Here is a 54,621-nt window from a genome sequence, read left to right as displayed (position 1 = left end):
CTTCAGATGCGCCGCGACGGGCGCTTCGTCATAGCCCTCGACCGCCAGGCCTTCGCGCGCCACCAGCGTCTCGCCGAAACGGATCGACAGTTTGTCGCGCTCGGCCGGTTCGCCTGCCTTGCCGACCGCCATGACGACGCGACCCCAATTGGCGTCCTCGCCCGCGATCGCCGTCTTCACCAGCGGCGAGTTGGCGATCGACATGGCGATGCGATGGGCCGAGCGATCGCTCTCCGCGCCCTCGACCCGGATTTCGATCAGTTTGGTCGCGCCCTCGCCGTCGCGCACGACGAGCAGGGCCAGTTGGTGGCACAGATCGGCCAGCGCGGCGCGGAAGGCATCCGCTCCGTCGCTATCGTCATCGACCAGGGGCGCGTTGCCCGCCTTGCCCGTCGCGAAGGCCAGCACCGTGTCGCTGGTCGAGGTATCGCCATCGACCGTGATGCACGAAAAGCTGCGGCCATTGGCGGCGGTCAGCGCGCGTTGCAGGAATTCGGGTGAAACGGCGGCGTCGGTGAAGATGAAGCCCAGCATCGTCGCCATGTCCGGCGCGATCATCCCCGACCCCTTGATGATCCCGGCCAGCGTCACCGTGCGGCCATCGACCATGGCGGTCGTCGTCGCGCCCTTGGCGAAGGTGTCGGTAGTCATGATCGTCGCGGCGGCGTCTTCCCATCCGCAAGGGGCGGCCGAGAAGGCCGCGTCCAGCCCGGCCTCGGCCTTGTCGATCGGGAGCGGCACGCCGATCACCCCGGTCGAGGCGACGAACACATCCGAAGGCTGGCAACCGATCGTGGCGGCGGCACGGGCGGCGATGGCCTCCACGGCGGCGCGGCCGCGATGCCCGGTAAAGGCGTTGCTGTTCCCGGCATTGACCACAAGCGCGCGCGCATTCCCCAAGACCAGCGCCTTGCGGCACCATTCGACCTCGGGGCTGGGGCATTTGCTGGTGGTCAGTACGCCCGCCACGCTGGTCCCCTCGGGCAGGGTCACGAAGGTCAGGTCGCAGCGATCCCAGTTCTTGTACCGCGCCCGCGCGACACGCAACGTCACGCCGTCGATGGCGGGCAGGGCGGGGAAGGGCGTGGCGAGAGGCGAAGTGGCGGTGCTCATGCGACCCGCTTTGCCGCTTGCGCGCGGCCGCCGCAATGGGTGATACGATCGCGGGGCCAATCGGGGGAGAGTTGGGGGCATGCGCAGTCGGTCGGCATGGGGCATGGCGATCATGCTGTGCGCGCTGCTGGAGAGCGGAGCCTTTGCACAGAAGGGGAATAGGGCGGGCGATGACACATCCGCCTTCCTGCCCCGCGGCAATATCGCCGCGCTGTTCGGGCCGGACACATACCCGCCCGAAGCGATGCGCGCCGGCGAGCAGGGACGCGTGGTCGCGAAACTGTCCGTGGACGCGACCGGCACGGTCACGAATTGTACGATCATCGAGTCCGTCTCGCCGTCGCTCGACGCGGCGACCTGTCGCGCGGTCCAGACCGGCAAGCCGATATTCAGACAGGTACGCGACCGGCGGGGCAAGGCGGTCGCCTTCCAATACACGCTGCCCGTTCGATGGAACTTGCCGGACCGCGAGCCGATGGTCGCTTCGGCCACCCGGTTCGACATCACCGTCGAAGGCGATGGGACGGTCAGCCGCTGCGAGGCCGCGATCCTCCCCTCGGGGACGATGCCGGCGGAGGGTCGGACGCAGACGTGCGCGGCGGCCGCACAGGGCATGAGTGTCGGGGTCGCGCAGAGAAATGGCGGAACCCCGCAGCGCTTTCGCGTGCTGATGCTGAAGGACACCAGCTTCGGCGATATGCCCCCGCTGACGGGAGCATGGCCGCAGGACATGCAGAAGCTCCATTTCTGGCAAACCGATTTCGATGTGGACCCGGCGGGCTATGCGGTGAACTGCACGATCCTTCAGCAGGTGGGTTTTGTGGACGTCGATGTCGCTCCCACGCCTTGTCGCCTGCGCCGTCGGTTCGATGTCGGCACCTCCGCGTCGCCCAAGGGGCATGAAATGGAGCGGATCGGATATCAGATTCTTCCGCCGTCCAAATAAAGGCTGGGATCGATTTCCCATCGGACCCGCCGATCCGTTTGCAACGGATGGACGCGCCGCGCGTATCTGCCTAAGACAAGTCTCGCATGAACCTGCTTCTGCTCCTCTCCGCCCTTTTGTCCGCGCTGACCGGCGTGGGCGCGAGCGCGCGTGGGCAGGAGGCGCGGAGCGTCGTCGCGGAATGCAGCATCGTCGCGGCGGCACAGCAGGCGGCCGTCGCGCGCGCCGCGACACGTCCGGTTCCCTCGCTGGCCACGCTGGTCGACAGCGCGGGGCTTTTGCCGCTGTACCGTGCGGTCACGCCGATGCCGATCATCGCGCCCTATACCGGCCGTCGGCGCGAATAGCGGACTGGCCCGGTGTCGGCGGTGGCCGGCGCCCTTCACGATCATCTTCGTCGCGCGCGCCGCTCCCAGGATGCGGCTGCGCCTTCCAACACCGTTTCAGTCAGGAAATCGCTTATGTTCGGCGGCCTCGCCAAGTCCCTGTTCGGCTCGTCCAACGACCGCTACATCAAGTCGCTTCGCCCCACGATCGCCAAGATCGCGGCATTCGAGCCCGAAATGGAGGCGATGACCGACGAGCAGCTTGCCGCGCAGACGGTCAAGTTCCGCGAACAGCTCGATCAGGGCGCGACGCTCGACAGCCTGCTGCCCGAAGCCTTCGCCACGGTGCGCGAAGCCGCGAAGCGGGTACTCGGCCAGCGTCACTATGACGTGCAGATGATCGGCGGCATCGTGCTGCACCGGGGCGAGATCGCCGAGATGCGCACCGGCGAGGGTAAGACGCTGGTCGCGACGCTCGCCACCTATCTGAACGCGCTGCCGGGCAAGGGCGTCCACGTCGTCACCGTCAACGACTATCTGGCCAGCCGTGACGCGGCGACCATGGGCCGCATCTATGGCTTTCTCGGGATGACCACCGGCACCATCATCCCGAACCTGGACGACGGACAGCGTCGCGCGGCCTATGAGGCCGACATCACCTATGGCACGAACAACGAGTTCGGCTTCGACTATCTGCGCGACAATATGAAGTATGAGCGTACGTCGATGGTGCAGCGCCCCTTCAACTACGCCATCGTCGACGAGGTCGACTCGATCCTGATCGACGAGGCGCGCACGCCGCTGATCATCTCGGGCCCGACCGACGACAAGTCGGAACTGTATATCAGCGTCGACGCGATCGTGAAGCAGCTCACCGCCGACGATTACGAGAAGGACGAGAAGCAGAAGTCGATCATCCTGACCGAGGACGGCACCGAGCGCGCCGAGCGCCTGCTGGAGGCCGCCGGACTGCTCCAGGGCGAAAATCTCTATGATTTCGAGAATACCCAGGTCGTCCATCACCTGAACCAGGCGCTGCGCGCGAACATGATGTTCAAGCGCGACACCGATTACATCGTCAAGGATGGCAAGGTCGTCATCATCGACGAGTTCACCGGCCGCATGATGGACGGGCGTCGCTGGTCGGAAGGGCTCCACCAGGCGGTCGAGGCGAAGGAGGGCGTCAATATCGAGCCCGAAAACCAGACCATGGCCTCGATCACCTTCCAGAATTATTTCCGCATGTACCCGAAGATTTCGGGCATGACCGGCACCGCCGCCACCGAAGCGGGCGAATTCTACGACATCTACAAGATCAACGTCGTCACCATCCCGACCAACCTGCCGATCGCGCGCGTCGACGAGGAGGACGAGTTCTACAAGAACACGCAGGACAAGTTCCTGGCGATCGCGAAGAAGATCCGCGACCACGCCGCCAAGGGCCAGCCGGTGCTGGTCGGCACCGTCTCGATCGAGAAGTCGGAACTGCTCAGCGAATTCCTGACCCAGGAAGGCGTGCCCCACAAGGTCCTGAACGCGCGCTATCACGAGATGGAAGCGCATATCGTGGCGCAGGCGGGCCGCCTGGGTGCCGTCACCATCGCCACCAATATGGCCGGCCGCGGAACCGATATTCAGCTGGGCGGCAACCTGGAATTCCGCATGCTCGACGAGCATCCCGAGCTGGTCGAGGGCACGCCGGAATATGAGGAAGCGGCGACCCGCATCCGCGGCGAGATCATCGCCGAAAAGCAGAAGGTGCTGGAGGCGGGCGGCCTGTTCGTGCTGGGCACCGAACGCCACGAAAGCCGCCGTATCGACAACCAGCTTCGCGGCCGTTCGGGGCGTCAGGGCGATCCGGGCCTGTCGCGCTTCTACCTCAGCCTCGACGACGATCTGCTCCGCATCTTCGGGCCGGACACGCTGTTCGCCAAGATGATGCGCAGCAATATCGAGGATGGCGAGGCGATCGGCAGCAAGTGGCTGACCAAGGCGATCGAAACCGCGCAGAAGAAGGTCGAGGCGCGAAACTACGACATCCGCAAGCAGGTCGTCGAATATGATGACGTGATGAACGACCAGCGCAAGGTCATCTACGAACAGCGCGCCGACATCATGGATGCGGAGACGGTGGGCGAGATGATCACCGACATGCGGGTCGAGACGGTCAACGCGATCGTGGGCAGCGCCTGCCCGCCCAACAGCTATCCCGAGCAATGGGATGTCGCGGGCATGAAGCAGCAGCTCAAGGATCTGCTCAACCTGGAGCCGCCGCTCGACGCGTGGCTGGCCGAGGAAGCGATCGACCCCGAAATCGTGCTGGAGCGCGTGACCGCCGAGGCCGACGCGATGGTCGAGGCCAAGGCCAAGGAACTGGAGCCCGAAACCTGGGCCAGTGTCGAAAAGTCGATCCTGCTCCAGAATCTCGACCATCACTGGAAGGAGCATCTGGCGACGCTCGACGCGCTGCGCCAGGTCGTTCATCTGCGCGCCTATGCACAGAAGACGCCGATCAACGAATATAAGCACGAGGCGTTTTCGCTGTTCCAGCGGATGCTCGACAATATCCGCGAGGATGTGACGCGCACCATCGCCTATGCCCAGTTCCAGATTCAGGCCCCGCCGGAACTCCCCGAACTGCCCGATTTCATCACCTCGCACTTCGATCCGTTCACCGGCGAGGACAATAGCAACGACTGGGATGCCGCCGCGCGTGGGCTGCTCCAGCCGCAAATGCCGCCGATGCAAATTCCGATGCCCGAAGGTGCGGACCTGGGCAGCGATCCGGCGCAATGGGAGGGGCGGGTCAACCGCAACGCGCCGTGTCCGTGCGGTTCGGGGCTGAAGTACAAGCATTGCCACGGGGCAGTGACGGTCTGATCCGTCGCCCCTGCGGTTCTGGCAAAAGGCGGTGGGCTTCGGCCCGCCGCCTTTTTTATGGCGCTGCGTTCGTTCGTCTGCCTTTGCCGGGATGGCGATCGGGGCACGTCGGACAGCGCGCGTTCAGCAACTCGGCGTCATCCTGCTTGGGCAGGGAGAAAGAGGGATGAGACACCAAGCGATTCTGGCCGCCGCGATCGTTGCGCTTCCGGCCGCTGCGTCTGCCCAGTTCACGCAGGTCGGGCCGCCCGCCGACATCGCCACCATGCCGAACCAGCCCAGTGTCCAGGCGGACCGCGCCGCCATTCGCCGATCGATCCGCGAGGGGCAGCGGAGCGGCGATATCTCCCGCGCCGAAGCGCGCTCCTTCCGGCGTGACGATGCGGCGATCGGATCGCTGGCGGACCGCTTTGCCGCTGATGGTCTGTCGCTCTTTGAAAAGGCCGAACTGCAAAGCCGGACCGAGGCGTTGCGCGGCATGGTCAATGCGCGCCGCGTGAGGGGCGACAAGCCCTGAGACGAAAAAGGGGCGGCCATCGCGCGATGGCCGCCCTCAAATTCGTCGGATGATGGTATCGCGAATTACTTCGGCATGACCACCGTCGGCCCGATCGTGCTGACGATCGCGCGCGCGTCGAAGGCGCGCAGATTGTCGCGCGGGATCGGACCCTTGCGCATCACCACCTCGGCGGTCGCTTCGTAGCGGTCGATGGTGTTGATATCCATGTTGTTGCCGAAGAACGGATCGCCCCAGAATGGATCCCAGCTACGCCAGCCAAAGCCGCGGCCATAATAGCGCCACGACGGGCCCCACCAGCCACCGCCCCAGCCACCGAAGCCGGGACCGAACGCGCCGGGGGTCGAATAGGTGCGCGAGCGCAGCTGCGTATCGCGATCGGCCATCACGAAATAGTCATAGCCATTGGCGAGCGTCAGCTCGGCCGCACGGAACAACAGATAGCGTTCGACCGTGTCGCGCGACGTCACGGTATTCCCCGCAAAGCTGACGATGAAGCGGCCCGGTTCGAGCTGCTGATCGGAATAGCCGGTGCGATAGAAGCCCGATCCCGTGGCGGGGCGGTAGGTGGTTTCGGTCGCGCATCCCGCGACCATCAGGGTGCTGGCGCCGAGCAGCGCGAGCGCGATCTTCCGACCGAATTGCATGGACACTTCTTCCTTTCCTTGCCGCCCGACCGGGCCGGACGGCAACAGCCCTGTAGCTGTTGCCCGTTTAGCCTATCTCGTCAAAACGGTCGATGAACGGTTTGGCTCCCGCGATGAATAGTGCGTCACATACCGGCCATATGGATTGCAATTTGCCGTTGATGCGCAGCGCGGCGGTGCTCGAACAAATAGATGCCCTGCCAGGTCCCTAGCGCCAGCCGTCCGCCGATCAGCGGGATCGACAGGTGAACGCCGGTCAGAATGGCACGCAGGTGCGCGGGCATGTCGTCGGGCCCTTCATCGTCATGGGCATAAGCGCGCGTATCTTCGGGCGCGAGTCGGGCGAAATAGGCAAGGATATCGGTCTTCACCTCGGGCGCGGCATTTTCCTGGATGATCAGCGAGGCCGAGGTGTGGCGGCAGAACAGGGTCAGCAGCCCCTCGTCCATGCCCTGTTCCGCTACCCAGCGCGTCACGGGGCGGGTGATCTCGGTCAGCCCCTGGCCATGGGTGTCGAACGAAAGAAGGGTGGTCGCCTGTCGCATGACCGATCAATGCCTCAGCCGCCGGATCGATGCCACCCGTCTCGCCGGAATTGAACACGAACTCCGCACATGCGTTGAGCGACATTGAGGAACAAGGAGAAACTCCCATGAAAGCCCCGCTGCTCGCCGCTCTCGCGGTCATGACCGTCGCCGCGCCGATCGCCGCCACCCCGGCGGTCGCCCAGGATCGCGATTATCGCTGGCATGGCGATCGCAACGATTGGGAACCGTCGCGAGATTACCGCCGCGGAAACCATCGTGAGCGTCGTCTGAACCGCGACGACCAGGTTTTCCGTGGCCGCGACGGCCGGACTTATTGCAAGCGCAATGACGGCACCACCGGGTTGGTGGTCGGTGCGGTCGGCGGCGGCGTGCTGGGCAATGTGATCGGCGGTGGTACGCTGGGCACGCTGCTGGGCGCGGGCGGCGGCGCGCTGCTCGGGCGTTCGATCGATCGTGGCAAGGTCCGCTGCCGGTAACGGCGCGACCCGGACGGGGCGGTGGTCGGATGGCCGCCGCCCTTTCCTGATGGAGGTCCGCGATCCAGAGGATGGCCAAGCCTGTCCGTCCTGCGCATGATGCGTCGGGGAGGGACTTGATGGCTTTCAATCTGAAATGCACGACGGCGCTGGCCGCTATTTTGCTCGCGGCCGGATGCAATCGCGCCAAGGCGGACGACAATTGGACCGCCGACAATGACACCGCGATCTGCACCGACGCGCAGGGCACGCGCCTGCCCGATGATCGCTGTCGCCAGAACAGGGTCGGCGGGGGCGCGGGTGCCTTCTGGTATTTTCTGGGACGCGGGCGCACCATTCCCTATTATGGCGAGAGGGCGACAGGTGGCACCTTCCGGCCCGCGCCCGGTATCCGCTATGCCGTTGCGCCCGCGGGCAGTGCGATGACCCGCTCGGCAGCGGTCAGCCGGGGCGGCTTCGGATCGTCGGCCCGCATCTTCGGCAGCGCGCACGCATGATCCGGCAGAGCCTGTCGCCCCGGCCCGACTGGCGCCACAAGGTCGAGGCGCTCGGCCTGATCTGGCACGACGGACCCGAACGGCCCTATTGGGACGAAAGCGCCTGCTACCGCTTCACGCGCGGCCAGATCGATCGGATCGAGGCCGCGACTGCGGAGCTTTACCGGCTGTTCCTGGCGGCGGGCGAGGCGGTGGTCAGCGAACCCCGCCTGCTGGCGCGATTCGGCATCCCGCCGGTCTTTCACGATCCCATTCGCGAAGCCTGGGAGGCCGAGCCGCCCGCGCTCAATTTCGGGCGGTTCGACCTGGGGTTCGACGGGCGGGACGCGCCCAGGCTGTTCGAGTTCAATTGCGACACGCCGACTGCGTTGCTGGAGGCCGCGGTCGTGCAATGGGCGTGGAAGGAAGAGTGTTTTCCCGCGCTCGACCAGTTCAACAGCCTGCATGAGGCGCTGGTTGCGCGCTGGAGCGAACTGGCCCCCGATCTGCCCGCGACGCTGCATGTCGCGCATGTCGCCGATCAGGCGGGCGAGGATGCGATCACCGCCGCCTATCTGCGCGATACCGCCGAGGGTGCCGGGATCGCCACCGTGCCCATCCTGATGGATGCCATCGGGTGGCACCATGACGATCACTGCTTCGTCGATGAAGGCGATATGCGGATCGAGGCGCTGTTCAAGCTCTACCCTTGGGAGTGGCTGGTCCACGAGGAATTCGCCCCGCATCTGCTCGACAATCTCGAACGCGGCGATCTCGTCTGGATCGAGCCGATCTGGAAGATGCTCTGGTCGAACAAGGCGATCCTGCCGGTGCTATGGGATCTGTTTCCCGGTCACCCCAATCTGCTGCCCGCCAGCTTCACCGTTCCGGCGGGCGATGCGGTCGCCAAGCCGCTCTTGTCGCGAGAGGGGGCGAATGTCTCGATTCGCCGGGCGGGCGCGATCATTGCGGAGACGGCGGGGGAGTATGGTGAGGAGGGCTATGTCTATCAGTCGCTCTACCGCCTGCCCGAGATGGCGCCGGGATGCTTTCCGGTGCTGGGAAGCTGGGTGGTCGACGGCGCGCCGGTGGGGATGGGAATCCGCGAGGATGGGTTGATCACCTCGAACACCGCGCGGTTCGTTCCGCATGTGATCGACGGCTGATCCGTCCTGGTTGGCGCTGTCTGGGAAGAGACAGCGCCGGTGGCTCCCTGAGTAGGATTCGAACCTACGGCCGCTCGATTAACAGTCGAGAGCTCTACCGCTGAGCTATCAGGGAATGTACCGGCGCTGTGGAGGGGCTCTATATAGGGCTCGAAAAAAGCCGCAACCCCTTTTCTGACGGTTTTTCGATGCTTCATCCGCCAAAGCTGTGGATAATTCGTCCGGTCAGGCGACGAACTGCTCCATGGTGATGCGATCGTCCAGCGCATGTTCGGGGTCGAACATCAGGGTCAGTTCGCGCGAGCGGTCCATGCAGATGTCGACCTGCGCCACGTCGCGCACCTCGCGCTGGTCGGCGACGGCCGAGACGGGGCGCTTGCCCGGATCGAGCACGCGGATCGAGATGCGCGCCTTGTCGGGCAGGATCGCGCCGCGCCAGCGTCGGGGGCGGAAGGGGCTTATCGGGGTGAGCGCGATCAGGGCCGATCCCAGCGGCAGGATCGGCCCCTGCGCCGAGAAATTATAGGCCGTCGACCCGGCGGGCGTCGCGGCGAGGATCCCGTCACAGGCCAGTTCGGGCAGGACGATGCGTCCATTGACCATCACCTCCAGCTTCGCGGTCTGGCGGGTTTCGCGCAGCAGCGAAACCTCGTTGATCGCGGGCAGAGTGTGGACCCTTCCGTCGATCCCGGTCGCGGTCATCGTCAGCGGGGTGACGCGGAAGGGCTTGGCGCGGGACAGCCGGTCCTCCAGCCCATAGCTGCGCCATTCGTTCATCAGGAAGCCGACGGTGCCCAGGTTCATCCCGAACACCGGCACCGCGCCGCGTCGCCGCTCCAGCATGCGGTGCAGGGTCTGGAGCATGAAGCCGTCCCCCCCCAGTGCGATGACATAATCGGCTTCGTCGAAATCGACCCAATCGGCGCTCTGGGCCAGATCGGCGGCGGCGGCCTGTGCGGGCGCGGTGGGCGAGGCGACCAGCGCCCGCCGGACGGGAATCGTCATCCGCCGGTCACGCTCATATGCCGCGCCACCGCCGGAGCCGCGCCCGTTTCGATCCGGAAATCATGCCGGGCGGGCTTGGCCGCGAGCCCGGCGTCGATCGCCGCGTCCAGCCCTGCGATACCGCCGTCGCGCAGGGCGGCCTTCAAATCCACCTGATCCTCATGCCCCAGACACATATACAGCTTGCCTTCGGTCGTCAGCCTTACGCGGTTGCAACCGTCGCAAAAATTCGCGGTCAGGGGCGAGATCAGGCCGAGCCGCGTGGTCGTGCCCTCGACCTGCCAATAGCGGGCGGGGCCCCCCGTCCGATGCCCGGCGCGCGCAAGGGAGAAGCGCGTGGACAGATCGTCGAATATCTGGGTGAGCGGGAGGAAACGGTCGACCCGATCCTCATCGATCGCGCCCAGGGGCATGGTTTCGATCAGCGACAGGTCCAGCCCCTCGGCGACGCACCATGCGAGCATCGCGGCGATCTCGTCCTCGTTCAGCCCCTTGAGCGCGACCATGTTGATCTTGATCGCCAGCCCGGCGTCGCGCGCGGTCAATATGCCGCGGATCACCTGGTCCACGTCGCCATGACGTGTGATGTAGCGGAACCGGTCGGGATCGCGGCTGTCTAGGCTGACATTGATGCGGCGCACACCTGCGTCGACCAGCGCTTCGGCATGTTCGGCCAGGCGGGTGCCATTGGTGGTCATGGTGAGTTCGTCGAGCCCTTGCCCGACATGGCCGCCCAGCCGCCGGACCAGATCGGCGACATCGCGCCGCACCAGCGGCTCGCCACCCGACAGGCGGATGCGGGTGACGCCGCGCGCGATGAAGCGTTCGGCGATGATCGCAATCTCGTCGAGGCTCAGCAGCTTGGCGCGCGGCAGGAAGGTCATCTGCTCGGCCATGCAATAGCGGCATCGCAGGTCGCACCGATCGGTCACCGAGATCCGCAAATAACGGATTGTGCGGCCGTGCTGATCGATCAGCGAGCCGGTGGTCGAGGCAGAGGCACAAGCCATTGTCATTGAGGTAGCCCCATGCCGGGACGGCGACAAGATGGATAGACGTTGGTGATCCAGATCCGTGTCGATAGAATGCTCGAATGACGCAGGAAGAGTTCGGATTTAATGCCCACCGTGGAGGAACGGCGGTCTTCACGGTTTCGTTCCACGCTCCTGCTTCCCATGACGCGGCATCCGCGCTGGACCATGGTTCGCCCCCACCGCGACTGGACGAGGCCGTGATCCGGGCGGGCTGGGCGATCTGGTCGATGGCGCCGGGCGAGGGCGATCCGCCAGCCGGGGATACGCTGGTCGCTTCCTTCCTGGCCAGCGAGGCGCGGGTCGCGCTGATCGACGCGTCGGGACCGGGCGATGACGGGCTTCGCGCGGTACAGGCGCTGGGCGCGGTGATCGCGGCGACCGGCTCGGCCATGCTGGTCGCGGTGCCCGATACGATGGCCGAGACGCTGAACGCCTTCGTTTCGGCGGGGGCCACCCATATCCTGCCGCCGGGGGTGGACGATCCGATGATCCATGCCACCGTCAGGCTCGCCGAGCGTCATGCGCGGCGGACGCTCGACGTACGGCGGCGGCGCAGCCATGCGGGCGGCGAGGTGGGCGAGGTCCATCGCTGGATCGCCGATGTGATCGGCCGGGATCACGGATGCATCGCGATCATCGTGTCGCTGTCGCGGCTGGACCTGATCAACGCGGCGCATGGCCGCCCGGCGGGCAACATGCTGCTGCGCGCGGTCGAGGCGCGGATGCAGACGGTGGCGGCCCAGGCGTTCGGCGATGACGCGATCGTGGCGCGGTCGGGCGGTTCGGAGTTCGTGATGGCGGGGCGGGCCGGGCCGGGCCGGGCGCGCGGCATCGCCGAGGCGCTGGAGGCGCTGCTGGCCCTGCCGTTCCAGGCGGGGGCGGTGCCGATCCGGTTGGGCGTCCGCCTGGGGCTGGCGGAGCATCGGCCGGGCGAGGATCCCGGCTCGTTGCTGGCGCGCGCGGCCGAAGCGCTGGGACAGGCGCGGGCGAGCGACGGTGCGATGCTGCGCTTTGCCCATCCCGGCAATGTCGCACCGCTCGATGTGCTGGGCGCGGACCTGCATCATGCGATCGAGCGCGGCGAGATCGACGTGGTCTTCCAGCCGCAGGTCGCGATCAGGACGGGGCGGATCACCGGGGTCGAGGCGCTGGCGCGCTGGCGGCATCCGACGCTGGGGGCGCTGGGTGCCGACCCGCTGTTCGCCGCCGCCGAGCGCGCCGATCTTGGGCTGGCATTGTCGGACCATATCCAGCAGATCGCGTTGCACCGGGCGGCGAAATGGCCGGCCTCGCTGTCCCATCTTCGCCTGTCGGTCAACATCACCGCGGCCGATGTCGGGCGCGCGGGGTTCGCCCGGATCTTCCTTGATCGGGTGGCCGCGAGCGGTTTCCCGATCGAGCGGCTGACCGCAGAGATCACCGAAACGGGCCTGATCAGCGAACTGGACCGCGCCGCGACCGTGCTCGACAGCTTGCGCGGCGCGGGCGTGCGGGTGGCGATCGACGATTTCGGTACCGGCTATTCCAGCCTCGCCTATCTCACCAGCCTGCCCATCGACTATATCAAGCTCGACCGCGCGCTCGTGGCCGAGGTCGACGGATCGAAGCGGGACCGGATCGTGGTGCGCGGCATCATCCGCATCGCCAACCAGCTCGGCATGGGCATCGTCGCGGAGGGCGTGGAAACGCGCGAGCAGGCGCAACTGCTGGGGCGGCTGGGCTGCGAAACCTATCAGGGATTCCTGCGCGCCGCGCCTCTCGACGAGGCTGCGCTGCTCGCCATGGTAGAAGAGGAGATGGCATGCGCCGATTGATGACGCTGGCGACGATCGCGCTGGCCCCCATTGCCGTTCACGCGGCCGCGCCCGCCGCCGATCCGGCCGAGGCGGGCATCCGCGCAGCGATGCTGGCCAGCGCGGCCGGATGGAACGCGAATGATCTCGACCGCTTCATGGCCATCTATGCGCCCGATGCCGTCTTCGTCGGGCGCAAGGGGCTGATCCGGGGCAAGGCGGCGATCGCCGACAATTACCGGGCGAGCTTTGCCGGAAGCACGAACAGCCGGGGAACGCTCCGTTTCGAGTTTCTCGACCTCAAGCGGATCGGCGAGCGTCGCATCCTGTTCGCACGCTGGATATTGTCGGGCGGCGCGAAGGAGGAAAGCGGGATGACGAGCCTCGTCTTCGAGCGCCGCGCCGATGGGTGGAAGATCGTCTCCGACCACAGCAGTTGAGGGGCGGGGAACCGTCCCTCTCCCATCCGGCGGAGCGGAGTGGCGGACGGGCCGTCAGCCCGCCGCCTTCGCCAGCCCCTTCGACAGTTGCAGCGCGCCGTGCAGCCGCGCCTTGGCATCGGGCCAGGCGCGGTTGAGCACCAGCTTGCCGTCGGGGCGCAGCTTGGCCAATTCGCCCAGCCGCTCGACATAGGCGAACAGCCCGTCGACATTGGCCGGACGATTGTCGTGGAACGCGACCAGCACGCCGCGCGGCCCAACATCCATCTTGGCGATGCAGGCCTTTTTGGCGTTCAGCTTGATCTTGATGACCTGGATGAGGTTGTCGGTCGCCTCGGGCAGGGGGCCGAAGCGGTCGATCATCTCGGCGGCGAACTCCTCCACTTCCCTGTTCTTTTCCAGATCGTTGAGGCGGCGATACAGCCCCATGCGCAGGTCGAGATCGGGGACGTAATCATCCGGGATCAGGATCGGCGCATCGACGGTGATCTGCGGTGAGAAGTCACGCTTTTTCTCGAACGCGCCGCCCGCCTTGGCCTCCAGGATCGCCTCTTCCAGCATCGACTGGTAAAGTTCGTAGCCGACCTCCTTGATATGCCCCGACTGTTCGTCGCCGAGCAGGTTGCCAGCACCTCGAATGTCGAGGTCGTGGCTGGCTAGCTGGAACCCCGCGCCCAGCGAATCCAGGTCGGACAGCACCTTCAGCCTTTTCTCCGCCGCCTCGGTCATCATCCGTTCGGGCGGGGTGACCATATAGGCATAGGCGCGCGTCTTCGACCGGCCGACCCGCCCGCGCAACTGATAGAGCTGGGCCAAGCCGAAACGGTCGGCGCGGTTGACGATCATCGTATTGGCGGAGGGAATGTCGATGCCGCTCTCGATGATGGTGGTCGACACCAGCACCTCGAACTTGCGGTCGTAGAAGGCGGACATGCGCTCCTCGACCTCGGTGGGCGACATCTGGCCGTGCGCGACGACATAGCGGACCTCGGGCACCTCCTTGCGCAGATACTCCTCGATATCGGGCAAATCGGCGACGCGCGGGGTGACGAGGAAGCTCTGCCCGCCGCGATAATGTTCGCGCAGCAGCGCCTCGCGCAGCACCACCGGGTCCCAGGGCATGACATAGGTGCGCACCGCCAGCCGATCGACCGGCGGGGTCTGGATCACGGACAGTTCGCGCAAGCCCGACATCGCCATTTGCAGCGTGCGCGGGATCGGCGTGGCGGTCAGCGTCAGCATATGGACATCGGCCTTCAGCGCCTTCAGCCGTTCCTTGTGGGTGACGCCGAACCGCTGTTCCTCATCGACGATGACGAGGCCGAGCCGCTTGAACTCGACATTCTTCGCCAGCAGCGCATGGGTGCCGACGACGATGTCGATGTCGCCCGACGCCGCGCCGTCCTTGACCTTCTTCGCCTCGGTCGCGGTGACGAGGCGGGAGAGGCGGCCGATCTTGATCGGAAAGCCCTCGAACCGCTGGACGAAGTTGTTGTAATGCTGGCGGGCAAGCAGCGTGGTCGGGCAGACCACCGCCACCTGCATCCCCGCCATCGCCGCGACGAAGGCGGCGCGCAGCGCCACTTCGGTCTTGCCGAAGCCGACATCGCCGACGACCAGCCGGTCCATCGGCTTGCCTGCGGTCAGGTCGCCCAGCACATCGTCGATGGCGCGATCCTGATCGTCGGTTTCCTCATAGGGGAAGCGGTCGACGAACGCCGGATAGCCCGCGCTGTCGGGCTCGGCCACTTCGCCGGGGCGCAGCGCGCGTTCGGCGGCGGTGGCGATCAGCTCACCCGCGATCTCGCGGATGCGCTCCTTCATCTTCGACTTGCGCCGCTGCCACGCCTCACCGCCCAGGCGGTCGAGCGTCGCGCCATCCTCGCCCGAGCCGTAGCGGGTCAGGACTTCGAGATTCTCGACCGGCACATAGAGCTTGTCGCCGCCCGCATAGGAGAGCGCGACGCAGTCATGCGGGCTCTTGCCCACGGGAATCGAGGTCAGCCCCTCATAGCGACCGATGCCATGGTCCGAGTGCACCACCAGGTCGCCCGGCGAAAGCGTCGCCAGTTCGGCCAGGAAGGCATCGGCCGACTTGCGTCGCTTCTGCCGCCGGACCAGCCGGTCGCCCAGCATGTCCTGCTCGGTCAGCACCGCGATGCCCGGCGCGGTGAAGCCATGGTCGAGCGGCAGGACGACGAGTGCGACGCCGAAGCTTTTCGACGTATCGGCGATGCCTAGCGCTTCCTGCCAGGTTTCGGCGGCCTTGGCGCCCTTCAGGCCATGGTCCTTGAGCAGGCTGCCGAGCCGTTCGCGCGCGCCGTTGGAATAGCTGGCGAGGACGGGCTTGCGGCCTTCCTTGCGCAAGGCCTCGACGTGATCGACCACCGCCTCATAGATATTGGCGTGCGCCGCGCGTTCGGGGGCGAAGTCGCGTGCACCGTCCACCTCGAAATCGAGGACGGCCGCGCTTTCCGGTTCGTGAAAGGGCGAGACGAGATGCGCGGTCGAGGCCTCCAGCCCGGCTTCCCATTCTTTCGGGGCCAGATAGAGCGATTTGGCGGGCAGCGGCCGGAAGCTGCCGGGCTGGGCGGCTTCGGCGCGCTTGCGGTTTTCGTAATAGTCGGCGATCGCGTCGAACCGGCCGCTCGCCGCCGCCGCGACGCCGCTGTCGCGCACTACCACGGCCCCGTCGCCCAGATGGTCGAACAGCGTCGACAGCTTCTCCTCGAACAGCGGCAGCCAATGTTCCATGCCCGCCATGCGCCGCCCCTCCGACACCGCCTGATAGAGCGGGTCGCCGGTCGCGGTCGCGCCGAAGGTCTCGCGATAGCGGGTGCGGAAGCGCTTGATCGATTCCTCGTCGAGCAGCGCTTCGGAGGCAGGAAGCAGGGTAAAGCCTTCGATCCGCCCCGTCGTCCGCTGGTCGGCGGGGTCGAAGGTGCGGACGCTTTCGATCTCGTCGCCGAAAAAGTCGAGGCGGAGTGCCTGTTCCTCGCCGCTGGGGAACAGGTCGACCAAGCCGCCGCGCACCGCGAATTCGCCTTGGTCGTGCACCGTCTCGGTACGGACATAGCCGTTCGCCTGGAGCAGCGTCGACAGCTTCTCCAGCCCGATCCGCTCGCCGGGGGCCAGACGCGCGACCAGTTGCCGGATGCGGAACGGCGTCAGCACCCGCTGGGTCGCGGCATTGGCGGTGGTCAGGACCAATTGCGGCGTCTTCGGCTTGGCCTGCAATCGGTGCAGCCCTGCGATCCGTTCCGCCATGACGCGCAAGGTCGGCGAGGCGCGGTCATAGGGCAGGCAGTCCCAGGCCGGGATCTGCATCACCTCCAGCTCCGGCGCGAAATAGGTCGCGGTGGAAGCGAGTTCGCGCATCTGTGCTTCGTCGGCGCAGATGAACACCGCGCGCGTCGTCGCGGCGCGCGACAGGTCGGCGAGCAGCACCGGCAGGAACCCCGCCGGAACACCCGACAGGGTCAGCGGGCTCTTGGCGGACAGGATCGTCTTGATATCGGGCATGGGGTTCCGAAACTGGGAGATATAGGCGGTTGAACGTCCGCGCAGGGATAAGTTACCGGGCGATCGGCACGAAATTCAGCGCGCGCATCCGCTGCATCACCGGGCCATCCCATTGCGGGGGGCAGGGCTGGGTTCCGATCGCCCAGGCCATGATGTCGACATCCTGTTCTTCCAGCAGCGCCTCGAACCAGTCGAGTTCCTCCAGGGACAGGGTCTCGTGATGTGCGTCGAAAAAGCCGCCGATCATCAGGTCGGCTTCCTTGGTGCCGCGATGCCATGCGCGGAAGCGGAGACGCTTGATACGGGTTTCGTGGTCCATGGGGCTCCGATCGGACGAGATATGGCCCACATGCTCTGGCGGCGCGCGGGCGGAAGGCTATACAGACCCATCTAGTCATGCGTCCCGATATCCTCAATCCGCTGTTCGCCGAGGTCACGTCGCTGAAAGGCGTCGGACCCGGCCTCGCCAAGCCGCTCGAACGCCTGCGCATTGCGCGGGTGGTCGATGTCGCCTTTCACCTGCCGACCGGGCATATCGATCGCTTCCCGCGCGACGAACTGATGGTGTCGGACGCGGGGCGGGTTATTTCCATCCCGCTGACCGTGAAGGAGCACCGCGTGTCGTCCTCCCCTCGCGGGCCGACACGGGTGCGGGCCGAGGACGCAGCGGGCAACAGCGTCGCGCTGGTCTATTTCGGCGGCAATTCGGGCTGGGTGAAGAAGCTGCTGCCGATCGGGGAAACCAAGGTCGTGTCCGGCCGCCTCGACCTGTACGGACAGGATCTGCAGATCGTCCATCCCGATCTGGGCGACAGTAACGAGGACTTTCGCGAGCGCGAGGCCATCTATCCGTTGTCGGAAGGGATCACCTCGCGGCGGTTGGGGGCGCTGGCGGTGCAGGCGGTGGAGCGCGCGCCGGAACTGCCCGAATGGATCGAGCCGGGGTTGAAGGCGCAGCGCGGCTGGCCCGACTGGAAGGACGCGCTTGCTCGGGTCCATGCCGATCCGGCGGACGCCAAGGCGCGCGAGCGGCTGGGCTATGACGAGGTGTTCGCCAACCAGCTCGCCATGACGCTGGTCCGTGCCGATACCCGCAAGCGGCGCGGGCGGGCGCTGAACGGCGACGGGCGTTTGAGAGACATGCTCAAGCTGCCCTATACGCTGACCGGGGCGCAGAGCCGGACGGTGCGCGAGATTGAGGGCGACCTGGCGCAGGACGCGCCGATGCTGCGATTGCTCCAGGGCGATGTCGGCGCGGGCAAGACTTTGGTCGCGGCGATGGCGATGCTGATCGCGGTCGAGGCAGGCGCGCAGGCGGCGATGCTGGCCCCGACCGAAATCCTCGCGCGCCAGCATTATGAGACGCTCCGCAAGACGCTGGCTGGGCTGCCGGTCGAGATCGCGGTGCTGACGGGCCGCGACAAGGGCAAGGCGCGGGAGGCCACGTTGATGGCGCTCGCGGCCGGCGAGATCGACATCCTCGTCGGCACCCACGCCATTTTTCAGGAAACCGTGACCTATCGCGACCTGGCTTTGGTGGTGGTGGACGAGCAGCACCGTTTCGGCGTGGCGCAGCGGATGATGCTGTCGGCCAAGGGCAAGGCGCCGCCGCATCTGCTGGCGATGACCGCGACCCCGATCCCGCGCACCCTGACGCTGGCCAATTATGGTGAGATGGACGTCAGCCGGTTGGACGAGATGCCCCCCGGTCGCCAGCCGATCGAGACGCGCGTGGTGTCCGAGGACCGGCTGGACGAGGTGGTCAATGCGCTGGGCCGCCATCTGTCCGATGGCGGGCAGGCCTATTGGGTCTGTCCGCTGGTCGAGGAGAGCGAAAAGTCCGATCTCGCCGCCGCCGAGATGCGCGCCGAAAGCCTTCGCGCGCGGTTCGGCGAGCGGGTCGGCCTCGTCCATGGCAAGATGAAGCCCGCCGAAAAGGATGCGGTGATGGAGGCCTTTTCGGGCGGCCGGCTGGGCGTGCTGGTCGCGACGACGGTGATCGAGGTGGGGGTGGACGTGCCCAACGCCACGCTGATCGTGATCGAACATGCCGACCGCTTCGGCCTCGCCCAGCTACATCAGTTGCGCGGGCGCGTCGGGCGGGGCGGGGGGCTGTCGCGGTGCCTGCTTCTGCGCGGCACGCATCTGTCGGAGACGTCGCGCGCGCGGTTGGCATTGATGCGCGAGACCAATGACGGCTTTCGCATAGCCGAGGAGGATTTGCGGTTGCGCGGGGCGGGCGAACTGCTCGGCACGCGGCAGTCGGGGGAGATGGCGTTCCGGCTCGCGACGCCGGAGAATATGGCCGACCTGATGCAATGCGCGCAGGATGATGCGCGGCTGCTGATCGACCGGGACGGGGGATTGGAGGCCCCTCGGGGCCAGGCGGCGCGGACAGCGCTCTATCTCTTCGAGCGGGATGCGGGCGTGGCGCTTTTGCGCTCGGGCTGAACGAAGCGTTCCGCCCGGCGTTGGGTCCGCCGATATGGCTGCCATCTTTCCGCTCATCCTCGTCCTGATCGCCGGTATCGGTCTGGCGATCCAGCCGCCGACCAACGCCGCACTGGCCAAGGCGTCGGGGTCGGTGGTGCTGGCGGCGCTGACCTCGTTCCTGATCGGAGCGGTGGTTCTCATGGTCGCCTGGGCGGCGATCGACCGGACTGGCCCGGCGACGCTGAAGGGCGCGCCCGGCTGGGCGTGGTTGGGCGGATTTTATGGCGCGGGGTTTGTTGCGGTCCTGGCCTATGCCGCGCCCCGGCTGGGCATTTCGGTGGCCTTGACGGCGGCGATCGCGAGCCAGTTGGTCGCGGCACTGATCGTCGACCATTTCGGGCTGTTCGGGGTGCGGGTGGAGCCGGTGACGATCGGCAAGGTCGTCGGCGTCGCGCTCGTCATCGCGGGGGCGGTGGTCGTGCGGCGCGGGTGACGGTGGGGCGGGCCCATCGACCGGGACGTACCCCGGCGCAGGCCGGGGTACAGCTTTGGGAAGTGGGGTTGGTTCCCCAACCCCCGTTCAGCCTGAGCGAACTCGAAGGCCTTACGCCCCGGTCAACAGCCCGTGGTTCTTCTTGCCCGACGAAACCTTCACCGGCTCGGCGCCGATCGCGATGACGGCATTCTCGTCCGCCACCTTCTCGCCATCGACGCGCGCGCCGCCGCCCGCGATCAGCCGCCGCGCCTCGCCCTTGGACTTGGCGAAGCCCAGCCCGATCAGCGCATCGACGATGGGGATCGATCCGCCCGTCACCGTAAAGCTCGGCAAAGCCGCACCCGCCGCGCCTTCCTCGAAGGTCCGGCGTGCGGTTTCGGCCGCTTCCTCCGCCGCCGCGCGGCCACGGCACATGGCGGTGGCTTCGTTGGCGAGGATCTTCTTGGCCTCGTTGATCTCCGCGCCTTCCAGCTTTTCGAGACGCGCGATCTCGTCCAGCGGCAGGTCGGTGAACAGCCGCAGGAAGCGGCCCACGTCCCGGTCGTCGGTGTTGCGCCAGAATTGCCAGTAATCGAAATGCGGCAACTGGTCCTCGTGCAGCCAGACCGCACCCGCCATGGTCTTGCCCATCTTGCCGCCGTCCGCGGTGGTGATCAGCGGGGTGGTCAGGCCGAACACCTCGGTCCCGTCCATGCGGCGGGCCAGTTCGATGCCGTTGACGATATTGCCCCACTGGTCCGACCCGCCCATCTGCAGGCGACAGCCATGACGCTGCGCCAGCTCGCGGAAGTCATAGGCCTGGAGGATCATGTAGTTGAATTCGAGGAAGCTGAGCGACTGTTCGCGGTCGAGCCGCAGCTTCACCGAGTCGAACGAGAGCATTCGGTTGACCGAGAAATGCTGCCCCACCTCGCGCAGGAAGGGGATATATTCCAGCTTGTCGAGCCAGTCGGCATTGTCGACCATCACCGCATCGCTGGGGCCGTCGCCGAAGGTCAGGAAGCGTTCGAAGATGCGCTTGATCGAGGCGACATTGGCCTGGATCCCGTCCTCCGCGAGCAGCTTGCGCGCCTCGTCCTTGAAGCTGGGGTCGCCGATCTTGCCGGTGCCGCCGCCCATCAGGACGATCGGCTTGTGGCCGGTCTGCTGCATGCGGCGCAGGAGCATGATCTGCACCAGGCTGCCGACATGCAGCGACGGCGCGGTGGGGTCGAAGCCGATATAGCCGGGCACCACCCCCGACGCCGCCAGCCGGTCTAGCGCGGCGGCATCGGTCATCTGGTGGACGTAACCCCGTTCATCCAGGGTGCGAAGCAGATCGGATGTGTATGCCATAACGACTGGCCGTTACACCGCCGATCCGCGTTCGTCACCCTCCGCCGCGCAATCCGGTCCGTTCCGATCAGCGGCAGACGGTGCGACCGTTGCGCTGGACATAGCGGCAGGGGCGATAGCCCGACCCGGGACCCGTGTAATTGGTATAGTCGCCCTGCGAGCGCGGATCGACATAACCGGGGGTGCGCCGCGCGCGGTCATATTCGCGGGCGATACGCGCCTCGCGCCGGGCACGCCAGTCGTCGCCCCGCCAGCCGCGATCGTCGCGCCATCCCCGACGCTCGCCCAACCGTTCGCCACGCCAATTGCCCTGATCGCCGCGACGCTGATCGCGCCAGTCTCGTCGATCGTCGCGACGATCGCGGTCGCGACGCGGGCCATCGTCCCGCCAGCCCTGCGCCTGCGCGCTGGTCACGGGAAGCGTGGTGGTGGCCGCCACACCGGCCACGGACAGGCCGATCACCGCGAAAATCCGAAGCATCCTCTTCATACGCCAACTCCCGGGGGCAACGGCCCCATGATCCTTGCCAACCTATGGCAGGCCGCGGCGTTCCGAATCCTGAACCGGCTGTTAGCAAATGTTCAGGAAGGCGGACGGGGGATCAGCGTGACGGCAACTGGCTGAGCGGGTCGACGGGGGTGCGGCCACGACGCAGTTCGAAATGCAGTTCGGGCCGGTCGGCAAAGCCGGTCTGGCCGGACAGCGCCAGCGTCTGGCCGCGCTTCACGCTCTGCCCGCGCTGCACCAGCAGCTTGGAGGCGTGGCCATAGACGCTGGTCCAGCTTCCGCCATGCTTGACGATGACGAGGCCGCCCAACGCCGCAATCCCGTCCCCGACATAGGCGACCACGCCGTCGGCCGTCGCCTTGATCGGCGTGCCGGTCGGCACCGCGATCTTGATGCCGTCATTGCGCTCCCCGCTGGAGCCAGCGCCGAAACGCTTCATGATGCGGCCTTCGACCGGCCAGGCAAAGCCGGAGTTCAGGCGTGGCGGCGCCGCGACGACGGCGGTCGGCGGCAGGACGCGGCGTGGCGTTGGGCTGGGCCTGGCGGGGGCCTGATTGGTGGCGAGCGCGGGTTCGCCGCCGGTCAGGATGTCATCGACGTCCAGGGTGAAGGCCGCCGCCCGCTCGGCCGCGGTGCTGGCGGGCGCACCCATCGGTGTACCGGGGATCAGGATGCGCTGGCCCGCCCGCAGGACAAAGGGCTCGGTCAGTCCATTGGCCTCGACGATGCGCGACCATGGCACACCATAAGCGCGCGCGATCGCGATGCCGCTTTCCCCGGAGCGGACCATATGGAAGCGCCCGGCGGGGATGATCAGGGTCTGCCCGGCGCGAATGACATAGGGCGGCGTCAGGTTGTTGGCGCGTGCGATCGCCTCGGACCCGGCACCACTGCGATCGGCGACGACGCTCAATGTGTCGCCCGGCCGGACGACATAGGTCGAACCCGCAATCTCGCGCGCATCGGGCGTGACGGGACGGATTTCCCAGGACGGACGCGGGGCGGGCAGCGACGATACCGGCGTGCGCCCCGCCGGGGCCTGTGGTGGCGTGTCGACGACAGGCCGGGGAAGGGGCGTGCGTGGTGTCGTTCGCGCTGCCGTTCTGGCTGGGGTGGTGGCACCCGGACCGACCGGGACCGATCGGCGGATCGGCGGGCGGGCGGTTGTCGACGGGGGCGTGCCCGTCATCGGTTGGGGATGGGGCGTCGCGATCGGTGTCGGCGATGTCGCCGGCACAGGATGCTCGACCGGAGCGGGGGACGCTGGAAACGGATCGGCGGGGCGGGTTGGTGGCTCCATGTTCGGAATACAGCCCGTCAGGAGGCATCCGATCCCGATGATCCCCACAGTCCGACGCACGTCAGAAACCCCCACGCCTAACCCCCACCAGAGCGTATTCAGCAATATGCGGCGTTAAGCATAGCAAGCGATCCCGCGTGCGTCAGGTCGAGATGCAGCGGCGTGACCGCGATGCAATCCTCGGCGATTGCGTCCAGATCGGTGTCGACACCCGGCTGGTGCGGCAGGCGGCCGAGCTTCAGCCAGTAATAGTCATAGCCCCGCGGATCGCTGCGCCGCTCGAAGGTCGCGCGGCCATAATCGCGCATGCCCTGGCGGGTCACGCGAATGCCCTTCACCGCCTCCGGTGCGACGGGCGGGAAGTTGACGTTCATCAGCGTGCGGGGCGCGAAATCCAGGTCGAGCAGCGGACGCAGGACGCGCGCGCCCCAGGCCTCGGCCGTGGCGAAGGACACGCCATCGCCCAGTCCCTGCGCCGCGTAACGCTGGCTGAGCGCGATCGAACGGATGCCCGCCATCGCGCCTTCCATCGCGGCGGAAACTGTCCCGGAATAGAACACGTCCTCACCCAGATTGGCGCCGCGATTGACGCCGGACAGGATCAGGTCGGGCTTGCGGTCCGCCATGACCTCGCCCAGCGCCATCAGCACCGAATCGGTCGGCGTGCCGGTCACCGCGAACCGCCGATCGCCGAATTGCCGCAGGCGCATCGGCCGGGTCAGGGTCAGCGAGCGGCTAGTGCCCGACTGGTCCTCGGCGGGCGCGACGATCCAGACATCGTCGGAGATCGTCGCCGCGATCCGTTCCAGCACGGCGAGGCCGGGCGCGTGATAGCCGTCGTCATTGGTAAGCAGGATGCGCATCAGCGCGGCTCCAGCACCGCCTGTCCGCCCAGATAGGGACGCAGCACGTCCGGCACCACGACCGAGCCATCGGCCTGCTGGTAATTCTCGATCACCGCGACGAGCGTCCGGCCGACCGCCAGCCCCGAACCGTTGAGCGTGTGGACGAAGCGCGTGCCCTTGCCCTCGGTCGGGCGGTACCGCGCCATCATCCGCCGTGCCTGGAAATCGGTACAGGTCGAGCAGGACGAAATCTCGCGATAACGCGCCTGTCCGGGCAGCCAGACTTCCAGGTCATAGGTGCGCGCCGCCGAGAAGCCCATGTCGCCGGTGCACAGCAGCATCCGGCGATAGGGCAGGCCGAGCGCTTCCAGCACGCCCTCGGCGGCGGCGGTCATGCGTTCATGTTCGGCGTCCGACTGGTCGGGGGTGGTGATCGACACCATCTCCACCTTGTCGAACTGGTGCTGTCGGATCAGGCCGCGCGTGTCGCGCCCCGCCGCGCCCGCTTCGGACCGGAAACAGGGGGTAAGAGCGGTGAAGCGCAGCGGCAGTTCCGCCTCGCTCAGGATCGCCTCGCGCACGATGTTGGTCAGCGAGACCTCGGCTGTCGGAATCAGCCAGCGGCCATCGGTGGTGCGGAACAGATCCTCGGCGAACTTCGGCAACTGACCGGTGCCGAACGCCGCCTCGTCACGGACCAGCAGGGGCGGCTGGACCAGCTCGAAGCCGTTCTCCTCCGTCATCTTGTCGAGCATGAACTGGCCGAGCGCACGCGACAGCCGCGCCATGGCGCCGCGCAGCAGCGTGAAGCGCGCGCCCGACAGCGCGACCCCGGTCTCGAAATCCATGCCCAGCGCGGGCGCAATCACGTCATGCTCTCGCGCGGTGAAGGCGAAGACCGTCGGCTCGCCCTTTTGATGGACAAGGGCATTGTCATTCTCGTCCGCGCCTTCCGGCACGTCGGCGGCAGGCAGGTTGGGAATGGCGGCCAGCGCGGTGTTCAGTTCGGCCTCGATCGCCCGCTCCTGTTCTTCCAGCTCGGGCAGACGCGCCTTGATCGCGGCGACCTCGTCCATCAACTGCTGCGCCCGCGCCTCGTCGCGTGCCGCCTTGGCCTGGCCGATTTGCTTGGACAGGTCGTTGCGGCGGGTCTGGGCGGCCTGTGCCTCGGCGATGATCGTGCGGCGGCGTTCGTCGACCGCGATCAGCGTGTCGGCCTGGGGGGAAGCGCCCCGCTTGGCAAGCGCGGCGTCGAAGGCGGCGGGGTCGTCCCGGATCAGGCGAATGTCGTGCATGGGGGCGAGGCTATGGCCTTCGCTCCGCCGTCACGCAACCCGTGGCGAAGCGCCCGCGTTACTCTGTTGCACAATCAAGGAGATACGCGATGCATGTCCCGCATAACAGCTTCGTGCTGGTCGTCGATGGCCGCAAGAGCCTGTTCTTCCGTAACGAAGGGGATGCCGAATATCCCAATCTGATGGTCGAACATGCGGTCGAGCACCCCAATCCCGCCGACCGCGACCAGAAGACCGACCGTGCCGGCTCCGCCTCGTCGACGCAGAGCGGTGCGGGGGCCCCCGCGATCGCGCAGGGCGGGTCGAACCAGGCGGGCGGCGGCGGCCAGGGGGCGCAGTTCGCGGCCTCGCGCGGGTCGATGGGGGAAACCGACCATCACCAGCAGGAGGAGGATCGCTTCGCCGCCGAGACCGCGGAGATGCTCAAGCGGCGGGCGCTGGCGAATGAATTCGAATCGCTGATCGTCGTCGCGCCGCCCAAGACGCTGGGTGAACTCCGTAAACATTACCACAAGGTGGTCGAGGACCGGCTGATCGGCGAGCTGGCGAAGGACCTGACCGGCCATCCCGTGCCGGAGATCGAGGCCGCGCTGCAGAAGGCGTGATGCCGCCCCCCGGCGGCGGATCAGACCTTGCTGGCGAGCCGCCGCCGGATCACCAGCGCCGCCGCCGCGCTGCCGAACAGCAGGACCATCGGTGGTGCGGGAACGGGCGTCGTCGGAGGCGTGTCGTTGCCCGACGAAGAGGCGCTGCTGGCAGAGGATGCGCTCGACGCCGAGGACGCGCTGGAGGAGGATGAACTGGCCGACGAGCCATTGGACGACCAGCCATTGCTGCTGGAACTGTAACCGCCCGTCGACGTGGAAGAGGCGCTCGATGAGCTGACATCGCCCGAAGACGAACTGGTCGAGGAGACATTGCCCGAGGAGGATGTGCTCGACACATTGCCGGAGGACGACGTGCTGCTGACGCCGCCCGTCGAGGTCGATGAGGAAGAACCACCCGATCCACCCGATGACGAGGTGCTCGAAACATTGCCCGACGACGATCCGCCGGAGCCGCCCGAGGCCGATGAGGTGGAGGTGGAGCCGCCGCTACTGGTCGAGGACACGACGATGCTTCCGCTCGACCCGCCGCTCCCCCCGAAACCGAAGCCGCCCCCGAAGCCACCGCCCCATCCCCCGAAGCCGCCGCCCCAGCCACCGATCACGGCGGGGATATAGCCGCCGCCGGTCGCCAGCGGCGGATCCGATTTGGGCAGGGGAATCGGTATCGGCGGATCCTGGGTCGTCACGGTGATGACGGTCGGGGGCGGGGTCGTCGTCGTCGTGCGGTGTGTTACGAGGGGGCGGACCAGCTTTGTGGGGCGTGCGCGATGGACGATGCGCTTCTTGACCTTGGTCTGCTTGATCAGGGCGGGGCGCTTGGGGCTTTCGACCATATGAACGGCGCCGCCGCCGATCACGGCTCCGCCAGCAGCACATGCCGCGAGCTTCGCCAAGGCCATTCGAACTGACATCCCAACTTCCTCAAACGGTTCGGCAAAACGGCCCTGCCGCCGCGCCGCCCAGACGGTTTTTGCATAGTTGTCTTATTATTCCATTGTCGAAAATGGCTTAACCTCAAAGACAATTGTTGGTGCCACCCGTTCAGTATTGGGATTCGGGTGCGCATCGACGTCAAGAATTTACCGCTCCGGGGGGCTTTGGGGCCTCATGCCCCGGGGAAAGCCCGTTGGCCTCGCGCCGCCGATCGAAGGGGCGCCGCCGATCCAAAGGGCCCAGGTTGCCATTTTCGACGATCGGGTAGGGACAATCCTTTGCAGCGCCCGATTTCGGGCATATCCCGTTCGCCTCGCAATATTATTATGAAAATCTCGATAACGACGAAATGCCGGTCGCTTGCGACAAGCGGTGGCACCGGATATAGGCGCTCTCGACCATTAGGGGGCGGCCCCGAGGACTTGGTGCCGAACGTCGGACCGACGGGCCCTTTGGGAGAGTGGTATGGCGACGGTGTTTAATCGCGTGACGGATTCCACCGGCCCGGATGAGGCCAACGATATCGACGAGAATTATCGTCCGAGCCCGGACGAGCCGTTCATGAACGTGAATCAGCAGGCCTATTTCCGGCGCAAGCTGATCGCGTGGAAGGAATCGATCCAGCGGGAGGCGCAGGGAACGCTCTCCCAACTCCAGATCGATTCGCTGAGAGAGCCCGATCTGACCGATCGCGCGTCGAGCGAGACGGACTGGTCGATCGAACTGCGAACCCGTGATCGGCAGCGCAAGCTGATCTCCAAGATCGATGCCGCGCTGCGCCGCATCGACGAAGGCGAATATGGCTATTGCGAAGTGACCGGCGAGCCGATCAGTCTGGGACGGCTGGAGGCGCGCCCCATCGCGACCATGACGGTGGAGGCGCAGGAACGGCACGAGCGCAACGAAAAGGTCTCGCGCGACGACTGAAGCCGCATGGCCGAGGCGGATCGTCGAACGATCGGCGGTCCGCCCGGTGCATCCTGTCGTTTTTCAAGGCTCCGCCCGCCGATGGGCCGAGCTGAATTTCCTTCCGTGTATTAAGTAAATCGAAATGAGCCGGGGCGTAACGCGTGATCGCTCTGGAACTTAGATTACCCACGGATGGCGATATGAGCGCGACGGATCGCGATCCCGGCCAGGAGCCGGAAATGTCGAATGACGAACTGGATGATAGCCAAAGGACGGGGCAGCGCGACAGCCTGCTGCTGATGGCGCCCATGACGCTGGCCGACGAAACCACGCCGCGCGATGTGCGCGTGCGCAACATCTCCGAGGGCGGATTGATGGCGGAACTGCCCGTCGTGGTCGAGATCGGCACGCCGGTTCGGATCGACCTGCGCGGCGTGGGCTTGGTCAGCGGGCGGATCGCCTGGTGCACCTCCGGGCGGGTGGGTGTCGCCTTCGATCGCGTTATCGATCCCAAAAAGGTGCGAAAGCCGGTTGGCGGGGGCACGTCGACGCCCGATTATGCCAAACCCCCGGTCACACCAAGAACGCGTCCGTTCAGCCACTGATCTTTTGGCACGGTCCGGTCCCGGACCGACCGATACTCCACCGGATCATCGTCTCCATTCCTCGCCGTGAGGGGGAGGAGCGCGAGCGTGTCAGGTGTGGGGGGCGATCGGGTCTGGAGCCCGGACGGGGGGCGCTGCGCGATCAAAAAGGCCGCGGCGGGCCGGATGACCCGCGCGGCCGACATGATCTGTGGGCTCCTCCTACAGGCCCTGAATCTCTTCCTTCAGCCTGAGCTTCTGTTTCTTGAGATCCGCCAGGATCAGCGCGTCGGGCACGGGACGCTGCGATTCGGCACTGATGCGCCGATCCAGCGAGGCATGCCGGGTCTCCAGGGCTGTTTGATGCGCCGTATGCATAGGGCTTCAACCTCCTGTCCGTTGTTTTGGGGTGATGAGTAAATCACCAAACGCGTCGGATGTCCCCATGCAATTTCTGTGGAATCGACCGACCGAGCGATTTGGCGCGACGACGTGCAGGTGCCTCTCGCCGCGACCGGGACGGCTTGCTAGAGGAATGTCCGGGTGCCGCGCATCACCGTGTCGGCGGATCGAAAATGAGGGCAGTATGGACGTCACGCTGGCACGCGCGCGGATCGACATGTTGCGCGTGGAGCATCGCGATCTGGACGATGCGATTTACGCCCTTTCGCAGGCACCGACCCCCGATCAGTTGCAGATCGCCCGCCTTAAGAAGCGCAAGTTGCGACTGCGTGACGAACTGGCGGAGCTCGAAGACCGGCTGATTCCCGACATTATCGCCTGATCCTGTCGCTTCCGACAGGCTCGTAACGGGACAGGTACCGCCATGAGCGGCCCTTGTCTGGATGATGAGAGACATGCGACCGATAAGGCCATGCTGTGCGCCACTTTCGACTCTCCGTTCCAATCGAAGCTGATCGACGGCCTCTATGCCGAGGCGATGGTGCTGGCGGAGACGGCGCGCGACTATTTCGACGGTATCGGCCGTGAAGAGCGCGAACAGCTCGACCCGGTGAGCCGCGTGGCCTTTTCGTGCGAGTCGCTGAAGGTCACGACCCGGCTGATGCACGTCATCGCCTGGGTCATGACGCAGCGCGCGGTGGAAGCCGGGGAGATGGACTGGTCGGATGCCCGCGATCCGATGCGGCGACTGGGGTGTTCCCCCGATTCGGACCCTGCGATGGTTGCCGCGCTGCCCGACCGGGCGCAGTTCCTGGCCCAGGCGAGCCTGGACCTGCATCGCCGGGTCGAGAGGCTGGATCAAATCTCCGATGCCGGTCGCTTGAGTGCCAGTCCGGTGCAAATGCTTCAGGCCCGGCTCGGCAGCGCCTTCTGACCGGCCGCCCGCTGCGGCTTCAGAGCGACAGGCGCGTGCGGGCCGCGGTATATTGGCGGGCCAGTATCGTGATGCGATCGGCAACGGGCAGGATCGCGTCGATCGCGCCAATGCCCTGGCCTGCGCCCCAAATGTCGCGCCAGGCCTTGGCCGCCTGGCCGCCGCCGAAATTCATATGCGCGGCGTCGCCCTCGGGCAGGTGATCGGGGTCGAGGCCCGCTGCGATGATAGAGGCGCGCAGATAATTGCCGTGTACGCCGGTGAACAGGCTGGAATAGACGATGTCGCCGGCCCGCCCCTCGACCACCGCCTGCTTATAGGCCTGGGCGGCATTCGCCTCGACCGTGGCGATGAAGGGCGAGCCCATATAGGCAAGGTCCGCGCCCATCGCCTGTACCGCCAGGATCGCATCGCCGGTCGCGATCGCTCCTGCCAGCGCGAGCGGTCCGTCGAACCATTGCCGGATTTCCTGCACCAGCGCGAAGGGGGATAGTCGCCCAGCATGGCCACCTGCCCCGGTCGCCACCGCGATCAGGCCGTCCGCGCCCTTGTCGATGGCCTTGCGGGCGAAGCGATCGTCGATCACGTCGTGCAGCGTGATGCCACCCCAGGCGTGTACACCGGCGTTCACGTCCTCCCGCGCGCCGAGCGAGGTGATGACGATCGGCACCTTCCATTTCGCGCACACCGCGAGGTCCGCCTCAAGCCGATCGTTGGAGCGGTGCACGATCTGGTTGACCGCGAAGGGTGCCGCCGGGCGATCGGGATGGGCGCGGTCATGTGCTGCCAATGCCTCGGTGATCCGATGCAGCCACTCGTCGAGCAGGCTCGCCGGCCGCGCATTCAACGCCGGGAAGGAGCCGACGATCCCCGCCTTGCACTGCGCGATTACCAGATCAGGGTTCGAGATGATGAACAGCGGCGACCCGATGGCGGGGAGGGTCAGGCGACTCAGGATGGGGGGCAGGTTCATGGCTTGACGATAACGTAAACGTCAAGCCTGTCCAGACCGTCGCCCCATTCTGGCGTGTAACGTTATGACATGCGCGTCAGTTGCTTTGATCGGACGAGGGCTTAGAGATTTGCCCATTCCTTTTGAAAGGCGTTGTTTCCCATGAAGTTTGCGTTTCCGGTCCTTCTGGGCCTGACCGTCTCCACCTCGGCACTGGCGGCGGGCCAGTTGCCGCAAACGGTGGCGCCGGTCCTGTATGACATCACGGTGCGGCCCGATGCCAAGGCGATGACCTTCTCCGGGCAAGAGACGGTGGACGTCGATGTGCGCCAGGCGACGGCGACCATTGTCCTCAACGCCGCCGAGTTGACGGTCACCGCCGCGACCTTCGATGGCAAGCCTGTGCCCTTCGCGCTGGACAAGGCCGCGCAGACGCTTACCCTCACGCTGCCGCAATTGGCCTCGGTCGGTCGGCACAAGGTCGGCCTTGCCTGGACCGGCACGATCAATCGTTCCGCCAACGGCCTGTTCGCGATCGACTATACCAATGCCGACGGCACGCCCGACCGGATGCTGGCGACCCAGTTCGAAGCTCCCGATGCCCGCCGTTTCGCCCCGATGTGGGACGAACCCGCCTTCAAGGCCCGATTCCGCCTGACCGCCACCGCGCCCAAGGGGCAGCGCGCGATCAGCAACATGCCCGCCACCTCGATCACCAGCCAGGCCGATGGCAGCCAACTCTATCGTTTCGACGAGACCCCGGTGATGTCGAGCTATCTGCTCTATTTCGGCTCGGGGAATCTGGACCGCAAGACGGTGGAGGCGAGCGGCGTCCAGATCGGCGTCGTCAGTCGCAAGGGGGTTGTCGATCAGGGCGACTATTCGCTGGGCGCGGCGACCAAGCTGCTGTCCTATTACAATGATTATTTTGGCACGCCCTATCCGCTGCCCAAGATGGACATGATCGCCGGGCCGGGCTCCAGCCAGTTTTTCGGCGCGATGGAGAATTGGGGCGCGATCTTCTATTTCGAGAATGAACTGCTCTTCGATCCGCAGGTCATGTCGGAGAGCAACCGCCAACGCATCCACACGGTCGTCGCGCACGAGATGGCGCATCAGTGGTTCGGCGATCTCGTCACTCCGCGCTGGTGGGACGACCTCTGGCTGAACGAGGGTTTCGCCTCGTGGATGGAGGGCAAGGCGTCGAATGACCTGAACCCGAGCTGGAAGGCCGCCGCGGCCAGCATCGCGGGCGAGCGCGAGTCCGCCATGGGCATCGACGCGACCGCCGCGACCCATCCGATCATCCGCAAGGTCGATACGGTCGACCAGATCGGCGAGGCGTTCGACAGCATCACCTATCTCAAGGGGCAGGCGGTGATCGGGATGCTCGAATCGACGCTGGGCGCGGACACGTTCCGCAAGGGCATCCGCGCCTATATGGCCAAGTACAAATACCAGAACACCGTCACCGAACAGCTTTGGGAAGAACTGTCCAGGGCGTCGGGCACCAATGTCGCGACGATCGCGCACGATTTCACGCTGCAGGGCGGCGTGCCGCTGATCACGCTGCAGGGTTCGCGCTGCGAAGGCGGCAAGACGGTCGCGATGCTGTCCCAGGGCCGGTTCGGGCTCGATGAAGCCTCGAAGGCGCCGCAGACCTGGCATGTGCCGATCCGCGTGGCCACCATCGGCGCCGGTGGGAGCGAGACGAGCGCGATCGTCACCGGCGCGACGCCCGCGCCGGTCAGTGTCGGCGGCTGCGGTACGCTGGTCCTGAACCGGGGCAAGGGTTCCTATACGCGGGTCATGTATGATGATGCGGGCCATGCCGCGATCGTGCGCGATTATGCCAGGCTGTCGCTGGAGGACCGGCTGGGGACGCTGGGCGATGATTATGCGCTGGCGGCGGGCGGTTATCAGGACCTGAGCCGCTGGTTCGACCTGATGGCGCAGGTCTCGCCCGAGGCCGATCCGCTGGAGTGGCAGACGGTGGCGGGCGAATTGTCGCGCCTCGACGGCCTGTACAAGGGCACGCCGCTCGAAAAGCCGCTGCGCGCCAAGGTCGCGGCGATCCTGTCGCCGGTGCTGGCCCGCATCGGGTTCGAGGCGAAGCCCGACGACAGTGCGCTCGTCAGCAATCTGCGCGAGACGCTGATCGGACGGCTGGGGGCCAGCGGTGACGCCATGGTGGCGGCGCGGGCGCAGGGTTATGTCGCGGCGCTCGCCAAGAATCCCGATGCCATTCCGGCCCCGATCCGCCAGCCGATCCTGGCGACCTATGCCACCCGCGCGACGCCGGCCGAGTGGGAGAAGCTGCTCGACCTCGCCAAGGCCGAGCGCAATCCGGTGGTGAAGAACCGCTATGTCTCGCTGCTGGGCTTTGCCGAGGACGAGGTTGCGGCGCGTCGGGCGCTGAACCTGCTCAAGGGCGACACCTTCACCCCGCCGCAGCGCGCCGCGCTGCTCCGCTCGGTGGCGGGCGCCCATCCCGACATGGCGTTCGACTGGGCGGCGGCGAACAAGCCGCTGGTCGACAGCTTCCTGGAGGAAAGCAACCGTTCGACCTTCATCGTCGGTCTGGGCGCGGGATCGAACGATCCGGCCATGCCCGGCAAGATCGAGCGCTGGGCCGCCGCCAACCTGCCCGAGGGCTCGCGCGGTGGGGCCAAGCGCTCCATCTCGCAGATCGCGGTCCGCAAGGCGGTTGGCGATCGCCTGAAGCCTGCCGTCGAGGCGTGGCTGGCTCGCTGACCAGGGTTCGGCTCTGCCCTGCCACCACCGGGCGTCGGCTTGGTGATGGCGGGGCAGGGCGAAGCGAACCCCTTGCCTTGCCATCCAAAACACGAAACGATGATGTTCCAGTCATTCATTTCGTGAGCCTTTCGTGATCCGCAACTGTCTTGCCCTTCTCCTTGCCGCCACCGCGCTGACCGCACCGCTTGCCGCACAGGAGGAGGGGGAGAAGAAACCACCGCACGACGCCGCCGCCAAGGCCGAGGCGGAAGCCTCCTGGGCGCGCGCGCCGCTGGAGGAAACCGAGGTGCGCCATCGCGACAGCGTGACGATCAATGGTCGGGCCTATCCCTATATCGCCTCGGCGGGCACGCTGACCGTCCGGGATATCGAGGGCAAGCCGACCGCCTCGATGTTCTACACCGCCTATACGCTGGACGGTACGAAGCCCGGCACCAGGCGGCCGGTGACGTTTCTTTACAATGGCGGGCCGGGGTCTCCTTCCTTCTGGCTGCGCATGGGCTCGTTCGCACCGATCCGCATCCGTACGACCAGCCCGGAATTCGTGCGGCCCGCGCCCTATGATGTCGGCCCCAACCCGGACTCGCTGCTCGACAAGACCGACCTCGTCTTCATCGACGCGATGGGATCGGGCTATTCGCGGCCGCTCGGCGATATGAAGCCCGCGCAATTTTACGGTGTGGACGAGGATGTCGATGTCTTCGCCAAGGCGATCCAGCGTTACGTCACCAAATATGGCCGCTGGATGAGCCCGAAGTTCCTGCTCGGCGAAAGCTATGGCACGCTGCGCTCGGGCGCGCTGGCCTATCAGTTGCAGGAGCGGGGCATGGCGCTGAACGGGGTCGTGCTGCTCAGTTCGATCATGAATTACGGCTATCGCCAGCCGGGGCTGGACCAGGTCTATCTGAATTACCTGCCCAGCTATGCCGCGACCGCCTGGTATCACAATCGCCTGCCCGACCGACCCGCCGATGTCGCGACGGTGGTGGCGCAGGCGCGGGCCTTTGCGGTCGGGCCGTACATGTCGGCGCTGGCCAAGGGGCAGGGCATCTCGCCCCAGGAGCGCGACCAGATCGCCGAGCAGATGAGCCGTCTGATCGGCCTCTCGCCCGAGTTCATCAAGCGTGCGAACCTGCGCATCGACCTGCCGCGGTTCCAGAAGGAGCTGTTGCGCGGATCGGCGCGGACGGTGGGACGGTTCGATTCGCGCTATCTGGGCATCGACACCGACGCGGCGGGCGAGCGGCCGGAGACGGATGCTTCTTCGGACGCGATCTCAGGAGCTTACATCGCGTCCTTCCAGGACTATCTGCAATCGACGCTCGGCTACAAGACCGAGCTGCCCTATCGCCTGTCGGCGCGTGATGCGGCGGGCTGGACCTGGAACTGGAAGCACAGGGCACCCGACGGGTCGCAGAACAACCCCAACACCGCGATCGACCTCGCCGCCGCGATGCGGGCGAACCCGTATCTGAAGGTGCTGTCGATGAACGGCTATTACGACATGGCGACGCCGTTCTTCGGGACCGAGAACGACTTGGGCCACATGATGCTGGAGCCCGCGCAACAGGCGAATCTGCGGTTCGCTTATTATCCGGCGGGCCACATGACCTATCTGAACCCGGATGCGCTGCACAGCATGAAGGCAGATCTGTCGCGCTGGTATGACGAAGCGGTCAGCGACGCGAAGTCGGCCACGCCGCCGGTTCCACCTTCGGCGCAGGGGGCGGCCCGCTCCGACCGGCGGGGCAACTGACCGGATGAGCACCTGTCCCTGGGGCGATCATGGGCCTGATCGCTCCGGGGAACAGGGGGCCATGTCGAATTGGCATGGCGATCGGCGAAGCGGCTTTCGCGCTTCGATCCGGGTGATCGATATGTAACAGGGATACGGAAAATGGTGGACGCACTTGGGCTCGAACCAAGGACCCGCTGATTAAGAGTCAGCTGCTCTACCAACTGAGCTATGCGTCCAATGCCGGTCTGCGGCACGGCGGGGAGCGATGTCCCCGGCTGGTGGCGCGCTGTTAGCGGAGCGACTCCCACCTGCCAAGGGGGTTTTTGACATTTTTCTTGCGATGGGGACCGGCTCTCCCGATCCCCATCGACGCGACGATCAATAGCCGACGGTGAAGCGGCGGCGGATATGGCGGGGCTGTTCAATCTCGTCGACCAGCGCGACGGCGAAATCCTCATAGGAGATGCTGCTGCCCTTATCGTTGGACAGCAGCGTGTCGGTGCCCAGTCGGAACACGCCCGTCCGCTCGCCGGGCCCGAACATCGCCGAGGGGGAGAGGAAGGTCCATTCGAGGTCGTCCGCGGCGCGGAGCTGGTCGAGGAAAACGGCCCCCGCGCTCGCCTCCGTCCTGTACGCCTCCGGGAAGCTCGGCTGGTCGATCAGCCGCTGGCCGGGGGCGACCTCCAGGCTGCCCGCGCCGCCCACGACCAGATAGCGGGCGACGCCGGATGCACGGACCGTATCGATCAGCTTCTGCGCATCGGTCGAGTGGAACATCAGCGCGCTGACGACCGCGTCATGGCCTTTCAGCGTCGCGGCGAGGGCGGTGGGGTCGCTCGTGTCTCCCGCCACCGCCTCTACCCCCGGCAGGGCGGCGACCCGGTCGGGTTGGCGAGCGATCGCTGTCACCTGATGCCCACGGTCCGACAATTCCTTCAGAATGCGCGAGCCCGCGTTTCCCGATGCCCCGATCAGCGCGATATTCATGATGACGTCCTTTCGTCTTGACCCGTCGGTCCACTTTATAGACCAGCGAGTTATGCAGAGCGCCGCCGACCCACAAGACGTCATTTCAAAGGGACAAGGTCACGCCGACGTGACCGCTCCGCCACCCCTGCTGACGGGAGGGAGCGGGTGCCCGATCCGCGACGTGCTCGATCGGATCGGCGACCAGTGGAGCCTGTTGATCCTTGCCGCGCTCGAGCCGGAGACGTTGCGGTTCAACATGCTGCTCCGCCGGATCGGGGACGTGTCCAAACAGATGCTGTCGCGCACGCTGCGGCGGCTGGAGGAGGATGGCTTTGTCGAGCGCACCGTCCATGCCGAGGTGCCGCCGCGCGTCGAATACCGACTGACCCCATTGGGACGTTCATTCCTGGAGCCGATGCGCGGGCTGATCCGCTGGGCCGATACGCACAAGCCGGCGGTGGATGCGGCGCGGGCGGCGTACCGGGCACGCAGCTGAGGATATCGCGCCCCTATCCTGGGATGGAGAGGGGCGGCCGATGGTGGAAGGGGCTCGCCGCCGACGAGGCCCTTCCGTCCCCATATCAGGCGATATGGACCGCCTTGGTGATCATGTGGTTCGCAATGCCCTCGGGGCCGTCCTCCGAGCCATAGCCGCTTTCCTTGACCCCGCCGAACGGCGCGTCGCCCCAGCTCAGGCGCACCGTGTTGATCGCGACCATCCCGGCCTCGATCTCGTCACCCAACTGGTTCTGGCGGCGGCCGTTTTCGGTGAAGCAATAGGCGCCCAGGCCGAAGGGCAGGCGATTCGCCTCGGCGATCGCATCCTCGGTGGTGGCGAAGGGGCGGATCAGCGCGATCGGGCCGAACGGTTCCTCGTTCATCGCCTTGGCGTCGAGCGAGACGTCGGCCAGCACGGTGGGCGAGAAGAAGAAGCCGTTCCCGCTGCCCCTGGCCTCGCCGCCGGTCAGCATCCGCGCACCCGAGCGCACCGCATCCTCAATCATCGCGCCGATCGCCTCGGGGCGGCGCGGATTGGCCATCGGCCCCATCTGCGTGTCCGACGACAGGCCGTCACCGATCTTCAACGCGGCGGCGCGCTCGGCAAAGCCCTTGGCGAAACGCTCGTAAATCCCCTCCTGCACGTGGAAACGGGTGGGCGCGACGCAGACCTGGCCCGCATTGCGGAACTTGTGGGTGACCAGGATGTCGAGCGTCTTGTCGAGATCGCAATCGTCGAACACCAGCACCGGGCCGTGACCGCCCAGTTCCATGGTGGATTTCATGACGGTATCGGCGGCGAGCTTGAGCAGGTGCTTGCCGACCGGCACCGAGCCGGTGAAGCTGAGCTTGCGGGTGACGGGCGAGGCCAGCAGGTGGCGCGACACCGTGTCCGGCACGCCGAAGACCAGTTGCGCCACGTCGCCGGGCAGCCCGGCGTCCTGGAAGCAGCGCAGGATGGCGATCGCGCTGGCCGGGGTTTCCTCGCTGGGCTTCAGGATGACCGAGCAACCCGCGGCGATGGCCGGCGACAGCTTGCGCACCGGGTTCATCACCGGGAAGTTCCAGGCGCAGAAGGCCGCGACGGGACCGACCGGCTGGTGCAGCACCAGCGAGCGGGTGCCGGTCGGGCGCGGCAGGACGCGGCCATAGATTCGGACCGCCTCGCCCGCGTGGAAGTCGAGCAGCGCGGCCGTGGCGGCGACTTCGCCGCGTGCCTCGACGATCGGCTTGCCTTCCTCGATCGTGGCGAGCCGGGCCAGCTCCTCGGCGCGCTCGCGGACCAGGGCGGCGGTGCGCTGGAGCACGGCGGCGCGCTCCTGCGGCGACGTCTTGCGCCACGTCTCGAAGCCGCGCGCGGCAGCCTCCAGCGCGCGATCCATGTCGGCGGTGGTGGCGAGCGGCAGGTCGCCCAGCGCCGCGCCAGTCGCCGGGTTCAGCACGGTCTGGGTCTCGCGGCCCTCCGCGCCCAGCCACTCGCCGGCGATGTACAAGCCGTTCGTCACGTCAAAATGCGGGGCGGTCATGCGCGTCCTTTTCGGTATAATGAGGATGATGCGGGCGGGAGATCGGCCTTGTCGGCGGTCGATGCAAGGCCGGGTGGCGTCGGATCGGGCCTCTGTCGGGACCGAGGGAGCAAAAGCGGGGCTTTGTGCGTCCCAAGCATTCCGGCATTTCCTATCGGGGGGATCGAGATAGGTTACGCGCCGAAACGAAAGGGACAGGTCCATATGCGAGCACCATTTTCGGCAGTCTTTGCCGCGTTGATGATCGGGGCGATCGGCCTGTCCGGCTGCTCGGGCGGCGGCAGCGGCGGCAAGGGCTCGGTCGAGCTGCTGAACGTCAGCTATGATCCGACGCGCGAGCTCTACAAGGACGTGAACGCCGCCTTCGCCAAGCAGTGGAAGGACAAGACCGGCCAGACCGTCTCGTTTCGGATGAGCCATGGCGGATCGGGCAAGCAGTCGCGTTCGGTGATCGACGGGCTCTCGGCCGATGTGGTGACGCTGGCGCTCGCCTATGACATCGACGCCATTGCCGAGCGGGCCAAGCTGCTGCCCGCCAATTGGCAGACCCGTCTGCCGGACAATAGCGCGCCTTACACCTCGACCATCGTGTTCCTGGTCCGCAAGGGCAATCCCAAGGGCATTCGCGACTGGGCCGATCTGGTGAAGCCGGGCGTGCAGGTCATCACGCCCAGCCCCAAGACGAGCGGCGGTGCGCGGTGGAATTTCCTGGCCGCCTGGGCCTATGGCAGGAAGGCGGGCGGGTCGGAGGCGGCCGCGCAGAAATATGTCGCCAATCTCTATTCCCATGTTCCCGTGCTGGATTCGGGCGCGCGCGGCGCGACGACGACCTTTGTCGAGCGTGGCCTGGGCGATGTGCTGATCGCCTGGGAGAATGAGGCGCTGTTGTCCGAGAAGGAACTGGGCGCGGGCAAGTTCGACATCGTCGTGCCCTCCATCTCGGTCCTGGCCGAGCCGCCGGTTGCGGTGGTCGACGCCAATGCCAAGGCGCACGGCACCGAGCAGGTCGCGACCGAATATCTCAAATTCCTCTACACGCCCGAGGGGCAGGAGATCGCCGCGCGCAACTTCTATCGGCCGCGCGATCAGGCGGTGCTGGCCAAACATGCCGCGACCTTTCCCAAGCTGGAGATGGTGACGATCCGCGACTTTGGCGGCTGGGCCGCGGCGCAGAAGCGTTTCTTCGCCGATGGCGGCGTGTTCGACGCCATTTATGGCGGCAAGGCCGGGCGGCGTTGATCGCATGAGGGGGGCTAAACGCCGGTCGGCCTTGCCGGGCTTCGGCCTGACCATGGGCATGACCCTGTTGTGGTTGGGACTGCTCGTCCTGTTGCCGCTGTCCGCGCTGGTCGTGCGGGCGGCGGGCATGGGCTGGGAAGGTTTTGCCGAGGTCGGGTTGTCGCCGCGCGCGCTGGCGGCCTATCGCCTGAGTTTCGGCGCGGCGCTGGCGGCGGCGGCGATCAACGCGGTGTTCGGATTGCTGATCGCGTGGATCCTCGTCCGCTACGAATTTCCGGGCAAGAAGCTGATCGACGCGGCGGTCGACCTGCCCTTCGCGCTGCCAACGGCGGTGGCGGGCATCGCGCTGGTGTCGCTCTATTCGGACAATGGCTGGATCGGGTCGCTGGTGGCGCCGCTGGGCATCAAGGTCGCCTATACTCCATTGGGCGTTGCAATCGCCTTGGTTTTCATTGGCTTGCCCTTCATTGTTCGCTCGGTTCAGCCAGTGCTGGCGGACCTAGGACGCGATGTCGAGGAGGCGGCGGCGACACTGGGGGCGACGCGCGGACAGACCTTTCGGCGGATCATCCTGCCCGCGATCGCGCCCGCCCTGCTGACTGGTTTCGCGCTCGCCTTTGCGCGCGGTGTCGGCGAATATGGCTCGATCATCTTCATCGCGGGCAATATGCCCTTCAAGTCGGAGATCGCGCCGCTGCTCATCATCACCCAGCTCGAACAGTTTGACTATGACGGCGCGACGGCGATCGCCTGTGTGATGCTGATCCTGTCCTTCGCGATGCTGCTGTTCGTCAATCTTCTCCAGGCCTGGCGCGCGAAGCGGGGCACGCGATGAGCGCGTCCAACCCCACCACGCAGGAGAGTCCTGTCGCGCGTCGGGCGCTGATCGGCATCGGCTTCGTCTTCCTCGCGCTGTTCCTGTTCCTGCCGCTGGTCATGGTCTTCGCGGGCGCTCTGGCCAAGGGGTGGCAGGTGTTCGTCCAGGAGGTGTCGGACCCCGATGCACTTGCGGCGATCCGCCTGACCCTGCTCGTCGCCTCGATCGCGGTGCCGGTCAATGCGGTGTTCGGCGTGGCTGCTTCCTGGGCGATCGCGAAGTTCGACTTTCGCGGAAAAAGCCTTCTTATATCTTTGATAGACCTGCCTTTTTCGGTGTCGCCGGTGGTGTCCGGCCTGATCTTCGTACTGGTGTTCGGTGCGCAGGGCTGGCTGGGGCCTTGGTTGACCGAGCATGGCGTGCGGATCATCTTCGCGGTGCCGGGCATCGTGCTGGCGACGGTGTTCGTGACCTTTCCCTTCGTGGCACGCGAACTGATCCCCCTGATGGCCGAACAGGGGCGCGACGACGAGGAAGCGGCGCGGTCGCTGGGGGCGAGCGGGTGGCAGACCTTCTGGCATGTCACTTTGCCCAATATCCGCTGGGGGCTGCTCTATGGCGTGTTGCTTTGCAATGCCCGCGCGATGGGCGAGTTCGGCGCGGTGTCGGTGGTGTCGGGCCATATCCGGGGTCTGACCAACACCATGCCGCTGCATGTCGAGATTCTTTATAACGAATATGATTTTGTCGGCGCGTTCGCGGTGGCCTCCCTGCTCGCCTCGCTGGCGCTCGTGACTTTGGGAGTGAAGACCGTGTTGGAATGGCGTTTCGGCATCCATCGGGCGGGAGCCGCGCATTGAGCATCACTGTCGAGAATATCTCCCGCCGTTTCGGGGGCTTCACCGCGCTGGACCGCGTATCACTGGAAACCCGGCCGGGTGAGTTCCTCGCGCTGCTGGGGCCGTCGGGGTCGGGCAAGACGACGCTGCTGCGCACGATCGCGGGGCTCGACTTCGCGGACGAGGGCCATGTGCTGTTCGAGGGGCAGGACATGACCGACACCCCCGCCGCCGAGCGCCGGATCGGCTTCGTGTTCCAGAATTACGCGCTGTTCCGCCACATGACGGTGGCGCAGAACATCGCCTTCGGCCTGACGGTACGCAAGCGGCGCGATCGGCCCGGCAAGGCGGTGATCGCGGCCAAGGTCGCCGAACTGCTCGCGCTGATCCAGTTGCCGGGGGTCGGCGACCGCTTTCCCGCGCAATTGTCGGGCGGCCAGCGGCAGCGGGTCGCGCTGGCCCGTGCGCTGGCGATCGAGCCGCGACTGCTGCTCCTCGACGAACCGTTCGGTGCGCTCGACGCGCAGGTGCGAAAGGATCTGCGCGGCTGGCTGCGTCGGATCCATGACGAGACGGGGCTGACCTCGATCTTCGTGACGCATGATCAGGAGGAGGCGCTGGAACTGGCCGATCGGATCGTCGTGATGCGCGGCGGCGTGATCGAGCAGATCGGGACGCCGCATGAGGTCCAGGCCGAGCCGGCGACCGCCTTCGTCTCGTCCTTCATCGGCGAGACCAATTGCCTGCCCGTCGCGCGCGGCAATGGTTTGGCGACTGTCGGGCAGGGGCTGGCGACGCTGGGCGACGAAGCGCAGGGGCAGGGCAAAGGCGAACTGCATATCCGCCCGCACGATGTCGAGACGGCGCAGGCCGGCGCGGCCGACGCCTTGTCCGTGACCGTCCTGACCAGCCGTCCGATCGGCCGGTCGCGTCGTATCACCGCGCAGATCGCCGGGCTGGCCGATCCGTTGACCTTCGACCTGCCCGTCGAAACGCCGGCGGAGGCGGGTGACAGTCTGTCGCTACGGCCGACGCGCTACCGGATTTTTGCGACGACCTGACACCGCGTCCGGCGGACCATTTCACCCTCGCAACCGTTTGCCCGTTTGCCAGCCCGGAAGGGGGCGGGCATGGAGGCGGTCGCAAATGGGAGATCGAGGTTGAGGGTCGGACAGGAATGCTGGCGGATCGAGCAGGCGGACCGGATGGCGGTCATCGTCGATGCGGAGAAATATTTCCGCATGGCGCGCCGGGCGATGCTAAACGCGCGGCGGCAGATCCTGCTGATCGGCTGGGACTTCGACGCGCGGATCGTGCTGGACCATGACGAGGCACCGGATGAATCGCTGGGCGACTTCATCTATTCACTGGTTCAGCGGCAGCCCGAACTCGAAATCTTCCTGCTCCGCTGGGATACCGGGGCGCTCAAGTCGATGTTCCGGGGGCGGACCTTCTTCACCATGCTGAAATGGATGGCGCACAAGCGCATCCATACCAAGCTGGATGGCCATCATCCGGTCGCCGCCTCGCATCACCAGAAGATCGTCATCATCGACGACCAGCTCGCCTTTTGCGGCGGTATCGACATGACCGGCGACCGGTGGGACACGCGCGAGCATCGCGACCATGATCCCGGTCGAAAGCGTCCGGGCGGACAGCCCTACAAGCCCTGGCACGATGCCATCAGCGCGGTGGAGGGGCCCGTCACCCAAGCGCTGGGCGCGCTGTTCCGCGAGCGCTGGCGCGCCGCGGGGGGCAAGCCCATGGAGCCCGCTATACCGGGGGCGAGCTGCTGGCCCGAGGGGCTGGAGCCCGACTTCACCGACCAGCCCGTCGCCATCGCCCGCACCATGCCCGAGATGGACGACCAGGCCCCGGTGCATGAGAATGAGGCGCTGTTCCTGGCGCAGATCGCGCGGGCCGAGCGTTATGTCTATATCGAGAGCCAGTATTTCGCTTCGCGCCGGGTGGCGGAGGCGATCGCGCGGCGGCTGGACGAGGCGGACGGACCCGAATTCGTCATCATCAACCCGCTGACCGCGCAAGGCTGGTTGGAGCCGATCGCGATGGATACCGCGCGCGCGCGGTTGGTCGAGGCGTTGCGGCGGCGGGACCGGCATGGACGGTTGAAGCTCTACCACCCCTTCACCGCCGGGGGCGAGCCGATCTATTGCCATGCCAAGATCCTGATCGCCGACGACCGCGTGCTCCGGCTGGGATCGTCCAATCTCAACAACCGCTCGATGCGGCTGGATACCGAGTGCGACCTGGCGATCGCGGTCGAGCCGGACAGCGCGGCGGGGCGGCGAATCCTGGCGATCCGTGATGATCTGCTGGCCGAACATCTGGGGATCGTCCCGGCGCAGGTGGGGGAGACGATCGCGCGCACCGGCTCGTTGATCGCGGCGGTCGAGGCGTTGCGTGGGCAGGGGGGGCGTACGCTGCGCCCCTATGAAGTGCCCGACCTGTCGAGCGTCGAGCAATGGCTGGCCGACAACGAGGTGCTGGACCCAGAGGGGCCGGACGAGATGTTCGAAGCACTCAGCCGCCGCAAGGGGCTGTTCCGGCGGCTGCGGCGACGCTGATGGCGGAGATCATCAACTTTCGCCAGGCACGCAAAGCCGTTGTGCGAAAGGCGGCCGAACGACAAGCCGCCGAGAACCGTGCCCGGTTCGGCCGCACCAAGGCCGAGAAGCAACGCGATGCCGATGAACAGGAACGCCTGCGTCGCGAGCTGGACGGGGCCAAGCGGGACAAGGACGCTTAAGCCCGATCGGCCCTCAGCGCGGTATCGCGAACCAGATGGTGTGGGTGGCGCCCTTGCCGTTCTCGCGCGCCCGCACCCGCACTTCATCGACGGTAAAGCCCGCCCGCGACAATCGCCGGGTGAAGACCGGATCGGGGGCCGCCGACCAGATGGCGAGCACGCCGCCGGGCCTGAGCGCGACGCGCGCCTCGTCCAGCCCCCGGTTCGAGTAGAGCCCGTCATTGGCGGGACGGGTCAGCCCGTCGGGGCCGTTGTCGACGTCGAGCAGGATGGCGTCATACTGCCCGCGCCCGGCATAGATCGCATTGCCGACATCGCCCATGGCCAGCGTCACGCGGGGGTCGTCCAGGCATCCGGCGGTCAGCTCGGACATGGGGCCACGCGCCCATTCGATGATGCCGGGCACCAGTTCGGCCACCGTCACCCGCGCGTCGCGACCCAGCCGTTGGAGGACCGCGCGCAGGGTAAAGCCCATGCCATAGCCGCCGATCAACAGATGCGGGGCAGGGCGGCCGCCCAGGCGGTCGCAGGTCATCGTGCCCAGCGCCACTTCCGAACCGCTCATCCGCGTGCTCATTAGCTCATTGCGGTCGAGCACGATCATGAAGTCCTTGCCCCGGCGGAACAACCGCAGGGGCTCGCCGCCCGGCACTTCGGCAATGCCGAGCAGCTCGCGCGGGGTCATTTGCCCTGGCGCGCCTTGCGAGCCGCGTAGCGGGCGTCGCGCGCGGCCTTCAGTTCGGCGGCCGTGGGGACGACCGGCGGACGTGCGGCGGCGGCAGCGGCTTCTGCGGCGGCTTCGGCCTCCGCCTGGGCCTTGGCGCGGGCTTCCTCGCGCGCGGCCTTTTCCTGTTCGATCGCGGCCTTGTGCGCGGCGCGGCGCTCGGCGTCGGCGGCTTCCTTGGCCTCGCGCGCGGCGGCGCGGGCGGCGACCATCGCCGGGTCGGGCGCGGCCTTGTTGCGCAGCCGCTCGAGTGCGGCGGCCTTGGCGTCGCGCGAGGCTGCGGCACGATCGGCGAAACCGGGAACCTTATATCCTGCCATCAATCATCTATCCCGCTGAAGGGCTGCAAGGGCCCAATGCACAACGGCCCCGCATCGCTGCGGAGCCGTTGGAGAAACTGGTGGACGCACTTGGGCTCGAACCAAGGACCCGCTGATTAAGAGTCAGCTGCTCTACCAACTGAGCTATGCGTCCGGCGTCACGCTCGTCAGGCCGTCCGGCGGCCCGCCTCGTGATCGGGAGGCGCGCCTTTAGCATTGTGATCACGCTTTGCAAACGCTTTTTGGCCGGATGTGGCGATTTTTTGCGCTACCAGCGCGGGGCGCGTCGGTTCTCCCGGTCGATCGCCATCAGGATACCCAGGCACAACAGCACCGTCATCTGTGACGATCCGCCATAGCTGACCAGCGGCAGGGGAATGCCGACCACCGGGGCGAGGCCCATCACCATCATCAGATTGACCATCATGTAGATGAAGATCGTCGTGGACAGTCCCGCCGCGGTCAGCCGGGCAAAGCGGTTCGGGGCCGCCTGCGCCACGTTCAGGCCCCATCGGATGACGAGCAGGAAGGCCAGGATCAGGAAGCATCCGCCGACCAGTCCCCATTCCTCCGCCATGGTGGCGAAGACGAAATCGGTATGGCCTTCGGGCAGATAGTCGAGATGGCTCTGCGTGCCGTTCAGGAAGCCCTTGCCCCAGATGCCGCCCGATCCGATCGCGATCTTGGACTGGCTGATATGATAGCCGGTGCCGAGCGGGTCGCTTTCGGGATCGAGGAAGATGAGGACGCGGTTGCGTTGATAATCGTGCAGGACGAAGTTGACCGCCAGCGGCGCCAGGACGGCCAGCGCCATCGCGCCGCCGATGAACAGGCGCAGCGGCACCCCCGCCAGGAACATGACGGTGGCACCACCGGCGCAGATCATCAGCGCGGTGCCGAGGTCGGGCTGTTTCATGACCAGCGCGGCGGGCACGCCGACCATCGCCGCGACGGGCCATATGCCGGAGAAACGCCGCGTCTCGCCCGGCGGCATCATCTCGTAGAAACGCGCCGAGGCGAGCACGATGAACAGCTTCATCAACTCGGACGGCTGGAGCCGGATGAACCCGACGTCCAGCCATCGCTGGCTGCCTCCGCGTACCGCGCCGAGCAGTTCGACCATCACCAGTGCGACGACGAGGATCAGATAGCCGGGCATCGCGACCCGTCGCCACAGGTCGAGCGGCAGGCGCGACAGCACCAGCGATCCCGCCAGCAGGACGAAGAAGCGCACCCCCTGCGGCTTGGCCCAGGGAGTCAAGGATCCGCCCGCCGCCGAATACAGGACGACCAGGCCGAAACAGCCGATCGCCATCACCAGCAGGATCACCCGCCAGGGCAGTTGCGCGATCGGCTCCGGGATGATGCGCGGGCCGCTCATGGATTGGTCTCGGTCGTGTCGTCGCTCGGTTCGTCGGCGCTGGACGCCATCGCCTCGGCCTGGGCGTCGGACACGTTGGTCGCGGCCTTGACCGCAGGCGCGGCGGTGGGGGCGCCCGCATCGGTCTTGGTCGCGGCGGAGGCGGGCTTGGGCGAATGCGCGGCGCGATAGGCGGCTTCCTCGGCCCGCATCCGGGTCGTGATGTCGCCGCCCCAGGTTGGTTCGTCCTGCGCCAGCGAGGCGAGCGCGCGGTCGCGATCGAACAGATAGGTCATGATGTCCCGCCCGATCAGCGGGGTGTCGAGATTGCGCACGGTATGGCCGTTATGCTCCAAGACGACGGCAGCCGCGTATCGCGGATTGTCGGCGGGTGCGAAGCAGACGAACAGCGCGTGGTCGCGCAGCTTGAACGGCAATTGCCCGTTTTTCAGGACGCCCATCCGCCGCTCGGCCATGGTGATGCGGCGGACCTGCGCCGTGCCGGTCTTGGCCGCCAGCGTGATGCCGGGCACCAGCATCCGCGCCGCGCCGCCGGTGCCGCCCTGGTTGACCACGCCGAACATCGCATCACGCACGATCGCCAGATGCTCCGAGGCGACGGGCAAAGCGGGGGCATCGAGATGGACCTGATGGGCCAGCAGGCTGGGCTGCAGGGCGCGGCCCGATGCCAGTCGTGCCGCCATCACCGCCAGTTGCAGCGGATTGGCAAGCACATAGCCCTGGCCGATCGAAGCGTTCAGACCATCGGCGACTGTCCATTTCGTCTTGTATTTCTTCAGCTTCCACGCCGGATCAGGTACGGTGCCGTAACGTTGCGTGCTGAGCGGCAGGTCGAATTTCTGGCCCAGCCCGACCATCCGCGCGACGGGCGCGATCCGGTCATATCCCATGCGGCGGATCATCTCGTAGAAATAGATGTCGCAGCTCTGTTCGATCGCGCCTTTCAGGTTCAGCGCGCCGTGCCCGCCCCGCTTGTGGCAGTGGAAGACGCCCGTGCCGACCCGCATCGCGCCGGTGCACAGCACGCGGTCATCGGCGCCGACACCCGCCTCCAGCAGGGCGAGGCCGTTCATCGGCTTGACCGTCGATCCCGGTGGATAGAGCCCCTGTGTCACCTTGTTCATCAAGGGCACATGGTCGTTTTCCGACAGCATCGCCCATTCCAGATGGCTGATCCCATCCGAAAAGCTGTTGGGGTCGTAAGCGGGCATCGACACCATCGCCAGCGTCTCGCCGGTGCGGCAGTCGAGCACCACCGCCGAGCCCGAATTGGTGCCCAGGCGACGTGCGGCATATTCCTGCAACCCCGCATCGATGGTCAGGCGGATGTTGCGGCCGGGTACGTCGGGGCGGGTGGCGAGCTCGGCGACGACCTTGCCCCGCGCGGTCACTTCCACCCGCTTGGCGCCCGGCTTGCCGCGCAGGAGCGGCTCCAGCATCTTTTCCAGCCCGTCCTTGCCCAGCTTGAAGCCGGGGGTGACCAACAACTGGTCATGGGTCGCCTTGAACTGCTCGGCGGTGGGCGTGCCGACATAGCCGGTCAGATGCGCGACGGCTGGCCCGGCGGGATAGAAGCGTGCGAAGCCCCGCGTCGGCTGTACGCCGGGCAGTTCGGGCAGACGGACGCTGACCGCGGCGAAGCGATCCCAGTCCAGCCGCTCGGCGACCTGCACCGGCTGGAACCCGGCTGCATGGTCCAGGTCGAGGCGGATGCGGTTCATCGCCTCGTCGTCCAGCTTCAGGATCTGGCGGAGCAGGTTCAGGACGCGGTCCTTGTCCTCCAGCCGGTCGGGGATGATGTCGACGCGGAAATCGGTGCGGTTATTGGCGATCGGAACGCCATGCCGATCGATCAGCCAGCCGCGACGCGGTGGCACCATCGTCGTGTTGACGCGATTGCTCTCGGAGAGAAGATTATACTTCTCGTTCTGCGCGATCGACAGCCACGCCATGCGCCCGGCGAGCATCAGGCCGACCGCGCCCTGCGCCGCGCCCAGCACGAAGGCGCGGCGGGAAAAACTATAGGCCTGCGCGGCCTCGGTCATGATCCGCCCCCGGCGTTCCATGCTCAGGCCCCTACCTCATTTCGGCCGCGTTTGCGATCGATCCAGGCGACCAGCCGCGTCGCCATCGGGAAGAGCAGGATGGTGATCCCGATCTGGATCAGCAGCGGCGCGTCGACCTGCGCCCCGACCGGCACCGCCAGGAAACGGCCCGCGATCAGGCAGAAGGCGATGGCCCCGCTGGCGATCAACCAGTCCTGCCAGAAATCACGGAAGACGAGCCGATGTTCGAACAGATCGATGGCTAGCGAGGTCAGCGACCAGAGCAGCATCGCTGAACCTAGTGGCTGGCCGGACACCAGATCGTCGAACAAGCCCAGCGGAGCGGCCGCCCAGAGCCGCAGCGCGAACCGCGCCACCAGCCGCCAGGCGAGCAGCATCAACAGGCCCGTCGGAGGCTGCAACGGCACGATCGCGACCACCGGCACGATCGCGAGCAGCGATCCGGCCATCACGGTCAGCCATGGCAACGCGCGCGCACGCGAAGGAGGCAGTCCGGGGTCGAAGGGGTTGCTGGTGTCGAGGGTCACGGCCGGGGTGCCGGCGCTGGTGGCGGCATCGGCATGAAGGCACGCTGAACGATCGCGAAGTCGAGCGTGTCGGGGTGGACGAAGGGCCTGGCAAGCGCGGTGTCGCCGCCATCGGTCCGAATGACCGCGACCGGAATATTGGGCGCATAGAGGCCGCCCGTGCCCGATGTGACGAACAGCTCGCCCCTGGCCAGCCGGACATTGGTGTTGACCGAGCGGATGTCCACCATGCCGTCGCCGCGACCGACCGCGATCGCGGGCAGGCCGTCGCGGGTGCGGCGGACGGGCACGATGCTTTCGGGATCGGTGAGCAGCAGGACGCGCGCGGCGGCGGGCCCGGCCTCTGTCACCCGGCCGATCAGACCCTCCGGCCCGCGCACCGCCATGCCGGGGCTGACACCCTGCCAGCGACCCGCATTGAGCAGCGCGAAGCGGCGGCCGCTCGACCCGGTGGAACTGACCAGCCGCGCGGTCGCGACCGTATCCGGCGTCCGGTCGCGCACCGCCAGCAGGCGGCGCAGGCGGCGATTGTCCTGGGCGATCGTGCGCGCGGTCAGCAGGATCCTGCGCGACTGCTCCAGCTCGGCGCGCAGCCGCTCATTCTCGGAATGGACGAAGAAATAATGGCCGATCGCATCAGGCACGCCGCTGACCGCGTCGCCGACCGCGACGAAAGCGCCGGAGACGGGGGCGGTCACACTGCCCAGCGTCATGCGAAGCGCGGCGAAGGCGGGCGGGTTGAAGGTCGATGCGACAAGCAGCACCGCCCCCACCACCGCACCCGCCACCGCGAGCACATAGGCCAGGAAAGCTCCATATTGCCGCCGTCGCGAAAAGCCTGTGCGACGGTCGCGGGCGGGCGCCATGCGCCGGTCCCCTTATCCTGGAGGTTAGCCGTTCAGCAGGACGCCGCGGTACATCGGATCTTCCAACGCGCGGCCGGTGCCCAGCGCGACGCAGGTCAGCGGATCCTCCGCAACCGTGACCGGAAGGCCGGTCTCGTCGCGCAGCACCTCGTCCAGCCCTTCGAGCAGCGCGCCGCCGCCGGTCAGGACAATGCCCTGGTCGACGATGTCGGCGGCCAGTTCGGGCGCGGTGTTCTCAAGCGCGACGCGAACGCCCTCGACGATGGTCGCCACCGGCTCGGACAGCGCCTCGGCGATCTGGCCCTGGTTGATCTGGATTTCCTTGGGCACCCCGTTGACGAGGTCGCGGCCCTTGATCTGGATCGTCACGCCGATGCCGTCCGCCGGGGGGCGGGCGATGCCGACTTCCTGCTTGATCCGCTCGGCCGTGGCTTCGCCGATCAGCAGGTTATGGTTGCGGCGTACGTAAGAGACGATCGATTCGTCCATCTTGTCGCCGCCGACGCGGACCGAGGTGGTGTAGGCGAGGCCACGGAGCGACAGCACCGCGACTTCGGTCGTGCCGCCGCCGATATCGACGACCATCGATCCGATCGGCTCGGTGACGGGCATGTCGGCGCCGATCGCGGCGGCCATCGGTTCCTCGATCAGGAAGACCTGGCTCGCACCCGCGTTCGACGCGGCGTCGCGGATCGCGCGGCGTTCCACCTTGGTCGAACCCGACGGCACGCAGATCACGATCTCGGGCCAGCGCGCGAACTTGCGGGGGCCGTGCACCTTCAGGATGAAGTGCTTGATCATCTGTTCGGCGACGTCGATGTCCGCGATCACGCCGTCACGAAGCGGGCGGATCGCCTCGATATTGCCCGGCGTCTTGCCCATCATCAGCTTGGCGTCGTCGCCGACCGCCTTCACCCGCTTGATGCCGTTGATCGTCTCGACCGCGACGACGGATGGCTCGTTCAGAACGATGCCGCGTCCGCGGACATAGACCACGGTGTTCGCGGTACCGAGGTCGATCGCCATGTCTTGCGACATGAATTTCAGGAAGCGGGGGAGGGGCATCGAGGCTTTCGTTCCGTCTATGGACCGGTTGGGCTTGGACTCATATCCCGAACCGCCGCCAAGAGCCGTTACAGGCACCTGCACCGTCATTTGCGGGGTCGCGGGATGCCGTCGCTTGGGCTAGGGTTTGTCCCATGTCAATACGGCGTCTGCCTCCGCATCTCGTCAATCGTATCGCAGCCGGTGAAGTGGTCGAAAGGCCCGCCAGTGCGTTGAAGGAACTGATTGAAAATTCGATCGACGCGGGCGCCACCCGGATCGCGGTGTCGCTGGGCCAGGGCGGCGTCGGCCGGATCGAGGTGGCCGATGACGGATGCGGCATGTCGGCCGAGGATATGGCCCTTGCGCTGGAGCGGCACTGCACCTCCAAATTGCCGGACGAGGCGATCGAGTCGGTCGTAACTCTCGGATTCCGGGGCGAAGCCTTGCCCTCGATCGCCAGTGTCGCGCGGGTCACGATCGAAAGCCGTCCGGCGGGCCGCGATGGCTGGAGCCGCGTGGTCGACAATGGCGAGGTGCTGCGCGACGGCCCCGCCGCGGTGCCGCCCGGCACCCGGATCGTGGTCGAGGACCTGTTCGCGCGCGTGCCCGCCCGGCGCAAGTTCCTGCGCTCGCCGCGATCGGAATATGCGGCCTGTCTCGACATGGTGCGGCGCCTCGCCATGGCACGGCCCGACATCGCCTTCACGCTGGAGCATGACGGCCGCCGGGTGCTGACCGTACCGGGCGGCGAGGAGCGGCCGGGCCGTGTCGCCGGGCTGACCGACCGCGCGCTGGCGGAGAATTCGGTCGCGATCGACTGGATACGCGATTCGGTGAGCCTGGGGGGTGTCGCGGGATTGCCGACCTTCAATCGCGGCATCGCCGATCACCAATATCTGTTCGTCAACGGACGACCGGTCCGCGATCGGCTGCTGATGGGGGCGATCAGAGGGGCTTATGCCGAAATGCTGCCACGCGATCGCCATGCGGTGGTGGCGCTCTTCCTCGACATGCCACCCTCGGAAGTCGATGTGAACGTCCACCCGGCCAAGACCGAAGTCCGTTTCCGCGACCCCGCCCTGATCCGGGGAATGATCGTGTCGGGACTGCGCCGCGCCCTCGACGAGGCGGGACATCGCAGCGTCCAGCGTCCGCCCGACTCGGCGCTGGCCATGTGGCAGAGCGAGAGCGTGGTGGCGCCCATGGCCGCCGCGCCGGTCGCCGACGAATGGGCCCAGACCGCACCCGAAACACGGGTGATGGAGCGACAGTCGCTCTTTGCCCCGCGCCCCGGCTTTGCGGCGCCGCCGCCGCTCGCCCGCGCCGAGCCCGCCTTCGCGCCGCCGCCCGAGGTCCGTCAATTCCCGATGGGGGTCGCGCGGGGGCAGGTCGCCAAGACCTATATCGTCGCCGAGGCGGAGGATGGGCTGGTCCTGGTCGACCAGCATGCCGCGCATGAGCGGCTGGTTCTGGAGAGGATGCGTGCCGCGCTGACGGGCGGGAGGGTCGCATCGCAGGCGATGCTGATCCCTGAGGTGGTCGAACTGGACGAACCCGCCTGTGACCGGCTGGAGGCGCGGGCCGAGGAACTGGCGGAGTTCGGCCTGGACCTCGAACGCTTCGGTCCGACCGCGATGCTGGTCCGCGCGACCCCCGCGCTCTTGGGGCAGAGCGATCCCAAGGGCCTGGTCAGCGATCTCGCCGACGAACTGGCCGCCTTCGACCAGGCGCTATCCCTGCGCGAGCGGCTTGATCATGTCGCGGCGACCATGGCCTGTCACGGCTCGGTTCGGGCAGGGCGCATCCTGTCGGTGGCGGAAATGAACTCACTCCTCCGCGAGATGGAGGTCACGCCGCATTCGGGCCAGTGCAACCATGGCCGACCGACCTGGGTCAAACTTCAGCATCACGACATCGAGAAGCTGTTCGGACGGAAGTGAAGGGTCTGCGGGCGGCTGTTTGCGTCCGCCGCTGGTGCCGGCATGTCGGATCGCTATTCCTCCCGTTGCGGGGGCGGTATTCGGATGCGCGTGGTTTATATGTCGATCGGTCCAGGGGGGGCGCCATCAACCCCTTGAAACGGCGATGACCGGAGCCCATAGAGCGATGAATTGAAGAATTTGTCGTTCTTGCGTTCATCGTAACGAAACTTTTACACCGGGCCGTGCATTTAGTGGGCACTGTCCAGGCATAGGCAATCTGACCATGAAACACATCATGCCGATCCTCTTCGCCCTGATCCCGCTCGCGGCGGTCGTTGGCGCTTGCGTGTCCTGCCCCTGACCGACATTCGCGCGGCGCCCGTGCGTCGTGCCCATCATTGCCGTCCCCAAGACGCAAAAAAGGGCCGCCCGGCATGACCGGACGGCCCTTCTTTTCATCGACCGAGGGTCGAAGCGCTGGGGATCAGCCCTGCGCTTCTTCCTGCTCCGGCTGAACCTCGGCGGTGGCGCCGGGCTCTGCGTTGGGATCATAATCCTCGGTGAAGCCGGCTTCGTCACGCTCGAACATCGAGGCCATGACGTCGACGCCCTGCGCCTGCATCTCGGCTTCTTCCGGCGAGCGGGCGACGTTGACCTTGACGGTCACGGCCACTTCCGGGTGAAGCGCGACGCGCACGTCGTACAGGCCGATCGCCTTGATCGGGCGGTCGAGCACGATCTGGCTCTTGTTGACCTTGTGGCCATCGGCGACCAGCGCCTCGACCAGGTCACGCACCGCGACCGAGCCGTAGAGCTGGCCGACGTTCGACGCCTGACGGATCAGGGTGACGGTGGCGTTCTCGAAGGTCTTCGACTCGACCTCGGCCTCGGCGCGACGGTTCGCGTTCTCGGCTTCGATGCGGGCGCGGTTGGCCTCGAACACCTTCTTGTTGGCTTCGTTGGCGCGCAGCGCCTTCTTGCGCGGCAGCAGGAAGTTACGGGCGAAGCCGTCCTTCACCGTGACCACGTCGCCGATGGCGCCGAGCTTCTCGACGCGCTCAAGCAGAATAACGTCCATCGTATAGGACTCCTTACTTCACGACGTAGGGCAGGAGGCCCAGGTGCCGGGCGCGCTTGATCGCCTGGGCGAGTTCGCGCTGCTTCTTGGCCGACACGCTGGTGATGCGCGAGGGCACGATCTTGCCGCGCTCGGACACAAAGCCCTGGAGCAGACGGACATCCTTATAGTCGATCCGGGGCGCGTCCTTCGCGGAGAAGGGGCAGCTCTTGCGGCGACGGAAAAACGGGCGGGCCATTACGCGGCTTCCTCTTCACGGTCACGACGGGGGCGATCGGTGCGCTCACCGCGATCGGCACGACGCTCACGGTCGCGCTCCTGCTTGCGCATCATCACCGACGGGCCTTCTTCATGGCCGTCGACCTTGACGGTCATGTAGCGGATCACGTCTTCGTTGATCTGGGTCTGGCGCTCCAGCTCGGCGACCACGCCCGCGGGCGCGTCGATTTCGAGCATGACGTAATGCGCCTTGCGATTCTTGGCGATCTTGTACGCCAGCGAACGCAGGCCCCAGGTCTCGGTCTTCACGACCTTGCCCTGATTGTCCTCGACGATCTTCGTGGCGGCTTCCGCCAGCGCGTCCACCTGCGCCTGTGCCAGGTCCTGGCGCGCAAGGAACACGTGCTCGTAAAGAGCCATGCAGCTTACCTTATGTTGGCCGATCGCTGACGCCCACCCCATGTGGAACGCCCCTCCGGCTGTCTTCCATACTTCAATACCGTCACGCCGTTCGAAAATGGCATGAGGGCGGGTGAAGCAGGTGCTTCCCGCCCAATGGTGCGCTAGCTCATAGCGATTTGCGGGCAAAAGGCAAGCGGCGAAGGCGCCGGACTTGCCAGCGGCGGGCGACCTTTCTACCGCGCGGGCCATCCTATTACGCTTTGATGGCAGATATGAACATGCGTGCATTCATCTTTCCGGGCCAGGGCAGCCAGTCCGTCGGCATGGGCAAGGCGCTGGCCGAGGCCAGCCCCGTCGCCCGCGAGGTGTTCCAGGAGGTCGACGAGGCGCTGGGGCAGCATCTCTATCGCCTGATGGTCGAAGGGCCCGCGGACGAACTGACCCTGACCGAGAATGCGCAGCCCGCGATCATGGCGAATGCCATCGCGACGCTGCG

The 54,621-nt window shown here is 66.7% G+C and carries 56 protein-coding genes and 3 tRNA genes (2 of these 59 cut by a window edge); 30 read left to right on the top strand and 29 right to left on the bottom strand.

Features of this window, described 5'->3' with window-relative positions:
• Window positions 1-1,113, bottom strand: partial view of a bifunctional glutamate N-acetyltransferase/amino-acid acetyltransferase ArgJ gene (argJ, locus tag ABDV78_RS08235; protein ID WP_343526889.1) — the 5' portion only. The gene continues 114 nt to the left of window position 1, outside the view; 1,113 of the gene's 1,227 nt are visible here — the first part of the coding sequence; it begins with the start codon at window positions 1,111-1,113; its stop codon lies off the left edge, out of view.
• Between the two features lie 79 nt (window positions 1,114-1,192).
• Between argJ and ABDV78_RS08230 the strand changes: the two genes are divergently transcribed.
• From ABDV78_RS08230 to ABDV78_RS08215, 4 genes are all read left to right on the top strand, one after another.
• The gene (locus ABDV78_RS08230) at window positions 1,193-2,059 is read left to right on the top strand and encodes an energy transducer TonB (protein ID WP_343526888.1); all 867 of its coding nucleotides are present in this window, start codon (window positions 1,193-1,195) and stop codon (window positions 2,057-2,059) included.
• 86 nt (window positions 2,060-2,145) lie between these two features.
• Window positions 2,146-2,406, top strand: coding sequence for a hypothetical protein (locus tag ABDV78_RS08225; protein ID WP_343526887.1), 261 nt, complete (start codon window positions 2,146-2,148; stop codon window positions 2,404-2,406).
• Between the two features lie 114 nt (window positions 2,407-2,520).
• Window positions 2,521-5,265 carry a preprotein translocase subunit SecA gene (gene secA, locus ABDV78_RS08220; RefSeq protein ID WP_343526886.1) on the top strand — a complete coding sequence of 915 codons (2,745 nt, stop codon included), beginning with the start codon at window positions 2,521-2,523 and terminating at the stop codon, window positions 5,263-5,265.
• Between the two features lie 166 nt (window positions 5,266-5,431).
• Window positions 5,432-5,782: a hypothetical protein gene (locus ABDV78_RS08215; RefSeq protein ID WP_343526885.1), complete on the top strand. Its 351-nt coding sequence runs from the start codon at window positions 5,432-5,434 to the stop codon at window positions 5,780-5,782.
• A 65-nt stretch (window positions 5,783-5,847) separates the two neighbouring features.
• Here the strand turns inward: ABDV78_RS08215 and ABDV78_RS08210 are convergent, their stop codons facing one another.
• Window positions 5,848-6,429: a hypothetical protein gene (locus ABDV78_RS08210; RefSeq protein WP_058751374.1), complete on the bottom strand. Its 582-nt coding sequence runs from the start codon at window positions 6,427-6,429 to the stop codon at window positions 5,848-5,850.
• Between the two features lie 125 nt (window positions 6,430-6,554).
• On the bottom strand, window positions 6,555-6,974 hold the full coding sequence (locus tag ABDV78_RS08205) for a secondary thiamine-phosphate synthase enzyme YjbQ (RefSeq protein ID WP_343526884.1): 420 nt from the start codon (window positions 6,972-6,974) through the stop codon (window positions 6,555-6,557).
• A 107-nt stretch (window positions 6,975-7,081) separates the two neighbouring features.
• Between ABDV78_RS08205 and ABDV78_RS08200 the strand changes: the two genes are divergently transcribed.
• From ABDV78_RS08200 to ABDV78_RS08190, 3 genes are all read left to right on the top strand, one after another.
• Window positions 7,082-7,453 carry a glycine zipper 2TM domain-containing protein gene (locus ABDV78_RS08200; RefSeq protein WP_343526883.1) on the top strand — a complete coding sequence of 124 codons (372 nt, stop codon included), beginning with the start codon at window positions 7,082-7,084 and terminating at the stop codon, window positions 7,451-7,453.
• A 119-nt stretch (window positions 7,454-7,572) separates the two neighbouring features.
• On the top strand, window positions 7,573-7,950 hold the full coding sequence (locus ABDV78_RS08195) for a hypothetical protein (protein WP_343526882.1): 378 nt from the start codon (window positions 7,573-7,575) through the stop codon (window positions 7,948-7,950).
• Complete coding sequence (locus tag ABDV78_RS08190) at window positions 7,947-9,095, top strand: glutathionylspermidine synthase family protein (RefSeq protein ID WP_343526880.1); 1,149 nt, start codon at window positions 7,947-7,949, stop codon at window positions 9,093-9,095. The genes ABDV78_RS08195 and ABDV78_RS08190 overlap by 4 nt, the downstream gene beginning before the upstream one ends.
• A 40-nt stretch (window positions 9,096-9,135) precedes the next feature.
• Here the strand turns inward: ABDV78_RS08190 and ABDV78_RS08185 are convergent.
• The 3 genes from ABDV78_RS08185 to moaA form a co-directional block, all read right to left on the bottom strand.
• Window positions 9,136-9,210, bottom strand: a tRNA-Asn gene (locus ABDV78_RS08185).
• Between the two features lie 110 nt (window positions 9,211-9,320).
• Window positions 9,321-10,100, bottom strand: a complete 780-nt coding sequence (locus ABDV78_RS08180; RefSeq protein WP_343526879.1) for an NAD kinase — start codon at window positions 10,098-10,100, stop codon at window positions 9,321-9,323.
• Complete coding sequence (gene moaA / locus ABDV78_RS08175; protein WP_343526878.1) at window positions 10,097-11,110, bottom strand: GTP 3',8-cyclase MoaA; 1,014 nt, start codon at window positions 11,108-11,110, stop codon at window positions 10,097-10,099. The genes ABDV78_RS08180 and moaA overlap by 4 nt, the downstream gene beginning before the upstream one ends.
• 83 nt (window positions 11,111-11,193) lie before the next feature.
• Between moaA and ABDV78_RS08170 the strand changes: the two genes are divergently transcribed.
• Window positions 11,194-12,948: a GGDEF domain-containing phosphodiesterase gene (locus tag ABDV78_RS08170; RefSeq protein WP_343526877.1), complete on the top strand. Its 1,755-nt coding sequence runs from the start codon at window positions 11,194-11,196 to the stop codon at window positions 12,946-12,948.
• Window positions 12,936-13,367, top strand: coding sequence for a DUF4440 domain-containing protein (locus ABDV78_RS08165; RefSeq protein ID WP_343526876.1), 432 nt, complete (start codon window positions 12,936-12,938; stop codon window positions 13,365-13,367). Before ABDV78_RS08170 ends, ABDV78_RS08165 begins: the two co-directional genes overlap by 13 nt.
• Window positions 13,368-13,421: 54 nt before the next feature.
• Here ABDV78_RS08165 and mfd read toward each other — a convergent pair whose 3' ends face one another.
• Together mfd and ABDV78_RS08155 are read right to left on the bottom strand one after the other, a co-directional pair.
• Window positions 13,422-16,889 carry a transcription-repair coupling factor gene (gene mfd / locus ABDV78_RS08160; protein WP_343526875.1) on the bottom strand — a complete coding sequence of 1,156 codons (3,468 nt, stop codon included), beginning with the start codon at window positions 16,887-16,889 and terminating at the stop codon, window positions 13,422-13,424.
• A gap of 52 nt (window positions 16,890-16,941) precedes the next feature.
• Entirely contained in the window at window positions 16,942-17,208 is a 267-nt protein-coding gene (locus ABDV78_RS08155) for a succinate dehydrogenase assembly factor 2 (RefSeq protein ID WP_007404480.1), read from the bottom strand.
• A 77-nt stretch (window positions 17,209-17,285) separates the two neighbouring features.
• Here ABDV78_RS08155 and recG point away from each other — a divergent pair, with 77 nt between their 5' ends.
• A complete protein-coding gene (gene recG / locus ABDV78_RS08150; RefSeq protein WP_343526874.1) occupies window positions 17,286-19,340 on the top strand; it encodes an ATP-dependent DNA helicase RecG in 2,055 nt (684 codons plus the stop codon).
• Between the two features lie 34 nt (window positions 19,341-19,374).
• The gene (locus ABDV78_RS08145) at window positions 19,375-19,815 is read left to right on the top strand and encodes a DMT family transporter (RefSeq protein ID WP_343526873.1); all 441 of its coding nucleotides are present in this window, start codon (window positions 19,375-19,377) and stop codon (window positions 19,813-19,815) included.
• A 111-nt stretch (window positions 19,816-19,926) separates the two neighbouring features.
• Here the strand turns inward: ABDV78_RS08145 and tyrS are convergent, their stop codons facing one another.
• From tyrS to serS, 5 genes are all read right to left on the bottom strand, one after another.
• Window positions 19,927-21,153 carry a tyrosine--tRNA ligase gene (gene tyrS, locus ABDV78_RS08140; protein ID WP_343526872.1) on the bottom strand — a complete coding sequence of 409 codons (1,227 nt, stop codon included), beginning with the start codon at window positions 21,151-21,153 and terminating at the stop codon, window positions 19,927-19,929.
• A gap of 67 nt (window positions 21,154-21,220) precedes the next feature.
• On the bottom strand, window positions 21,221-21,643 hold the full coding sequence (locus tag ABDV78_RS08135) for a hypothetical protein (RefSeq protein ID WP_343526870.1): 423 nt from the start codon (window positions 21,641-21,643) through the stop codon (window positions 21,221-21,223).
• A 112-nt stretch (window positions 21,644-21,755) separates the two neighbouring features.
• Complete coding sequence (locus ABDV78_RS08130; RefSeq protein WP_343526869.1) at window positions 21,756-22,850, bottom strand: peptidoglycan DD-metalloendopeptidase family protein; 1,095 nt, start codon at window positions 22,848-22,850, stop codon at window positions 21,756-21,758.
• 209 nt (window positions 22,851-23,059) lie between these two features.
• On the bottom strand, window positions 23,060-23,824 hold the full coding sequence (gene surE / locus ABDV78_RS08125) for a 5'/3'-nucleotidase SurE (RefSeq protein WP_343526868.1): 765 nt from the start codon (window positions 23,822-23,824) through the stop codon (window positions 23,060-23,062).
• On the bottom strand, window positions 23,824-25,101 hold the full coding sequence (serS, locus tag ABDV78_RS08120) for a serine--tRNA ligase (protein WP_343526867.1): 1,278 nt from the start codon (window positions 25,099-25,101) through the stop codon (window positions 23,824-23,826). Before serS ends, surE begins: the two co-directional genes overlap by 1 nt.
• An 89-nt stretch (window positions 25,102-25,190) precedes the next feature.
• Between serS and ABDV78_RS08115 the strand changes: the two genes are divergently transcribed.
• The 6 genes from ABDV78_RS08115 (at window position 25,191) to ABDV78_RS08090 (ending at window position 28,156) form a co-directional block, all read left to right on the top strand.
• Entirely contained in the window at window positions 25,191-25,706 is a 516-nt protein-coding gene (locus ABDV78_RS08115; RefSeq protein WP_343526866.1) for a host attachment family protein, read from the top strand.
• Between the two features lie 27 nt (window positions 25,707-25,733).
• The gene (locus ABDV78_RS08110) at window positions 25,734-25,949 is read left to right on the top strand and encodes a hypothetical protein (RefSeq protein ID WP_343526865.1); all 216 of its coding nucleotides are present in this window, start codon (window positions 25,734-25,736) and stop codon (window positions 25,947-25,949) included.
• Window positions 25,950-25,961: 12 nt separating this feature from the next.
• Window positions 25,962-26,324, top strand: a complete 363-nt coding sequence (locus tag ABDV78_RS08105; RefSeq protein WP_343526864.1) for a hypothetical protein — start codon at window positions 25,962-25,964, stop codon at window positions 26,322-26,324.
• Between the two features lie 152 nt (window positions 26,325-26,476).
• Complete coding sequence (locus ABDV78_RS08100) at window positions 26,477-26,617, top strand: hypothetical protein (protein WP_343526863.1); 141 nt, start codon at window positions 26,477-26,479, stop codon at window positions 26,615-26,617.
• A gap of 490 nt (window positions 26,618-27,107) precedes the next feature.
• Window positions 27,108-27,569, top strand: coding sequence for an RNA polymerase-binding protein DksA (gene dksA, locus ABDV78_RS08095; protein WP_343526862.1), 462 nt, complete (start codon window positions 27,108-27,110; stop codon window positions 27,567-27,569).
• A 182-nt stretch (window positions 27,570-27,751) separates the two neighbouring features.
• The gene (locus ABDV78_RS08090) at window positions 27,752-28,156 is read left to right on the top strand and encodes a PilZ domain-containing protein (RefSeq protein ID WP_343526861.1); all 405 of its coding nucleotides are present in this window, start codon (window positions 27,752-27,754) and stop codon (window positions 28,154-28,156) included.
• A gap of 201 nt (window positions 28,157-28,357) precedes the next feature.
• Here the strand turns inward: ABDV78_RS08090 and ABDV78_RS08085 are convergent, their stop codons facing one another.
• Window positions 28,358-28,513, bottom strand: a complete 156-nt coding sequence (locus ABDV78_RS08085) for a YdcH family protein (protein WP_343526860.1) — start codon at window positions 28,511-28,513, stop codon at window positions 28,358-28,360.
• Between the two features lie 208 nt (window positions 28,514-28,721).
• Here ABDV78_RS08085 and ABDV78_RS08080 point away from each other — a divergent pair, with 208 nt between their 5' ends.
• On the top strand, window positions 28,722-28,919 hold the full coding sequence (locus ABDV78_RS08080) for a DUF465 domain-containing protein (protein ID WP_343526859.1): 198 nt from the start codon (window positions 28,722-28,724) through the stop codon (window positions 28,917-28,919).
• A 90-nt stretch (window positions 28,920-29,009) separates the two neighbouring features.
• A complete protein-coding gene (locus ABDV78_RS08075) occupies window positions 29,010-29,471 on the top strand; it encodes a DUF1465 family protein (protein WP_343526858.1) in 462 nt (153 codons plus the stop codon).
• A gap of 19 nt (window positions 29,472-29,490) precedes the next feature.
• Here the strand turns inward: ABDV78_RS08075 and ABDV78_RS08070 are convergent, their stop codons facing one another.
• Window positions 29,491-30,444, bottom strand: coding sequence for a nitronate monooxygenase family protein (locus ABDV78_RS08070; RefSeq protein ID WP_343526857.1), 954 nt, complete (start codon window positions 30,442-30,444; stop codon window positions 29,491-29,493).
• 141 nt (window positions 30,445-30,585) lie between these two features.
• Here ABDV78_RS08070 and ABDV78_RS08065 point away from each other — a divergent pair, with 141 nt between their 5' ends.
• Both ABDV78_RS08065 and ABDV78_RS08060 read left to right on the top strand, forming a co-directional pair.
• A complete protein-coding gene (locus ABDV78_RS08065) occupies window positions 30,586-33,177 on the top strand; it encodes a M1 family metallopeptidase (protein WP_343526856.1) in 2,592 nt (863 codons plus the stop codon).
• A gap of 133 nt (window positions 33,178-33,310) precedes the next feature.
• A complete protein-coding gene (locus tag ABDV78_RS08060) occupies window positions 33,311-34,936 on the top strand; it encodes a peptidase S10 (RefSeq protein ID WP_343526855.1) in 1,626 nt (541 codons plus the stop codon).
• Between the two features lie 142 nt (window positions 34,937-35,078).
• Here the strand turns inward: ABDV78_RS08060 and ABDV78_RS08055 are convergent.
• Together ABDV78_RS08055 and ABDV78_RS08050 are read right to left on the bottom strand one after the other, a co-directional pair.
• A tRNA-Lys gene (locus ABDV78_RS08055) sits at window positions 35,079-35,154 on the bottom strand.
• Window positions 35,155-35,296: 142 nt separating this feature from the next.
• Complete coding sequence (locus ABDV78_RS08050; RefSeq protein WP_343526854.1) at window positions 35,297-35,905, bottom strand: NAD(P)-dependent oxidoreductase; 609 nt, start codon at window positions 35,903-35,905, stop codon at window positions 35,297-35,299.
• 109 nt (window positions 35,906-36,014) lie between these two features.
• On the opposite strand from ABDV78_RS08050, the gene ABDV78_RS08045 reads away from it, so the two are divergent.
• Window positions 36,015-36,383: a helix-turn-helix domain-containing protein gene (locus tag ABDV78_RS08045; protein ID WP_343526853.1), complete on the top strand. Its 369-nt coding sequence runs from the start codon at window positions 36,015-36,017 to the stop codon at window positions 36,381-36,383.
• 85 nt (window positions 36,384-36,468) lie between these two features.
• Here the strand turns inward: ABDV78_RS08045 and ABDV78_RS08040 are convergent, their stop codons facing one another.
• Complete coding sequence (locus tag ABDV78_RS08040; RefSeq protein WP_343526852.1) at window positions 36,469-37,911, bottom strand: NAD-dependent succinate-semialdehyde dehydrogenase; 1,443 nt, start codon at window positions 37,909-37,911, stop codon at window positions 36,469-36,471.
• Between the two features lie 204 nt (window positions 37,912-38,115).
• Between ABDV78_RS08040 and ABDV78_RS08035 the strand changes: the two genes are divergently transcribed.
• From ABDV78_RS08035 to ABDV78_RS08010, 6 genes are all read left to right on the top strand, one after another.
• A complete protein-coding gene (locus ABDV78_RS08035) occupies window positions 38,116-39,150 on the top strand; it encodes a sulfate ABC transporter substrate-binding protein (RefSeq protein WP_343526850.1) in 1,035 nt (344 codons plus the stop codon).
• A gap of 4 nt (window positions 39,151-39,154) precedes the next feature.
• On the top strand, window positions 39,155-39,985 hold the full coding sequence (gene cysT, locus ABDV78_RS08030) for a sulfate ABC transporter permease subunit CysT (RefSeq protein WP_343526849.1): 831 nt from the start codon (window positions 39,155-39,157) through the stop codon (window positions 39,983-39,985).
• Window positions 39,982-40,827, top strand: a complete 846-nt coding sequence (gene cysW / locus ABDV78_RS08025) for a sulfate ABC transporter permease subunit CysW (protein WP_343526848.1) — start codon at window positions 39,982-39,984, stop codon at window positions 40,825-40,827. The genes cysT and cysW overlap by 4 nt, the downstream gene beginning before the upstream one ends.
• On the top strand, window positions 40,824-41,867 hold the full coding sequence (locus ABDV78_RS08020; protein WP_343526847.1) for a sulfate/molybdate ABC transporter ATP-binding protein: 1,044 nt from the start codon (window positions 40,824-40,826) through the stop codon (window positions 41,865-41,867). The genes cysW and ABDV78_RS08020 overlap by 4 nt, the downstream gene beginning before the upstream one ends.
• A gap of 144 nt (window positions 41,868-42,011) precedes the next feature.
• Entirely contained in the window at window positions 42,012-43,391 is a 1,380-nt protein-coding gene (locus tag ABDV78_RS08015; protein WP_343526902.1) for a phospholipase D-like domain-containing protein, read from the top strand.
• Window positions 43,391-43,573 carry a DUF4169 family protein gene (locus ABDV78_RS08010; RefSeq protein WP_343526846.1) on the top strand — a complete coding sequence of 61 codons (183 nt, stop codon included), beginning with the start codon at window positions 43,391-43,393 and terminating at the stop codon, window positions 43,571-43,573. Before ABDV78_RS08015 ends, ABDV78_RS08010 begins: the two co-directional genes overlap by 1 nt.
• Before the next feature lie 13 nt (window positions 43,574-43,586).
• Here the strand turns inward: ABDV78_RS08010 and ABDV78_RS08005 are convergent, their stop codons facing one another.
• The 8 genes from ABDV78_RS08005 to ABDV78_RS07970 all read right to left on the bottom strand — a co-directional run bounded on the left by ABDV78_RS08005 (window position 43,587) and on the right by ABDV78_RS07970 (window position 50,522).
• A complete protein-coding gene (locus tag ABDV78_RS08005; RefSeq protein WP_343526845.1) occupies window positions 43,587-44,258 on the bottom strand; it encodes a spermidine synthase in 672 nt (223 codons plus the stop codon).
• Window positions 44,255-44,617 (bottom strand): DUF6481 family protein, encoded by a 363-nt coding sequence (locus ABDV78_RS08000; RefSeq protein ID WP_343526844.1) that lies wholly within the window; start codon window positions 44,615-44,617, stop codon window positions 44,255-44,257. Before ABDV78_RS08000 ends, ABDV78_RS08005 begins: the two co-directional genes overlap by 4 nt.
• Before the next feature lie 78 nt (window positions 44,618-44,695).
• Window positions 44,696-44,771, bottom strand: a tRNA-Lys gene (locus ABDV78_RS07995).
• Between the two features lie 114 nt (window positions 44,772-44,885).
• Window positions 44,886-45,998 (bottom strand): rod shape-determining protein RodA, encoded by a 1,113-nt coding sequence (gene rodA, locus ABDV78_RS07990; RefSeq protein WP_343526843.1) that lies wholly within the window; start codon window positions 45,996-45,998, stop codon window positions 44,886-44,888.
• Window positions 45,995-48,064: a penicillin-binding protein 2 gene (gene mrdA, locus ABDV78_RS07985; RefSeq protein WP_343526842.1), complete on the bottom strand. Its 2,070-nt coding sequence runs from the start codon at window positions 48,062-48,064 to the stop codon at window positions 45,995-45,997. The genes rodA and mrdA overlap by 4 nt, the downstream gene beginning before the upstream one ends.
• A 2-nt stretch (window positions 48,065-48,066) precedes the next feature.
• Window positions 48,067-48,591 carry a rod shape-determining protein MreD gene (gene mreD, locus ABDV78_RS07980; RefSeq protein ID WP_343526841.1) on the bottom strand — a complete coding sequence of 175 codons (525 nt, stop codon included), beginning with the start codon at window positions 48,589-48,591 and terminating at the stop codon, window positions 48,067-48,069.
• Window positions 48,588-49,457, bottom strand: a complete 870-nt coding sequence (gene mreC, locus ABDV78_RS07975; RefSeq protein ID WP_343526840.1) for a rod shape-determining protein MreC — start codon at window positions 49,455-49,457, stop codon at window positions 48,588-48,590. The genes mreD and mreC overlap by 4 nt, the downstream gene beginning before the upstream one ends.
• Window positions 49,458-49,481: 24 nt before the next feature.
• Window positions 49,482-50,522: a rod shape-determining protein gene (locus ABDV78_RS07970; RefSeq protein WP_042482832.1), complete on the bottom strand. Its 1,041-nt coding sequence runs from the start codon at window positions 50,520-50,522 to the stop codon at window positions 49,482-49,484.
• A 134-nt stretch (window positions 50,523-50,656) separates the two neighbouring features.
• Here ABDV78_RS07970 and mutL point away from each other — a divergent pair, with 134 nt between their 5' ends.
• The gene (gene mutL, locus ABDV78_RS07965; protein ID WP_343526839.1) at window positions 50,657-52,444 is read left to right on the top strand and encodes a DNA mismatch repair endonuclease MutL; all 1,788 of its coding nucleotides are present in this window, start codon (window positions 50,657-50,659) and stop codon (window positions 52,442-52,444) included.
• Between the two features lie 466 nt (window positions 52,445-52,910).
• Here mutL and rplI read toward each other — a convergent pair whose 3' ends face one another.
• The 3 genes from rplI to rpsF are packed head-to-tail and all read right to left on the bottom strand — an operon-like array spanning window position 52,911 to window position 54,143.
• Window positions 52,911-53,504, bottom strand: coding sequence for a 50S ribosomal protein L9 (gene rplI, locus ABDV78_RS07960; protein WP_343526838.1), 594 nt, complete (start codon window positions 53,502-53,504; stop codon window positions 52,911-52,913).
• Between the two features lie 13 nt (window positions 53,505-53,517).
• Window positions 53,518-53,742, bottom strand: a complete 225-nt coding sequence (gene rpsR, locus ABDV78_RS07955) for a 30S ribosomal protein S18 (protein WP_007403456.1) — start codon at window positions 53,740-53,742, stop codon at window positions 53,518-53,520.
• Window positions 53,742-54,143, bottom strand: coding sequence for a 30S ribosomal protein S6 (rpsF, locus tag ABDV78_RS07950; protein ID WP_343526837.1), 402 nt, complete (start codon window positions 54,141-54,143; stop codon window positions 53,742-53,744). Before rpsF ends, rpsR begins: the two co-directional genes overlap by 1 nt.
• A 260-nt stretch (window positions 54,144-54,403) precedes the next feature.
• On the opposite strand from rpsF, the gene fabD reads away from it, so the two are divergent.
• Window positions 54,404-54,621 carry the beginning of an ACP S-malonyltransferase gene (fabD, locus tag ABDV78_RS07945; protein ID WP_343526836.1) on the top strand. Its footprint extends 742 nt past the window's final position, so the window shows 218 of its 960 coding nt (coding positions 1-218); its start codon is at window positions 54,404-54,406; its stop codon lies off the right edge, out of view.

It is taken from the genome of Sphingomonas sp. (assembly GCF_039594485.1).
Taxonomy (GTDB): domain Bacteria; phylum Pseudomonadota; class Alphaproteobacteria; order Sphingomonadales; family Sphingomonadaceae; genus Sphingomonas.
Note: the sequence above shows the minus strand (reverse complement) of the source record. Positions and strands in the feature narration are given on the sequence as shown.

What these genes read in the sequence shown, in the direction of transcription:
- ABDV78_RS08230 (WP_343526888.1), top strand. Translation starts at nt 1,193, where the DNA reads ATGCGCAGTCGGTCGGCATGGGGCATGGCGATCATGCTGTGCGCGCTG.
- ABDV78_RS08225 (WP_343526887.1), top strand. Translation starts at nt 2,146, where the DNA reads ATGAACCTGCTTCTGCTCCTCTCCGCCCTTTTGTCCGCGCTGACCGGC.
- secA (WP_343526886.1), top strand. Translation starts at nt 2,521, where the DNA reads ATGTTCGGCGGCCTCGCCAAGTCCCTGTTCGGCTCGTCCAACGACCGC.
- ABDV78_RS08215 (WP_343526885.1), top strand. Translation starts at nt 5,432, where the DNA reads ATGAGACACCAAGCGATTCTGGCCGCCGCGATCGTTGCGCTTCCGGCC.
- ABDV78_RS08210 (WP_058751374.1), bottom strand. Translation starts at nt 6,429, where the DNA reads ATGCAATTCGGTCGGAAGATCGCGCTCGCGCTGCTCGGCGCCAGCACC.
- ABDV78_RS08205 (WP_343526884.1), bottom strand. Translation starts at nt 6,974, where the DNA reads ATGCGACAGGCGACCACCCTTCTTTCGTTCGACACCCATGGCCAGGGG.
- ABDV78_RS08200 (WP_343526883.1), top strand. Translation starts at nt 7,082, where the DNA reads ATGAAAGCCCCGCTGCTCGCCGCTCTCGCGGTCATGACCGTCGCCGCG.
- ABDV78_RS08195 (WP_343526882.1), top strand. Translation starts at nt 7,573, where the DNA reads ATGGCTTTCAATCTGAAATGCACGACGGCGCTGGCCGCTATTTTGCTC.
- ABDV78_RS08190 (WP_343526880.1), top strand. Translation starts at nt 7,947, where the DNA reads ATGATCCGGCAGAGCCTGTCGCCCCGGCCCGACTGGCGCCACAAGGTC.
- ABDV78_RS08180 (WP_343526879.1), bottom strand. Translation starts at nt 10,100, where the DNA reads ATGACGATTCCCGTCCGGCGGGCGCTGGTCGCCTCGCCCACCGCGCCC.
- moaA (WP_343526878.1), bottom strand. Translation starts at nt 11,110, where the DNA reads ATGGCTTGTGCCTCTGCCTCGACCACCGGCTCGCTGATCGATCAGCAC.
- ABDV78_RS08170 (WP_343526877.1), top strand. Translation starts at nt 11,194, where the DNA reads ATGACGCAGGAAGAGTTCGGATTTAATGCCCACCGTGGAGGAACGGCG.
- ABDV78_RS08165 (WP_343526876.1), top strand. Translation starts at nt 12,936, where the DNA reads ATGCGCCGATTGATGACGCTGGCGACGATCGCGCTGGCCCCCATTGCC.
- mfd (WP_343526875.1), bottom strand. Translation starts at nt 16,889, where the DNA reads ATGCCCGATATCAAGACGATCCTGTCCGCCAAGAGCCCGCTGACCCTG.
- ABDV78_RS08155 (WP_007404480.1), bottom strand. Translation starts at nt 17,208, where the DNA reads ATGGACCACGAAACCCGTATCAAGCGTCTCCGCTTCCGCGCATGGCAT.
- recG (WP_343526874.1), top strand. Translation starts at nt 17,286, where the DNA reads ATGCGTCCCGATATCCTCAATCCGCTGTTCGCCGAGGTCACGTCGCTG.
- ABDV78_RS08145 (WP_343526873.1), top strand. Translation starts at nt 19,375, where the DNA reads ATGGCTGCCATCTTTCCGCTCATCCTCGTCCTGATCGCCGGTATCGGT.
- tyrS (WP_343526872.1), bottom strand. Translation starts at nt 21,153, where the DNA reads ATGGCATACACATCCGATCTGCTTCGCACCCTGGATGAACGGGGTTAC.
- ABDV78_RS08135 (WP_343526870.1), bottom strand. Translation starts at nt 21,643, where the DNA reads ATGAAGAGGATGCTTCGGATTTTCGCGGTGATCGGCCTGTCCGTGGCC.
- ABDV78_RS08130 (WP_343526869.1), bottom strand. Translation starts at nt 22,850, where the DNA reads ATGACGGGCACGCCCCCGTCGACAACCGCCCGCCCGCCGATCCGCCGA.
- surE (WP_343526868.1), bottom strand. Translation starts at nt 23,824, where the DNA reads ATGCGCATCCTGCTTACCAATGACGACGGCTATCACGCGCCCGGCCTC.
- serS (WP_343526867.1), bottom strand. Translation starts at nt 25,101, where the DNA reads ATGCACGACATTCGCCTGATCCGGGACGACCCCGCCGCCTTCGACGCC.
- ABDV78_RS08115 (WP_343526866.1), top strand. Translation starts at nt 25,191, where the DNA reads ATGCATGTCCCGCATAACAGCTTCGTGCTGGTCGTCGATGGCCGCAAG.
- ABDV78_RS08100 (WP_343526863.1), top strand. Translation starts at nt 26,477, where the DNA reads ATGGACGATGCGCTTCTTGACCTTGGTCTGCTTGATCAGGGCGGGGCG.
- dksA (WP_343526862.1), top strand. Translation starts at nt 27,108, where the DNA reads ATGGCGACGGTGTTTAATCGCGTGACGGATTCCACCGGCCCGGATGAG.
- ABDV78_RS08090 (WP_343526861.1), top strand. Translation starts at nt 27,752, where the DNA reads ATGAGCGCGACGGATCGCGATCCCGGCCAGGAGCCGGAAATGTCGAAT.
- ABDV78_RS08085 (WP_343526860.1), bottom strand. Translation starts at nt 28,513, where the DNA reads ATGCATACGGCGCATCAAACAGCCCTGGAGACCCGGCATGCCTCGCTG.
- ABDV78_RS08080 (WP_343526859.1), top strand. Translation starts at nt 28,722, where the DNA reads ATGGACGTCACGCTGGCACGCGCGCGGATCGACATGTTGCGCGTGGAG.
- ABDV78_RS08075 (WP_343526858.1), top strand. Translation starts at nt 29,010, where the DNA reads ATGCTGTGCGCCACTTTCGACTCTCCGTTCCAATCGAAGCTGATCGAC.
- ABDV78_RS08070 (WP_343526857.1), bottom strand. Translation starts at nt 30,444, where the DNA reads ATGAACCTGCCCCCCATCCTGAGTCGCCTGACCCTCCCCGCCATCGGG.
- ABDV78_RS08065 (WP_343526856.1), top strand. Translation starts at nt 30,586, where the DNA reads ATGAAGTTTGCGTTTCCGGTCCTTCTGGGCCTGACCGTCTCCACCTCG.
- ABDV78_RS08050 (WP_343526854.1), bottom strand. Translation starts at nt 35,905, where the DNA reads ATGAATATCGCGCTGATCGGGGCATCGGGAAACGCGGGCTCGCGCATT.
- ABDV78_RS08040 (WP_343526852.1), bottom strand. Translation starts at nt 37,911, where the DNA reads ATGACCGCCCCGCATTTTGACGTGACGAACGGCTTGTACATCGCCGGC.
- ABDV78_RS08035 (WP_343526850.1), top strand. Translation starts at nt 38,116, where the DNA reads ATGCGAGCACCATTTTCGGCAGTCTTTGCCGCGTTGATGATCGGGGCG.
- cysT (WP_343526849.1), top strand. Translation starts at nt 39,155, where the DNA reads ATGAGGGGGGCTAAACGCCGGTCGGCCTTGCCGGGCTTCGGCCTGACC.
- cysW (WP_343526848.1), top strand. Translation starts at nt 39,982, where the DNA reads ATGAGCGCGTCCAACCCCACCACGCAGGAGAGTCCTGTCGCGCGTCGG.
- ABDV78_RS08015 (WP_343526902.1), top strand. Translation starts at nt 42,012, where the DNA reads ATGGCGGTCATCGTCGATGCGGAGAAATATTTCCGCATGGCGCGCCGG.
- ABDV78_RS08010 (WP_343526846.1), top strand. Translation starts at nt 43,391, where the DNA reads ATGGCGGAGATCATCAACTTTCGCCAGGCACGCAAAGCCGTTGTGCGA.
- ABDV78_RS08005 (WP_343526845.1), bottom strand. Translation starts at nt 44,258, where the DNA reads ATGACCCCGCGCGAGCTGCTCGGCATTGCCGAAGTGCCGGGCGGCGAG.
- ABDV78_RS08000 (WP_343526844.1), bottom strand. Translation starts at nt 44,617, where the DNA reads ATGGCAGGATATAAGGTTCCCGGTTTCGCCGATCGTGCCGCAGCCTCG.
- rodA (WP_343526843.1), bottom strand. Translation starts at nt 45,998, where the DNA reads ATGAGCGGCCCGCGCATCATCCCGGAGCCGATCGCGCAACTGCCCTGG.
- mrdA (WP_343526842.1), bottom strand. Translation starts at nt 48,064, where the DNA reads ATGGAACGCCGGGGGCGGATCATGACCGAGGCCGCGCAGGCCTATAGT.
- mreC (WP_343526840.1), bottom strand. Translation starts at nt 49,457, where the DNA reads ATGGCGCCCGCCCGCGACCGTCGCACAGGCTTTTCGCGACGGCGGCAA.
- ABDV78_RS07970 (WP_042482832.1), bottom strand. Translation starts at nt 50,522, where the DNA reads ATGCCCCTCCCCCGCTTCCTGAAATTCATGTCGCAAGACATGGCGATC.
- mutL (WP_343526839.1), top strand. Translation starts at nt 50,657, where the DNA reads ATGTCAATACGGCGTCTGCCTCCGCATCTCGTCAATCGTATCGCAGCC.
- rplI (WP_343526838.1), bottom strand. Translation starts at nt 53,504, where the DNA reads ATGGACGTTATTCTGCTTGAGCGCGTCGAGAAGCTCGGCGCCATCGGC.
- rpsR (WP_007403456.1), bottom strand. Translation starts at nt 53,742, where the DNA reads ATGGCCCGCCCGTTTTTCCGTCGCCGCAAGAGCTGCCCCTTCTCCGCG.
- rpsF (WP_343526837.1), bottom strand. Translation starts at nt 54,143, where the DNA reads ATGGCTCTTTACGAGCACGTGTTCCTTGCGCGCCAGGACCTGGCACAG.